The organism is Rhodococcus sp. P4_E4, from assembly GCF_056401575.1.
This window is the reverse complement of record NZ_JBFUJB010000010.1, coordinates 57672-115342: the sequence shown is the minus strand read 5'-3', so window position 1 is coordinate 115342 and position 57671 is coordinate 57672. Positions and strand designations below refer to the sequence as shown.

Sequence of the window (57671 nt, the reverse complement as noted above, 5' to 3'; positions counted from 1 at the left end):
TGATCCACAACGCGCCACCCTTCCGGCGGCTGATGATCAAATCCTCGTAAACCTACTGTGCCGCCTGGACCTACGAGTGTGCGTAGGTTCTCCCAGTCTTCGGCGTCCAACTCGGGCGGATGACCGACAAACGGAGCGACTGTCGGGTCGTATCGCGCAACTCTCCCTGCCCAGCGAGCGAATTGCGCATGATGTCCGCGAAGACCTTGTCGCACAGGATCGTCCAGTGGATGGATGTCGACATCCGTGTCAACAGTCTCGACAAACGACGCCAGGGTCGCCTCCGTGGTCATCGAACCTCTTCCTACCCAAGTCTTCCAGTGATGGAGGCGACCGAAACTCCCCGCCCACCTCGATCACAACGCTAGGAACACTTGCCGTCGTAGTCGCCGGATAGAATCAAGATGATTCTGACTTCCGCCCCACGCCCGGTGACGACCACGGTTCGAGGGCAGATTCTCACAAAGACTTTCGTCGCGACACCTACACCAAACGAAAGGCTGTTCGCCATGAGCCACTCCGACCCGATCAGATCTGCATTCGACCAGCTACCTCTGAAGGAAATGGACGCAGCGACGCTGGTCTTCGCGATCGAGAGCGCCGTCGACGAGATGGCTCTCCCGGGTGAAACCTTGCGGCTCGCCATGGAGGTCGCGACCCTCGCCCACCTCGATCAGTTCAGAAAGAACGGGATCAAGTCAAACGAGGATCCCTACATCGTTCATCCCCTACGAAATGTGTTGCGACTGCTTCGGTACGGATGCTCCGATGTCGAGATCCTGAGCGCAACCGCGCTTCACGACACGGTCGAGGACCGACCACACGCCGTCATCGCACTCCTCGGTGGCCGGACTGCGGACGACATGTCTGCATCCGAAGCGCAAGAACGTGCGTCAACACTCATCGCCTCGCACTTCGGCCACAGAATCTCCGAACTTGTTGAGGCAGTGACCAATCCAATCGACTACCCGCACGACAACACCACCGGCTACCAGGATCACGTCATCCGCGCGATCGCGGATCCCGCAGTGTTCCTCGTGAAGTTCAGCGACTTCGTCGACAACGCGGGAAGCGTGAAGTACCTGAGCGAGACCGACAGGCTGAGGCTGGTCACGAAGTACGAACCACTCGTGGAGCACTTCAAGCGGGCTTCGCTTGCTCTCGCCAACGCATTGCAGCTCCCTCCCGCAGGACTCGACGCGATCGCACAGCACATTGCAACCATCGAAGGCGATTTCTCGAATACAGTCCGAGGGGACATAGAAAATACTCGCCAGTAGTACCGATCAGTAATAATCGAGCAATCGGGAGAATTCTCCGAATACGCGATTTTGTTACCAGCGAGTATTCACTTTCTTGCCAATTTCATTACCATCGTGATCCGTGTCACAGGGTCGAATTCCATTGCACCGCAATGATTTAACGCTATAAGTGTAACCGTGGTTCACGTTGACTAATATTCTTCAATTCGCCCAGGTGACATGAGCGTCGACATACTGCATTCTTAGATAAACCAGGGATTCCCTGGAAGCAGACACAATATGTTGCTGATTCGTGATTGGAGCGGTTCTGAGTCCACGCCTGCAGGGTGGCGTACAAGGCACGCCGTGCCTGAGCGCAGGGGACTCTACGAACCGGAAGGGCAATCACTTGCCGACGCGCAACCGGGGGAAACACAGCGCATCGCGGCGTAGTTCACGAACCAGGTAATCCGGGTATGTGGGACACGGTCGGCTCATATCGCAACGTACGTGACGAAGAATCTCATCAAGGACGGTGGCAGTGACAATGTTCAAACGAATCGCAGTGGTCAATCGAGGTGAGGCCGCGGTCCGGCTGATCAGGGCTGTACGCGAACTGAACGCCGAACACGACTACGGCATTCGCGTCATTGCACTGCACACCGAGGCCGAGCGCCGCGCCATGTTCGTCCGCCAGGCCGACGAGGGTGTGACCCTGCGCAGCACCGGCACCGGCAGCCCGTATCTCGACTACGCCGAACTCGAGCGAGCACTCCTCGCAGCCAAGGCCGACGCAGTCTGGGTCGGCTGGGGCTTCGTGGCCGAGGATCCCGCCTTCGCCGAGATCGTCGCGAAACTGGGCATCACGTTCATCGGCCCGAGCGCCGACGCGATGCGCCTGCTCGGAGACAAGGTTGCCGCCAAGATCCTGGCCGAGAAGGTCGGCGTACCTGTCGCCCCGTGGAGCGGCGGACCGGTCGAAACGCGCGCCGACGCTCGTCGTCATGCTCAGTCCATCGGATACCCCCTGATCATCAAGGCCCGAAGCGGCGGCGGTGGACGCGGTATCCGCAAAGTCTGGGCCGAAGACGAACTCGAAGTTGCACTCGAGCGCACGCAGGGCGAAGCAGAGCGGTCCTTCGGCGACCCCGTCGTCTTCCTCGAACGCCTTGTCACCGATGCACGCCACGTCGAGGTACAGGTCATCGCCGACAACCACGGCAATGTCTGGGCTCCGGGCGTTCGCGACTGCTCGATTCAGCGTCGCAACCAGAAGGTCATCGAAGAATCCTCCTCCCCCGTCCTGACCGAAGAACAGTCTGACCACCTCAAGAAGGTGTCCGCCGAACTGGTCAAGGCAGCCGGATACCAGGGCGCAGGCACGGTCGAATACCTCTACCAGCCCGAGAACAAGCTCTTCACGTTCCTCGAGGTCAACACCCGTCTGCAGGTCGAGCACCCGATCACCGAGGTCACCACCGGAATCGACCTCGTCAAACTGCAGATTCTGGTCGCCAGTGGTGACGAATTGGTCGGTGACTGCCCGCCCGCATTCGGCCACGCCGTCGAAGCCCGTCTCAACGCCGAGGACGCGGACAACGATTTCGCGCCGGCACCCGGCACGGTTCAGCTCCTCAAGTTCCCGCTAGGCTCCGGCATCCGGGTCGACACCGGCATCGCTGCCGGGGACGTCATTCCGCCCGACTACGACTCGATGGTCGCGAAGGTCATCGCCTGGGGTCGCAACCGCTCCGAGGCACTTGCGCGCCTGCGTACCGCCCTTCGTGAAACCACAGTCGTACTCGACGGCGGCACCACCACCAAGTCGTTCCTCCTCGATCTACTCGATCGCGACGAGGTCATCTCTGCATCCGCGGATACCGGCTGGCTCGACCGCACGGGCGCCCTGACCGGCACCACTCGCCGCGCGGACGTCGCACTGATCGCCACCGCTATCGATGCTTACGACGCCGAGGAGTCCCTCGAGCGTGCGGCCTTCCTCGCCTCGGCACGCGGCGGCCGTCCCCGCGCCAACCACGCGATCGGCCGTACCGTCGAGCTCAACTACCAAGGTCAGGCTTACAAACTGACCGTCGGGCGTATCGGCCCGCACCGCTACCGCGTCGACGGAGACGCCGGCGACATCGAGGTCGACGTCGATCGTCTCGGCGACTTCGAGTCACGGCTGGTGATCGGTGATCGGCGCTTCCACGTCGTTTCCGTCGTGAGCCCGGCTCGCTATCTCGTCGAGGTCGACGGCATCAGCCACCAGATCAGCCAGGACGACGCCGGAGTGGTCCGCGCGCCGGCTCCCGCCGTCGTGGTGGCTGTACCGGTCGCGGTCGGCGACGACGTCGAAGCCGGCTCCACCCTGGTCGTACTCGAATCCATGAAGATGGAGACCGCAGTTCGCGCACCGTACGCGGGCAAGGTGCGTGAAGTTCTCGCTACCGTCAACTCTCAGGTCGATGCCGGCGCGCCGCTCCTGCGCGTCGACCAGGTCAGCGAGGAAGCTGTCACGGAGAAGGCTCCGCGAGTCCAATTCGATCTTCCGGCGGCAACTTCCGGTTCCGACGCCCGCGACGACGCATTGGCACAGCTCGAAGCACTGACCGCGATGATCAGTGGCTACGACGTCAGCGGTAAGCACGCAAATGCTGTTCTGGCCGAGTACGACGCACTTCGCAGCGCACTCGAATCCGAGGACCGCGAACTGGTACAGGCCGAACTGGCTGTGCTGACCACCTTCGCCGACATCTGCGAACTCTCGCGCAACAAGCCCACCTCGGGTGAGTCCGCGAAGGACGAATCCGTCCACAGCCCCCGCGAGCACTTCCACACCTTCCTGCACTCACTCGACTCCGAGCGCGAAGGTTTGCCGGCGTCGTTCCGCACGAGACTCGAACGGGCACTTCGCCACTACGATGTCACCGATCTGGAAGATCGCCAGGCCGTCGAGGAAGCGGTGTATCGACTCTTCCTGGCTCTGCAGCGCATGGAAGCCCAGATCCCGGTCATTGCAGCACTTCTCGAAGGCTGGCTCGTCGGCGACAAGGCTCCCGGTTGCTCGGCTCAGGAGCTCAACGAGGTTCTCGATCGACTCATCGTCGCGACGCAGGTCCGCTACCCCGTCATCGGCGACGTCGCCCGCAACCTTCGCTTCCGGTTCTTCGACGAGCCGCGCATCCGCAAGGTTCGCGAAGACGTCTACGACGGAGTACGCGGCAACCTCGCTTACCTCGAAGAGCAGCCGGACGCTGCCGATTTCGACGAGCGAATCGCCAACCTCGTCGCCACTCCCGAACCGCTCCTGGACCTGTTGGGTCGAAAGATCGGCCTTGGCAACCGCGATGGCGGCCCTCTGCTCGAGGTCATCACGCGTCGCTACTACAAGATTCACTCCTTCGAAGACGTCCGCGTTTTCGAGCACGTCGACCGCCGTTTCGTGACCGGTAACTTCGACCTCAAGGGCGACGGGCTACATCTAGTCTCGACGGTGGCCGAATTCGACGCTCTCGGAACGGCTCTCGACGATGTCGCCACAATCGCGCAGGATGCTCCATCCGGTCGCGGCCTGGTAGTCGACATCTACCTCGACTGGCCGAATCAGCCCGCCGACGGCGACACGCTCGTCGAGACGCTGCGCACCGAACTCTCGCGCAACGAGACGATCACCCGGTCCCGCCGCGCGACTGTGATCATCTGCAATCCGAATGGGGAGCCGGTCCGCTGGGTCACCTTCCGCCCGATCGACGGTGAACTTGTCGAGGACAACATCATCCGCGACATGCATCCGCTCACGGGTCAGCGTCTGGACATGTGGCGCCTGAAGAACTTCAACGGCAAGCGCCTGCCGGCTCCGGAGAACACATACCTGTTCCACCTCTCCGCCAAGGAGAACCCGAAGGACGAGCGCCTGATCGCTCTCGCGGAAATCCGTGACGTGACACCGCAGCTCGACGACGAAGGCCAGATGGTTGCGCTTCCGGCCATCGAGCGCACACTTGCCGCGTGCCTCGACGGCATCCGCCGTGCGCAGTCCCAGCGCGGAGACAAGCGTCGACTGGCAGCCAACCGCGTCGTGCTCTACGTGTGGCCGGTCGCCGACGTTCCCAGCGAACGCTTCTCCGTGATCGCTCAGAACGCAGCCCGACTGACCGTCGGCGCCGGGCTCGAAGAGATCACACTCATCACCCGCCTGAAGGACCGAAAGGGTGGCGCGCCCAAGGAAGTTGCGCTGCGATTCTCCTACCGCGCAGGTGCCGGTGTGGTCATCAACAAGACCACCCCTCCCACCGAACCGCTGCTCCCCCTCGACGCGTACGCCCAGAAGGTCCAGAGTTCGCGGGCACGCGGCACGGTGTACCCGTACGAGCTGATTCCGCTCCTGACCGGCACCAAGGGCACCTTCGTCGAGCACGACTTCGACGAAGCGGGCGTCCTCTCGCCCGTCGAGCGTCCGTACGGACTCAACAAGGCCGGCATCGTCGTCGGCCTCGTGAACACTCCGACGCCGCGCTATCCCGAGGGAATGACCCGTGTCGCGCTCTTCGGTGACCCCACCAAGGCGCTCGGTACCGTGGCCGAGGCCGAATGCTCACGCGTGGTCGCTGCCATCGACCTGGCCGAGAAGTTGAACGCTCCGGTCGAGTGGTTTGCGCTGTCCTCGGGTGCCACCATCTCGATGGAGAGCGGCACCGAGAACATGGACTGGGTCTCCCGTGGCCTGCGCCGGATCATCACCTTCACCCAGAACGGCGGCGAGATCAATATCGTCGTCACGGGAATCAACGTCGGCGCTCAGCCCTACTGGAACGCCGAAGCCACCATGTTGATGCACACCAAGGGCATTCTGGTGATGACCCCGGACAGCGCGATGGTGCTGACCGGCAAGCAGTCTCTCGACTACTCCGGTGGCGTGTCGGCCGAGGACAACTTCGGTATCGGTGGCTACGACCGCGTCATGGGCCCCAACGGCCAGGCGCAGTACTGGGCCCCCGACCTCACTGCGGCGTGCGAGATCCTGTTCCGTCACTACGCACACTCGTACCTCGCTCCCGGCGAACGGTTCCCGCGTCGCGCAGCGACGACGGACCCCGTCGATCGCGACGTGCGTAGCTTCCCGCACACCCACCCGTCGAGCGACTTCGAGACGGTCGGCGACATCTTCTCCTCGGCGAAGAACCCGGATCGCAAGAAGCCCTTCGATATTCGCACCGTGATGCGTTCGGTGGTCGACCAGGACCACTCGGTTCTCGAGCGTTGGGCCGACATGGCCGGCGCCGACACCTCTGTCGTTCTGGACGCGCACCTCGCCGGACATCCGGTCACAGTGGTGGGCATCGAATCCCGCGCGATCCCGCGTAAGGGTCACTTCCCCGCCGACGGTCCCGACACCTGGACGTCGGGAACGCTGTTCCCGAACTCGTCGAAAAAGACTGCCCGCGCGATCAATGCTGCGAGCGGCAACCGTCCGATCGTGGTGCTGGCCAACCTGTCCGGCTTCGACGGTTCACCGGAGTCACTGCGCAACATCCAGCTCGAGTACGGCGCCGAGATCGGCCGCGCCATCGTCAACTTCGACGGACCGATCGTGTTCTGCGTCGTTTCCCGCTACCACGGCGGCGCGTTCGTCGTATTCTCCGGTGCGCTCAACGACAACATGGAAGTTCTTGCTGTCGAAGGTTCGTTCGCCTCGGTACTCGGCGGCGCCCCCGCCGCCGCAGTGGTCTTTACCCGTGAGGTGAACACCCGCACCAACAACGACCCGAAGGTGCAGCAACTGGAAGCAGACTTGGCAGCAGCCAAGGACGACACGGAGAAAGCACACCTGCGCGTCGAACTGAACGCTCAGCGCATCGCCGTCCGCTCCGACAAGCTCGGCGAAGTGGCATCCGAATTCGAAGCGATCCACAACATCCAGCGGGCCCGAGAGGTCGGCTCGGTGGATGAGATCGTCCCTGCCGCAGAACTGCGTCCGCAGATCATCGCAGCAGTCGAACGCGGCATGAAGCGCGCACTCGCGCAGTAAGTTTCTCCGCACGTCGAGCGGTCCCGCGAAATGCGGGGCCGCTCGATTTGTGTCCGCACCGCGCCGGCATCAGACGCCCTCGAGCGCCTCTCCGATCTCTTCGAGGACGTGATTGTGCTGCTCTGTTGCGAGCAGATGCCCCGCCGCGATGGTGACTGCCACGGGCCACTCGATGATCTCGAACGCAACCATCAGTCCCATCACCGCAAAATAGGCGATCTGCTCGGGTCTCGGAACCGGAATGGCACCGACGATCGGTAGCTCCAATTCGAAGGTCCGGGCCGAACGGACGGATTCGACTACCGCGCGGTGGTCGACGGGGTTCGTGTGGTCGACGGTGTTCTGGGACATGTCACGATTCCTCAGGATTCATTTCGGGTCGCCCGGGAGTTCGGCGACGTGTCACTTCCAGCAGCGACGCTCACAAGCGTGTCCGATTCACCGGTTTCCGCTTCTTTGATTTCCGCTTCGCTGATTTCCACGCTGTCGCGAGCGCTGACTCCCCCGGTTCGGGAGGTGTACGCGGTGCTCGTCCGCGTCGGGATCTTGCGAATCGTCGACTGACCTTCCGCGCTCTCCTCAGTTCCAGTCTGTTGCGGCGATCCGCTCCAACACCCGCGGAGCCAGCGCCGCCAGCAGCGTCGCTGCCGACGCACAGCCCACTGCTTGGCCCCACCCAATCGGACCGAGCGGCGTGCAGCCGAGAAATTGGCTCACCACCGGTGTGCTGACGAGCGTCGCCAGCGCCGCAGCGGACCCGGCAACTGTTGCGACCACCAGCGGACTGCGCGATTCGAGCAACGTCTGCCCCAGTTGGGTGCCCACCAGGGCAACCAACGCCACCGTCGACGCTCGTCGCCGCCTGCCGCTCGTCCGGGCCATAAGCCACGCTGCCAGCGCACCGATTGCCGTGGCAGTGCCGCGGACAGCGATCGTCTGCCACAACGCATGAGTGTCCATCTGTTCGGACTTCTCGGATCCGTTCTCGGACGGGGTGCTCACCGCAAGCGCAGCAGCGGGCAAGGCGTCCGTCATCAGATTGACCAGTAGCAACTGCCTTGCGTTGAGCGGTGATTCGCCGGACAGCGCAGAACCGATCAGAGCGAATGCGACTTCACCCGCGTTGCCTCCGAGCAAAACCCCCACCGCTGATCTGACCCGCCGCCACAATTGACTGCCCTCGTCCAATGCGTCGGTCAATCCGCCGACACGGCCGTCGAGGAGCACGATGTCTGCGGCGCCGCGCGCCGGATCGCTGTCAGTCGACGCCACCCCGATTCCCACGCTGGAAACTCGGATCGCCGCAGCATCGTTCGCGCCGTCACCGACCATGGCGCACACGCGCCCGTCAGTCTCCAACGCTTGCACGATCTCGACCTTCTGCTCGGGTGTCACGCGCGCAAAGACGCTGCTGCCGCGGACGGCGTTCCGTCGTTCTGCGCGAGAGAAGTTCTCCCAGTCCGGATCGGTGACCACGTCCTCACGCGCCACATCCATCCCCAGTTCGGTGGCGACCGCCGCCGCTGTTGTCGGATGATCCCCGGTCAGCACGCGCACTTGCTGTCCGTTGCCTTGAAGTTCTCGAACAAGTTGCGTTGCTTCGGGTCTCAGCGTGTCCGAGAGTCCGAGAAGGCCGACCGCTTCCAACCCCTCGGAGCAACACTGTTCGAGAAATTCCGAGTCCTCCGCAGCGCGTCGCGCATCGTGTTCCGACAACTCGCGCTGTGCGACGGCAACCACCCGCAGTCCGCGTCCGGCCATGCTCTGAACGTGGCTCGCCGACACAGCATTCGGATCCCGCCCTGCCTCCGCCACGAATTCCGGTGAACCCTTCAGTGCGATCCGTCTGCCCAGTAGGGCTGCCGAGTACGGCCGCCCAGACCTGAACGGAACGAGGTTGAGCGCGTCGGCATCACCGAAAACCCGAGCCTCGTCCAGAGCTTGTTCGGCTGCATCGACGACGGCGGCGTCCGTCGAATGAAACACGCGATCGTCGCGACTTCCCAGAGCACTGCGCGCCGCAACTTCCAAAATCTCACTTTCGCCCCAACCGTCGACGCGTTCGACCGCGGCCACCCGTAGCTTGTTCTCACTGAGGGTTCCGGTCTTGTCGAAGCAGACCACGTCGACACGCCCGAGCGCTTCGATCGAACGTGGAGCACGCACCAACACTCCTGCTGCAGTGAGCCTTCGAGCTGCCGCCTGCTGAGCAAGGGTCGCAACCAGAGGCAATCCCTCCGGCACGGCGGCCACGGCAACGGCCACGCCTCCGGTGACGGCGCGGCGCAGACCGGTACCACGAATCAGACCCGCGACTGTCACCAACGCTCCGCCGCCGATACTGGCCGGCAGAGTCGCCCTGGTGAGTTCGCGCAGTCTGTTGGTCAGGCCCACAGCAGGTCCGGATCGGGATACACCGACATCGGCGCGCCTGGTCACCGTTCGAGCTCCGGTGGCCGTGACCACGCCACGACCGGAGCCGGCAAGCACTGTTGTCCCGGCATAGGCCATGCACCTTCGCTCGGCCAGGGGCATCCCAGGGGTCGGGTCGGTCTGCTTGTCGACGGGCATGGACTCCCCCGTCAACGACGACTCGTCGACTTCCAGCGATTCGGCGCTCAACAGTCGACAATCGGCGGGCACGATGTCCCCGGACTCGAGGGCCACGACGTCACCGAGTTCGAGCGCGTCTGCCGCAGTCTCGACCTCGCCAACGTTGGTTACTCGCCGAGCTACCGGTTCCTGAGTCCGCAAAAGCCGCTGCACTGCCCGTTCCGAATGAAGTCGTTGAACAGCGGACATCGCGGCATTGCCGACCAAAACCGAACCGACCAGGACGGCGTCTACCGGTGACCCGAGGACGGCGCTGGCCGCGGAGCCGGTTGCCAACACCGGCGTGAGTGGATCCGCCAATTCTGTTCGCAACGCCGACAATCCGTCACGGATCAATCTGAAGCGTGSGGGCGCCCSCACACCGCTATCAGCGCGCTGCGGTGTATGCCGGACGGATTCGGCGAGTTCGCGAACGACAGAATCACCGTCCATCTCATGCCAGCTATCGCTCGGAGCACCGACAGGGGCGGGAGCCTGAATCACAGATCGGGACAGGGTGTATCCGGTCCACAGTCCCGCGGCCGAACCAGCCGTGACCGGCCCCGGCCCAGCCCCTCGAACTCCCGGAAGCATAATCAAGGCACCCAATGCCGAAGAACCCGAGGAGAGTTCGACGCCGCGCCTCGTCGCTGTTCGGGCAGCCGAGAGCGCATGGACGACCCGCCACGCCCCGGCCAAGTCGGAGTGGATGTCGGCACTCACGTGCTCGCCACTCGGTGGTGAAATCCCGATGCGCAGCACTGCCTGCCCCGCTATCGCCCTACTCGACACGATCGCAACTGTCCGACCCTCGGCCACCAACGCCGAGAGAGCTTCGCGCAGGCCGGCTTCGGGAGTCGATGGCGCCGGATAGAGCTCGTCGAATCCGCTTCGCAGTGATCCGAGCCCGTCGTCGTCGATCGTGGCCGCTGCGACCCCGCTCGCGCGTATCTCACCAATCAGTGATTCCGCCAACCCTTTTCGCACCGGTCTTACGACAACTTCGGCGCCGTCGATGCGGTGTCTTCCGACCCCGAGCGAGCCGGCGTCAAGCGCTTCCCTGGCATGTGCCCACACCGCGACGCGGTCCGACTCGGACACCTCTCGTATGTCGGAAACCCGGAGCGCGTCGTCGAAAAGGACACTCGGATCGACGAGGACGGTATCGACACGATCGAGCATGCGTAGAGCCGCGGGGTCCGAAACGGCGACGTGGTGCGTCCGCCACAGACCGTATGACAAACCAGCAGCGAACGATTCGCGTGACATCCGAAGCGGCCGCGGCGCCGAAACCTTGATGCTCGTCGCAACGGTGTCACCGCCGGCAGACACGGTAGCCAGTGCAGCCCCAGCCGCCAGCTGAACCCCAGCGATCCTGTCGGCATAACGCTCCCCCGGACCACTCGGGTCACGCCTCGTGGAAGCACCGCGACCGCCAGATTCGAATGGCCGCACCCGCCGAGAGTTTCGCGCCGCCAGAGTTTCGCGTAGCAGCATCGTCCGCAGCCCGAAATCCACGCCCAATGACGCAGGCGCGTAGGTCAGAACATCCGCGAACGACGTCGCCGACTCCAATGCGAAGTCGGTGAGCGAACGGCCAAGGCGCTGTTCGATTCGCCGACGCACCCGGGGTTGATAATTGATCGCTGACACCGCCGCCGAGACATAGGCGGAACCCGGCATTCGCGGGGCACGAAGAATCGATCCCGCTGCTGCAGGAATCATCCCGACGCCCGCCAGCGCAAGAGTGCCAGTCCGCAGCGCCACGTCACTGACAGCGGTTCGCGGAATCGTCGAACCACCGACCAACGCCAGACCCGACAACGCCAGGCGCGGCGGCAAAGTTGCCACCGACACCGCACGCCGGGCCATCGCTGAGAACATCAGTGAGTGGATCGAGTGTGCGAAGAACTGTGAGTTCGATCCTGCGACCGACTGGCCGCCTTGTGGGAGTTTCCGCTCGATTCCTTCTTTGCCGGTTCCGTCTTGGTCGCGCGCCCAACCGCCTTGACCGCACGATCGGGCCGCGCGCTCTTGCGATCCCATTCGTGAAGTACCAGGGCCGTGCCGCCGACCGCCAAGAGCACCGGCCACTCCACCAATCCCGCCGCGCCGACGGCGGCCATCGTGAGAACCGCGGTCGGCGTCGAGGAACTACCCGCACGAATTCCGTCTCGGACGCCCTCCGCCGTTCCGCGTATCCCGCCCGTCACTCCACCGATCACTCCACCACCGACGGCTCCAGCCACCGTCGTCGTTGCGTCTGCCACACCACGAACGACGCGGGTGGCTTCGTCGACAATCATCATCGGACGCTCCTATCAGCAGTCCATCGAAGAATTCAGTATTTGAGGCCATACCCAACACCGACGGCGGCAATCACGATCCGATACATTTTTCGGCGAACCTGGCGAGGGCGCGCCATCGTCAGCGCCGTGAGAGGGTACGGTGCGGGATGCAGCGACCACCTTCATCGACGGGAGTTCCACACAGTGGCGATCATCGGAAATTCGGACCTCGACATCTTCCGACTTAGCTTGGGCGGCAACCCTTTCGGATGGACAGCAGACGAGAAGACGTCCTTCGAGATCCTCGACTCGTTCGCCGAAGCCGGTGCAAACTTCATCGACACCTCCGACTCGTACACGGCGTCGGCTCCCGGCAATTCCGGCGGGGAATCCGAAACGATCATCGGGAAATGGATCACCGATCGGGGACTGCAGAACGACATCGTCGTCGCCACCAAGGTGGGTAGCCATCCCGATTTCAAGGGACTGAAGGCCGACAACATCGCGGCCGCAGCTGAGGCGTCGCTGCAGCGCCTGCAGACGGACTGCATCGATCTGTACTACGCACATTTCGACGACCCGCAGACTCCGCTCGAGGAAACTCTCGAAGCCTTCAATGCGTTGGTCGTCGCGGGCAAGGTTCGCTATCTCGGAATCTCCAACTACAGCCCCGACCGCGTCCGGGAGTGGCTGCGGATCACCGAGGAGAACGGTTACGCCGCGCCCATCGCGCTGCAACCGCACTACAACCTGGTGCACCGCAAGTCGTACGAACCCGAACTCGCGCAGATCGCCACCGACAACAACATCAGCGTCTTCCCGTACTTCGCTCTCGCTTCCGGCTTCCTGACCGGAAAGTACAAGACCCGCGCGGACATCGAAGGCAGCTCCCGCGAACGGCTGACCGCCGGATACTTCAGCGACGCCGGACTCGACGTCGTCGCGGAACTGGCAACAATCGCGCAGGCACACGACAGCGAGATCTCGACCGTCGCGCTGGCCTGGCTGCTGACTCGACCTGGCATCACCGCACCGATCGCGAGCGTCAGCCGGCCGGAGCAGCTCCCGGCGCTACTGGACGCCCCGAATCTGGTGCTGTCGTCGAATGAACTGGACACTCTCGAACGGGTGTCGGCGGCAGTCGGCGCCTGAAATCAGGCAGTTTTGAGATGAGCGCCGAGGGCCGTGTTGTTGATCGTCCAGAACGACCAGCCGTCATGGCTCTCGGTGTCGCCTGAAATGTGACCGGTCACGGCATTGGCGGCCGCGGTCGGATCAGGGAATCGGCGGCCTTCCATCGGTCCGCGCATGATCTCGACGACCTCGGTGCTTTCGTCGAAGCGTCCGACCCAGCGGTATCCATGGCAATCAGCCGTCATCTCGAGGCGATTGTCGACAACTTCGATCTCCTCGACACCGCTGGCGCGACGCTTCTTCGCGGCGACCGGCGACGTCTTGCGCTTGGTCGCAACCGGGGCCTCCACGTAAATGCTCGGATCCTTGACCGCGGCCAGGCCCAGCGCATCCCAACGATCGTGACCGTGTACGACGCGTCCGCGCGGAATCGCGTGATGTCCGGTGCGATTGCGTCCGGGGCTGTCCATGATCCACAGGTCGACCTCGGCACGGATGTCGTCCGCGACCTCGTTGGAGGGCAGCATGAAGAACTCGTGCGGGTCTGCAGCCAGGTCGACGAACACCCAGAACTCGGAGCGCGTGTCGTCGCTCTCGAGCGACTCGTCCTGACGCCTGGCCTGCCAGTCACCGTCGAGCTTGGAACGCACTCGGACGATTCGGCTGATGCCGTCTGCGCCCGTCACCTCGACGGGATTACGACGTGAGTGCGTGAGCCGGACAGCCTTGCCCCCACGCTGCGTAGCTTCGGAAATGAACGCATTGATGCCGCGGCTTGCGGTGTCTTCCATGATCGACCTGTCTCGAGCGGGTACGCCCGCATCACCGGATCGGCATCGGGGTCGAGCAAAGAGCGAATTCTCGGCCTGTTCTTCGATCGTGCGGCCGGTCAGTACCTTCGACCTTACAGCTCCGGCGACAGCCTGACTACGGCGCCCGACGCTCGTTCCCGGAGGTCAGCAGTGCAATGTCCCCGTAAAGAGCCGCCCGGTGAGCGAACATCAGCTCTTCCACACCGTCGAATTGATCCCCGACGTAGTGCGTGTTGGCAGCCGAAAGTTCACGTGAACCAGAGCGCGCGAGTAGGTCGTCGATCCGGCTGTCGAGGCTCGCTGCATGCGCAACCGCGCGCTGCGAACTCAACTGATCCTCGGCCCGTGCGACCAGGTCACCGATCCGCGCGAGCGCCGCGACGCGCTCGACCAGCTGGTCCCAGACCGTGCCGAGTGCTTCCCTTCGCGAAGCGATTCCGGCTCGGGTTCCCTCGTCGCGTGCCAGCGCAGCCGCGTCGTCCAGCTCTGCGAGTATCGAACGCAGCGCTACGGTATCGACCGCGATCTGCGTGATCTCGTCTGCCAAGTCCAGTTGATTACGTTGAATGACGAAGTGATCGGAATGCCACGCGCTGGAACTCTCGATCCGGTCGAAAAGATTCCCGGCGAGGTAAAGCAGTGCGTCGTACTCACCGGCGCGTCCTTCGGGTTCGGAATCGACCAGTCCGTCGAGGACTTCCGCGATGCGTCTTCCGGCATCGGCGATGACACCGGTTCCCTGGACCTTCCCGAACTGGGCGGCGAGTTTGTCGAGTGCTGCGTTTCCACTGCTGGCCACGACACCGAGACCCACCGGCAGCTTGGCTGGAACCGGCGTACAGGTGAGCCCGGCAAAGAGAGCCTCGCGCTGCTCGACGTCGAGATGGAGACCGTCGCGGCGGTCCTTGCGGATGGCACGGACACTGCTCGCGAAGTGACGATTGGAATGCACGATCGCCGATCGCATCGACTGAACGCGCTTGTCCAGCGTCTGCACCCGCCGTTCGAGGACAACCTGAACGGGACCGATGCGTGTCGCGAGCAGTCGACGCCTGGTGCGGGCCAGCTCGTCGGTGAGATACCTCAACTCCGAAAAGCCGCCGATCTCCGGGAACGAACGTCCGACACCGCGCCGGTTCGCCAGGATCGACCGCGTCGACTCGTCCGCATAGCCGCCGGCGATCAGCAATGCGACATCATCGGACAACTCCGGCCGGTTCGACTCGACGGTCCCCGCCGCACACCACTCCCTGACTCGGGTGGAGATGAGCGTTCGCCGTTCGGTCAGCGACGCCACGACAAAGACGTCGCCATTTCCGTCTGCCATCTCACGGCCATCCGTCATCTCACGCCTCCTGCTGGGTGCCGGTTACCACTGTTCCAGAATCTGCCGACACGCGCCCGACCCCTGCTCCCGAAGCCGACGCACCTCTGCCATACCGTAGGCGGGTGACCTCCCTGCGATCAGACGCACAAGCAGGTCACTCGCGCGCACCGCGGACTCCTCCAGCGGTTCAACCACTACTTCCCGATCTCGCGATCGAACAACTCCAGTCGTTGTTGCAGGTACGTTCCTGGACTCTCGCGGAATGGTTCGCGATGGCCGACCAACGCGGATTCCTCGCGCCCGCGGCCAGTGTTCCGCTCTTCATAGAAGCCGCGCTGAAGTATCCCGAGCACCGCGAGGCGCTCCTTCGCCTCGCCGGTCGACGCGGGCAGTACCTGGCGGAGCAGAATCCCGATTGGGCCCAATTGCGGCGGATCGGGTCACGCCGGGACGAACTGTGGCTATCGCCCGATCCGAACGACCGTACGGCCTGGTTCGATTACATACGTACGGTCGACCCGGAACTGGCGAGCGAGGAGCTCGAGATCGCCTGGGACGACGAGCCCACCGCAAACCGCCTGCACTTCCTCGATCACCTCGAGGTCGGACTGGGTGAACACGATCACACCCTCCTCGAGCGTGCACTCGACGATCCAGCCGTGCGGGTTCGTGAGCGTGCAATTCAACTACTACGGCAACTCCCCCGATCTCCTTTTGCCTCTCGCATGGTCACTCGGGCTAAGTCGTGGGTCCGGCTCGAAACGAAGCCGTTGCGGCCGCGCCTTGCCGTCCGATTGCCGGGCTCGCTCGACGACCTCGCATTTCGTGACGGCATCGAAGACGTCCACTACAAGAACAAAGGCATCCGGCGCTGGTGGTTACGGCAAGTCGTGACCGCCACTCCACTGACACTGTGGGAATCGATGGCCGGTTCGCCACGCGAGGCCCTCACCATCCCCATCGAGAAGCAATGGCGCACCGTGATGATCCAATCATGGACTGCTGCAACAGTTCTTCAGAAGAACACAGCGTGGGCGTCGGCATTTCTGGAGCGGGACGGGCGCACGACCGACCGGAGAATCGTCGCCATCGCGGACCCACGCGAGCGCGTCGAATACATCGTTGCCGGCCACGCGGACGAATACCTTTTGGGCGTCGACGGCAGCGCACTACTCGACGGCATCGACCGTCCATGGCCCCTGGCCGTCGCCGAAAAGTTGTTGAACGCCTTGGAGAACGAAGCGATGGAGCATGCTGCGACGGGTGAGGACTTGGGCATTCACTCGCGACACAGTCACTTTTCCACTCTGCGAAGCGTGCAGGCGCGCTTCCCTTTCGAGGCGATACCACTGCTCCGCAGCGCCGCGTCCAGAACGAGCGACCCCGGCTGGCAACAAGCGTTCACCGACAGTGCGGTCAACATCGAGCAGCGTCGACTCCGCTTGGACGTTCTACGTAATCACCACTGAACGACGAAGGGGCCGCATCCCTCGAACGGAATGCGGCCCCTCTGTCGATCGTGAAAGATCAGACCACGCTGACCATCTCGTGATCAGCCACACCGGCGGCCAACACCCGGAGGTGATCTTCGGTGCTGCCGAGGGTGTGCTCGATGGCGACGAGTCGGCTCACGTAGTGACCCACCGGGTACTCCGCGGTCATACCGATGCCACCGTGCATCTGGATCGCTTCCTGGCCGATGAGCCGAGCCGAACGCCCGATCTGCAACTTCACCCGCGAAGCGATCACCGGATCGACGACGCCGTCGGCAAGGGACATCGTTGCGTACAGACTCATGCTGCGTGCCAACTCGAGCGAGACGTACAGGTCGGCGGCGCGGTGCGTCAGCGTCTGGAACTTCGCGAGCGGAACTCCGAATTGCTTACGCGTCTTGAGGTATTCGGTGGTCAGGCGTAGCGCCTCTTCCATCGCTCCGACAGCCTCGGCACACAGCGCGGCCTGCTCACGGATCTGCGCGGCCTGGATCAGAGCAGAAGCGTCACCGCCGTCACCGAGTGCTTCGGCCGGAGTATCGGTGAACTCGATCTGCGCACCGCGCAACCCGTCGTGAGTGGCGTAGGACTTGCGTACCAGGCCGGAGGCATCGCTCTTGACGAGGAACAGTCCGACGCCACCGCCGGGGAGCGCAGCGCTCACGACGAGGATGTCCGCAGTCGCGCCGTGGCCAACGGGATTCTTGATACCGGTGATGGTCCAGCCGCCGTCGACCTGCGCCGCCGCGGTGGCCCGTTCGGTTGCCGGCCAACGGATTCCTGGTTCCTGATCGGCGAACGCGAGGAACGTGGTGCCCTCGGCCACTCCGGGAAGAATCGACGAGCGCTGCTCTGCGCTGCCTCCTTCGGAGATGAGCCCGCCCGGCGTCACGACCGCGTCGAGTAACGGTTCGGGGGCCAAGCGTCGACCGATCTCGGTCATGACCGCACCGATTTCCACCGGGCCCGCGTCCATGCCGCCGTCGTCCTCGGAGAACGTCAGGCCGAGCAAGCCGACCTCGGCCAACTGCTTCCAGACCTGCGGGCTCCACCCTGGATCGGAGTCGATGATCGCGTTGCGCTTCTCGGCGTCGTAGCTACGCGCGAGGAGGTCTTTGGTGGTGTCGCGGAGAAGCTTCTGCTCGTCGTTCAGTTCGAAGTCCATGCCACGCCTCACAATCCGAGGATCGAGGAGGCGATGATGCTGCGCTGCACTTCGCTCGATCCGCTGTAGATGGATACCTTGCGGTAGTTCAGGTACGTCGGGGCAGTGTGCTGCGCCCAGCTCGCGGAGGCGATGTCGCTGCCCGCGTCGTACGGCAGTGAATCAGGGCCGGCCACGTCCATCAACAATTCGACGCTCGCCTGCTGCAATTCGGAGCCACGAAGCTTGAGCAGCGACGACGCCGGGTTCGGCTGGCCGTCAGCGGAACTGGCGACCACCCGGAGCTGAGTGAGCTCGAGGGCAAGCAATTCGTTTTCGAGTTCGGCGAGGCGAGCAGCGAAGAGCGGATCTTCGAGCAGGGTCCCGTTGCCGACCTTGACCTCGGCAGCGCGGGCCTTGGCCTGGGCCAGACGAACCTTCGAGAAACCGACGCGGGTGACACCGGTGCGCTCGTTGCCGAGCAGGAACTTGGCGTAGCCCCAGCCCTGATTCTCTTCACCGACCAGGTTCTCTCCCGGAACGCGGACGTCCTCGAAGAACACTTCGTTGACCTCGTAGCCGCCGTCGATCAGCTTGATCGGGCGGACCGTGACGCCAGGCGTCTTCAGGTCGACCAGAATGAACGAGATACCTGCCTGGCGCTTCGGCGCATCGGGATTGGTACGCACGAGGCAGAAGATCCAGTCGGCGTACTGTCCCAGCGTCGTCCAGGTCTTCTGACCGTTGATGACCCAGTCGTCGCCGTCGCGGACCGCGCGGGTCTTGAGCGAAGCGAGGTCGGAGCCGGCCTCGGGTTCGGAGAATCCCTGGCACCACCAGATGTCGAGGTTCGCGGTCGCGGGAAGGAACTTCTCCTTCTGCTCCTGCGAGCCGAAGGCTGCGATGACCGGACCGACCATGTTGGCGTTGAACGCCAACGGTTCGGGGACCGACGCAAGCTGAAGTTCGTCGAGCCAGATGTTGTGCTGGACCGGGGTCCAGTCCTTGCCGCCCCACTCGACCGGCCAGTGCGGTACCGCCAGACCGTGAGCATTGAGGATCTGCTGCGCCTCGACCATACGGTCGCGCCCCAACTCCTCGCCGTGGGCGTACGCCTCCCTGATGTCCGCGGGGATTTGCGTACGGAAGAACGTCCGCATCTCGTCGCGGAACGCTAGTTCCTCGTCGGTCAATGCCAGGTTCATCGGGATTCCTTCGCACTCGAAACCGGATTCATGTTCGGTTCGACCGTACCCCGACGACCATGGAGGCGGAACAGGTACCGCGAAAGACGGCACTCAGGGCCGACCTTCTACACGGTCTTGAGGACCAACAGGTAACCCCCGCCCGCGGCGTCGATGCTCGTTTCCACGTTCAGCGACGGAGCCAAACGTGACAACCGATCGATCAACCAATCAGACGCTTCCTGGGCGTCGTCTTTGCCGGGGCAGCGAGCGACCGCGACGCGGCCACCCTTGCGCTCGAGTTGCTCCACGACCCCGATGATCGGAGCGGGATCCACGACGAACAGCCGATCCGGCCATTCCACAACAGGTTTGACCGCACCCTTCTTGGTGTTGCATGCGCGGTGCGCCAAGCGTTCGACGCCACCTTTTGTCTTGCCACCCTTTTTTGCGGTGTTGATGCTGTCGATGCTCGGGCCGCGCGGATCATTGACGGACATGTCGGGATCGACCGGTTCGTCACACAGCCAGCAGCGCCAGGATTCACGTTCGCCGACTTCTTGAAGGGTGCTCATGTGGCAACGGTACCGTGCGCACTTTCGGCTGCTTCCGCTACCAAAAGTGCGCACGGGGCCGAACGCCCTACATGTCTGCAATCGCCTCCAGCGGCTTCGTCTTGGCCGCTCGGTTGGCCGGCCACAGCGCCGCCAAGACACCGACCACACCCGAGCCGATCAGCATTCCGACCACCTGACCCCACGGGATCGTGATCTTGTCGAGGCCCTGATCCGCGAGAGTGCTCACGAAGGCCCAACCGAACGCGATGCCGAGAACAACTCCGACCGCCGCGCCGTACACCGCGATGAGCACCGACTCGAGGTAGATCGTGCGTCGCATCTGTCCGCGCTGCATGCCGACAGCTCGCAGCATTCCGATTTCTCGTCGCCGCTCGACCACCGACAGCGCCAAGGTGTTGATGATGCCCAGGATCGCGATCACGACCGCGAGTGCAAGCAGTCCGTAGAGGATCGCCAACAAGGTGTTGATCTGCTGGCCCTGAGTTCCCTTGAACTCCTCACGATCCTGCACCTGGACGACGACGTACTTCTCCGTGGCCGTTTCCAGCTCGGATCGCAGCGTAGTCAGATCCGCACCAGGCTTCGCCTTCACCAGCACCACGAAGTCCGGGAGACTCTCGGCCGGCATCAGTTTCCGGTACGCCTCGTCCGAGACGATCCACGAGCCGATCAGCTGGTTGTCCTCGAACACTCCCGCGACAACGGTCTGGTACTCGACGCCGCCAGGACCGGTCAACGTCTGGGTCGAGCCGACAGTCCAGCCCTTGTCATCCGCAGTCGACTTCGAGACGAGCATGTTGTTGCCGGTCAGATCGACCGTGCCCTCGAGGATCTTGTACTCGAGCACGCCTTCGATCGGTCCGTCGAACGAAGCACCCTGCTCGTCCTCACCGTCGACCTTCGCGCGCACCCCGTGCAAGGACGTCGCGCTCTGTACGTCGGGTACCTGCCGGACCGCGTCGGCCGCACCTCGCGGCACACCGATCGCGTTGGGACCGGTCAGGATGTAGTCGGCCGAGACACCCACGTCCACAAGAGCATTGATGCTCGCCTTGGCCGAGGAACCGAACACTCCGATGACCGTCACCAGCATCAGACCGAGAGTCAGCGCGAATGCCGTTGCGGCCGTACGGCGAGGATTACGCACCGCATTGGTACGGGCCAATCGCCCGATGGCGCCGAACGGCTTGGCGAACACGGCACCGAGCGCACCGACGATCGGCCGCGACAGCGCCGGAGCCCCGAGAAGAACCGCGATGATCAACGAGAACGCACCGAGCCCTACGATCAGCGCCGCGCCGCCGCCGGTTCCGCGAGAGCCGAACACGAGCAGTGCCACACCGATCACGCCGAGAATCGCACCGATCAACGTCCGCACTCGCAGTGAGTCACCGGTAGAGGCGAACTCCTCACGCATGGCCGCCACCGGCGGGATTTTCGACGCACGACGAGCCGGGGCGTAAGCGCTGAGCGTCGTGACGACGACGCCGACTACCAACGCGACGATGATCGTGCGGGCACCCACCTGGAGCGGGCCTTCCGGCAGACCGACGTCGAATGTGTTGAGCAGACTGCGCAATCCGTAGGCGAGACCGATACCGCCGAGCAGACCGATGATGCTGCCGATGAGTCCGACCACGAGCGCCTCGGTGACCACCGAACGGCCGACCTGCGCTCGGCTCGCACCGATCGCACGCAGCAGCGCCAGCTCACGAAGACGCTGCGCCACGATCATCGAGAAGGTGTTGTAGATGATGAACGTTCCGACGAGCAGAGCAATCGCGCCGAACGCCAACAGGAAGTAGTTGATGAAGCTCAGCGCCGAGTCGACCGCGGCCTTGGTCTCCTCACGAACCTGGTCGCCGGTCTGCACCTTGAGATCGGGGAAAACCTGCTCGACGCGTTGCTGTAGTTCCGTCTGCGACACCCCGTCGCCCGCGACGTCGATGTACTCGACGTGTTGGCCGTCGGTGAATAGTCCACGGGCCTGCTCGTCGGTGAAGAGCGCGCCGATGAACCCGCCGGTGTCACTGCCCGCCCCCTCGTAGATGCCGGACAACGTCACGTCCACGATTCCGCGGGCCGGTGCCAGAACCTTGGCGGAGTCCCCCACCTTCAGTCCGGCTCGCTCGGCGGCGCTGGTGTTCAGCGCGACCTGACCGGTCTGCGTCGGAGGCGCGCCCTCGACGAAGGTGTCGGGTTCGGCAATCGCCTGGCCCGGCGGTAGGTAGGACTGCCCGATACTCGGCGCGCCGCCGGTCTGAACAGCGCCGCCGTCTGCGTTGATCAGGACGATCTGTCCACTGACGGCCGGGGCTACCGCTCGGACGCCGTCGACCGCCGCAAGTTTGTCGACATCCTCCACCGGAACACCACTGGTGTTGCGTTCTTCCATCGATACCCGGACGTCGACGCCCTGGGCGGTGTTCTCGAAGATCGAATCGAAAGTCTTCTGGAGGGTGTCGGTGAAAACGAACGACCCCGCGACAAAAGCCGTGCCAAGCACCACGGAGAGAACCGTCAGCGCAAGTCGCACCTTGTGTGCCGCCAAGTTGCGCAGGGAAACCTTGCGCATCGGCGAGTTGCTTACCGAAGCCATGTGCTCAAGCCCCGGCTTCCACGTTCACGACCGCCTGCGGAGCGTCCAGACGCTTCATCCGGTCGAGGACCGAATCCGCCGTAGGCTCGCGCAATTCGTCGACGATCTTGCCGTCCGCGAGGAACACCACCCGGTCGGCATACGCCGCTGCCCGCGGATCGTGCGTCACGATCACCACGGTCTGGTTGAACTCGTCGACGGCCGCCCGCAGGATCGAGAGCACCTCCCCGGAGGACTTCGAATCGAGGTTTCCGGTCGGCTCGTCGCCGAAGATGATCTCCGGCTGACCCGCCAGGGCACGCGCACACGCCACACGCTGCTGCTGACCACCCGAGAGCTCTCCCGGCCGGTGATCGAGGCGATCCCCGAGACCCAGCTTGGTCAGGACGCTGTTCAGCCAGGTCGGGTCCGCTTTGCGTCCCGCGATGTCAAGCGGCAACGTGATGTTCTCGAGCGCCGTCAGCGTCGGCACCAGGTTGAACGCCTGGAAAACGAAACCGATGCGATCGCGTCGCAATTGGGTCATCTGTTTGTCGGAAAGCGTCGTGAGTTCCGTGTCGCCGATGAGAACGGAACCCGAACTTGCGGAATCCAGACCGGCGAGGCAATGCATCAGCGTCGACTTACCGGAACCGGACGGCCCCATGATCGCCGTGAACTCACCGCGGGCGAAATCTGCGGACACCGAACTGAGTGCGTGCACCTGGGTATCTCCGGTGCCGTAGGTCTTGGACAGGCCGACTGCGCGGGCCGCGACATCCTGGGCGTGCGAACTCATGATCGCCTTTCCTGTTCACTTCGGTACTACTTGTGGGCGTGACGGGCGCCCGTGAAAACACGGACGCCCGCAATGGTTGGTTCCATCCTGTCGGGTGTCGGGCGCGCTCGCCATCGGGGACCACCCTGATATCTGCAGCCGAGTCGGTCAGGGTCGCGGGAATGTGCTCTCTCTGCTTGTGCGCATTGACGAGAAACAGCGATACGAAGACCGGGCGCACATTAACCTTGTGACACCAATCACACGAGAGGGGCGGCCGAATGTCCGACGCCACCGCTGGAATCATTTTCGATCGGCTAGAGCACTGGGCGACGGTCAAGCCTGATCAAGCAGCGATGACCTTCCAAGGGACCGAATACACGTGGGCCCAGTGGCGAGACCGCATCTTGCGTATCGCCGCCGCCCTCGCTGAATCCGGCATCGGCGCCGGCGACACTGTCGCGTTCGTCGACAAGAATCATCTGTCCTGCCTCGAAGTCACCTACGCCGCCTCACTGCTCGGCGCCGCGAATGTCATTCCCAACTGGCGACTTTCGGGCGAAGAGCTGGATTACGTCCTCGCGGACTGTGGCGCTCGCATTCTGTTTGTCGGCAGCGAACTACTCCCCCAGATCGTCGCCATGCGCGACCGCTTGACGGCCGTCGAATCGATCTTCGCCGTCGGCGGGGAACACGACGAGTTCGAACCGTGGATCGACGAGGTCACACCGCTGCACTCCCGCCCCGAGGTGAGCCCCGATGCCACCGCTCTGGTTCTCTACAGTTCCGGGACGACCGGTCGGCCCAAAGGCGTACAGCTCACGCATCGAAACCTGTTCGCGCACAGCAACAATGTGCTCGAAATCCTGCCGGCCCACGAGGATCACCGATTCTTGATCGCGATGCCGATGTTTCACGTCGGCGGAACGTGCTACGCCATCATGGCAATTCACACCGGTGGGCGCTGTTACTTCACGAGAGAAGCCGACGGACCGTCGATCTTCGCCGGTCTCGCCGCCGGAGCCAACATCGCGTTTCTCGTCCCACCGGTCATTGCCGGAGTCCTGGCCGCAGGCGAGCAGGCCGTCGCCGCCTTCAAGGCATTCAAACGCATTACCTACGGCGCCGCCCCCATGCCCCTTCCGTTGTTGCGAGCAGCACTCGCGGCTTGGCCGGACACCGAATTCGTCCAGGTCTACGGCATGACCGAAATGGCAGGTGTCATTACCGCGTTGATGCCGGACGTTCACCGCGACGAGTCGCAGGTCGAGCGCATGGCATCAGCAGGCACGGCGATCCCCGGCGTCGAGATGCGTGTGGTGGACCCCGTCACGCTCGAGGACGTGCCCACCGGAACGACCGGCGAACTGTGGTGGCGATCCGAACAGTGCACCCCCGGATACCTGGGCAAGCCCGAGGCGACGGCCGAAACGATTACCGCAGATGGGTGGCTGCGTAGCGGCGACATGGGCCGCGCCGACTCCGACGGCTTCGTCTTCATCGAGGACCGCCTCAAGGACATGATCATCACCGGCGGCGAGAACGTCTACTCCCCCGAGATCGAACGAGTACTGGTGGAGCATCCGGCAATCGCCGAGGTCGCGGTCATCGGCGTTCCCGACGACCGTTGGGGTGAAACCGTCAAGGCAGTCGTGGTTCTCACTGCCGAAGCGCAGATCGACGAAGCCGAACTGATCACCTACACACAGGAACGCCTCGCAAAGTTCAAGTGCCCGACCAGTATCGACGTCGTCGAGATCCTTCCCCGCAATCCCACCGGAAAGATCCTCAAGCGCGACCTCCGCAAACCGTACTGGGACAACCGCGAACACAAACTGGTCTGAGTTCGCGTGCTGTAATGGGGCGGTGACTTCGCGCCGCCCCACCACACCCAATCCGACCGATCCGTGCCCGTGCGGCAGCGGCAACGCGTTGGCCGAATGCTGCGGAAAGTACATCAGCGGCGAAGCGCACGCACCGACTGCCGGAACCCTGATGCGTTCGCGTTACACGGCCTTCGCTGTGATGGACGACGAATATCTCACGCAGACTTGGCATCCCGACCATCGCCCCACCGAACTCGATCTCGACCCCGACCAGACATGGCTCCGGTTGGAGATCCTGGACACCGAACGGGGCGGGCTGTTCGATTCCGACGGCGTCGTGGAATTTCGCGCTCACTACACATTCGGGCGCGAGCGGGGAATGCTCCACGAACGCAGTCGATTTGCGCGAACAGAGGGTAAGTGGCTCTACGTCGACGGCGATATCGGTTAGGTAACTCCGGGCACCGCCGCCGCGGATCCCGATAACGCGAGCCCTACGATCGAGTCATGACAACGAACCGGACGAGATCATTTGCCGCTGTCGCTGCCATCGCAGTGGGCGTGAGCCTGACTGCCTGTTCGCAGGACGCGGAGACCACTCCCACGGCGGCCACCTCGGCCGTCACCTCGACCTCGAGTGCAGCAGCGTCGACCACAGAACCAGTCCCGACGGACAGCTCCGACAAGACGTCGGCTGCGGGCACCGAATCCAAGCTCACCGTCGTCGACATCCGAGTGGGCGAGCACGACGGATTCGATCGTGTCGTCTACGAAATGGGCGGAACCGGCACACCCGGATGGCGCGTCAAGTACGTCGACGCGGCGACACAGGAAGGCAGCGGTAAGCCCGTGGACATCAAGGGTGCCGCAGTGATCCAGGTCCTGATCGACGGTTCCGCCTATCCCTTCGACAGCGGAGTCGAGCAGTACTCCGGCCCCAACCCGGTCCCCGGCGTCGGCGGAGTCGTGACCGAGGTCAACGGGTCCAACGTCTTCGAGGGAGTCACGCAGTCGTTCATCGGCGTGACCGAGAAGCAGCCGTTCACGGTCACGACGCTCAGCGACCCTCCGCGAGTGGTGGTCGACGTGGCCCGCTGAGGCCGCACTTGACCTGAAGTTTGGTTGAGGTTCTACCTTCGTGTCGTACCGGCCACGTAATCTTCGTGGCCGGCGACCGGAGGGGCGAAGTCATGAGTATGGAAGTCACCGCGTGGAACGCGATGTACAACGCGATGCACGCGCAAGAAGATCGGCGCCCGTTCTCGAAGGCGACACTGAAGCGGATCGCGACGTTCGCAGTTCCACAGAAACGCAACCTCAGCTGGTACCTCGTACTCAGTGTCGTCACTGCTGCGCTTGCCGTGGCAACACCCGTCCTGGCCGGGCGTGTGGTCAACGCGATAGTCGGCGGCGACGCCGTCGACGTGGTCGTCAAACTTGCCGCCCTGATCGCACTGGTAGCACTTCTCGAAGCCGCTCTGGGACTGTTGACCCGGTGGCTCTCGGCCAGCATCGGCGAAGACCTGATCCTGCATCTGCGCACCACCGTCTTCGATCACGTCCAGAAGATGCCCATCGCGTTCTTCACCAGAACTCGAACCGGAGCACTGGTCAGCCGTCTCAACAACGACGTCATCGGCGCTCAGCGCGCCTTCAGCGACACCTTGTCCGGAGTGGTCAGCAACCTGGTCACCCTGGTGATCACGCTGATCGTCATGCTCGGGATCTCCTGGCAGATCACCGTCCTCGCGCTGCTACTTCTCCCGATCTTCGTCATCCCCGCACGGCGCATGGGCGCTAAACTTGCAGCACTCAATCGTGAAGCAGCCAACCATAATTCGCTCATGAGCACCCAGATGACGGAGCGGTTCTCCGCTCCCGGCGCGACTCTGGTCAAGCTGTTCGGCCGCCCGTCGCAAGAGTCGGCGGAGTTCGCGGTTCGCGCCAGGCGTGTGCGCAACATCGGAGTCCGGACCGCAATGCTGCAGTCCGTCTTCGTCACAGCACTGACGCTGGTCTCGGCCCTTGCTCTTGCCCTCGTCTACGGACTCGGCGGCTTCTACGCGCTGCGCGGACAGTTGGACGCAGGCGCCGTCGTGGCGATGGCACTGTTGTTGACGCGGCTGTACTCACCGTTGACCGCACTTGCCAGCGCCCGGGTCGATGTCATGAGCGCCCTGGTCAGCTTCGAGCGGGTATTCGAGATTCTCGATCTGGCGCCGCTCATCACCGAGAAGCCCGATGCACGCACGGTGCCGCAGGGCCCGGTGTCCGTCGAGTTCAAGAACGTCACTTTTGCTTACCCATCCGCGGACAAGGTGTCTCTCGCCTCTCTGGAGGAAGTCGCGATCCTCGACACCCGCGGCGGCGAGGACGTGTTGCACAACCTGTCGTTCCGCACCGAAGCAGGACAGATGGTCGCCCTGGTCGGCACGTCCGGCGCCGGAAAGTCGACCGTGGCCCAGATGATTCCGCGCCTCTACGACATCGACTCCGGTTCGGTCGAGTTGGGCGGCGTCGACGTCCGCGACCTCAGTGCCGATTCCATCCGCGAGACTGTCGGCATGGTCACGCAGGACGGGCACCTGTTCCACGAGAGCCTTCGATCCAACCTGCTCCTTGCGCGACCGGATGCCACCGAAGAAGATCTGCGCGAGGTTCTGGAGCGAGCACGGCTCACCGACCTGGTTGCGTCGCTGCCCGACGGACTGGAGACCGTGGTGGGTGAACGCGGCTACCGCCTCTCGGGCGGCGAGCGTCAACGCCTGACCATCGCACGACTGCTCCTGGCCCAGCCTCGCGTCGTCATCCTGGACGAGGCCACCGCGCATCTCGACTCGACGTCGGAAGCCGCGGTTCAGGAAGCACTCGGCGAAGCACTCGCCGGGCGGACTGCGGTGGTGATCGCTCACCGGTTGTCGACGATCCGTTCCGCCGACCTGATCCTTGTCGTCGAAGCAGGCCAGATCGTCGAGCGCGGCAACCATGAGGAACTGCTCGCGCACGGTGGCCGCTACGCCGAGTTGTACCGCACACAGTTCGACACCAACGCCCGGAAGAACGGCGCTCTCGCACCGACGCCGATCTGATACCGCGCAGCGCCTTGCCCTCCCCACAGAAAACTGGCGCTGTCCTCCTCGCGGAGGGCAGCGCCTGTTTCAGTCTTTATGTCAGTCGTTGAAGCTGTAGGTCAGTCGTTGTAGCGATCGCGTCCGCCACCGCGGCGGTCGTCACGTCCACCGCGATCGTCCCGGCCACCACGGTCGCCACGGCCACTCGGACGTCCCTGCGGCGGGCCGAAATCAGGCTGCAACTGGATCAGGACGCCGGAGATGCGTGTGCGACGCAAAGCTTCGAGAGTCTCGTTGGAGAGGTCGGCCGGCAGCTCGACGATGCTGTGATCCGGGCGAATGCTGATGTGCCCGAAGTCGCTTCGACGAAGTCCACCCTCGTTGGCGATGGCACCGACGATGGCACCCGGAACGACGCGGTGACGCTTGCCGACTGCAATGCGGTATGCGGCCAACTCCTGGCCCTCGGGTCCACGCGAGCGAGGAGCCGGGCCGTCGTCGAAACGACGAGGGGGACGCGGTTCACGCGGCTCGCGCTCACGACGCGGCGGTGCCGGCGGCTCGGGAGAAAGCAAGAATGCTTCGCCGTCGCGCGACTGCAATGCCAGAGCGGCAGCGATGTCGATGAGCGGAACATCGTGTTCCTGGTCGTAGTCCTCGATCATCTTGCGGAACATCGCGAGATTCTCCGAGGCCAGGCTCTCGGTGATGGAGTCACCGAACTTGGCCACGCGCTGGGCGTTGACGTCGTCGACACTGGGAAGCTGCATCTCCGCAAGCGGCTGACGCGTCGCCTTCTCGATGGACTTGAGCAGATGACGCTCACGCGGAGCGACGAACAGCAACGCGTCACCCTGACGACCGGCGCGGCCGGTACGACCGATGCGGTGAACGTACGACTCCGTGTCATGCGGGATGTCGTAGTTGACGACGTGGGAGATTCGATCGACGTCGAGGCCTCGAGCGGCAACGTCGGTCGCGACAAGGATGTCGAGGGCGCCGTTCTTGAGCTGACCGATGGTCCGCTCACGCTGTGCCTGGACGATGTCGCCGTTGATCGCGGCAGCCGAGTGCCCGCGGGCCCGCAGCTTCTCCGCCAGGTCTTCGGTGGCCTGCTTGGTACGGACGAAGATGATCATCGCCTCGAATGCCTCGACCTCGAGGACTCGGGTCAGTGCATCGAGCTTGCGCTGATGAGCAACCTGAATGTAGCGCTGCGTGATGTTCGAGGCGGTCGACGTCTTGGACTTGACGGTGATCTCGACCGGATTGTTCAGGTACTGCTTCGAGATCCGGCGAATCGAGCCGGGCATCGTTGCGGAGAACAGGGCGACCTGCTTGTCGCCGGGGGTGTCGCGGAGGATGCGCTCGACGTCCTCCTGGAACCCCATCTTGAGCATCTCGTCGGCCTCGTCGAGAACGAGGTACTTGAGATTGGTCAGATCCAGGGTGCCCTTTTCGAGATGGTCGATGACACGACCCGGGGTACCGACGACGACGTGTGCGCCGCGGCGCAGGCCCGACAGCTGGACGCCGTAGCTCTGGCCACCGTAGATCGGCAGCACGTTGAGTCCGGGGATGTGCGCGGAGTACTTGCCGAATGCCTCGGCAACCTGAAGCGCCAGCTCACGCGTGGGAGCAAGCACCAGCGCCTGGGTCTGCTTGATCGACGTGTCGATCCGCGACAGGACTGGAACTGCGAAAGCTGCGGTCTTGCCGGTACCGGTCTGTGCGAGACCGACGACGTCCTTACCTTCGAGCAGCGGCGGAATGGTGGCAGCCTGAATGGGCGAGGGCGACTCGTAGCCCACGTCTGACAGTGCCTTCAGTACCCGATCATCGATGTCGAGGTCGGCAAATGTTGGGGGTTCGGGGTCACGCTCAATATCACTCATTTGACCAGCAGTTTAGCGGATAGAGTATAGACACGACGACATACCGGGGGTGCATTTACGACAGATCCACCCTCCCAGCGGGTTTCGCCTAGCGTATGGAGCATGACCGAAGCCACCGTTGCCACCCCCGCCCAGACCGTTGTCGCGATTGCCCAATTCGCCCCGGGGACGGACAAGAAAGCCAACCTCGAATCACTGCGATCACTGGCTTCCGATGCAGCAGCACGGGGCGCGAAAGTTGTCGTGGCGCCGGAATACTCGATGTTCACCGCACCGAAGACGGATGAACGACTGATCGAGTCCGCGGAGGACCTGGACGGCGAATTCGGTACGGCATTGGCGGCGGTCGCCGCGGAGTTCGGAATCTTCCTCGTAGCGGGAATGAACGAGCGGATCGACGACGTGAGCAGAATCTCCAACACCCTCGTCGCGATGGACCCGAACGGCGAACTGGTGGCGACCTACCGGAAGCTGCATCTCTACGACGCATTCGGTTACCAGGAGTCGGCCGTGATCCGTGCCGGCGACATCACGGAACCGCAGACTTTCGGGTGCGACGGCCTGACCTTCGGCCTCCAGACCTGCTACGACCTGCGCTTCCCGGAAGTCACCCGGCGCATCGTCGACGTCGGCGCGGACATCCTGCTCCTGCCCGCCCAGTGGGTGCCCGGGCCACTCAAGGAAGACCACTGGACCACTCTCGTACGCGCCCGGGCCATCGAGAACACGATGTACATCGCAGCGGCTGACCAGAGCGCGCGCGGCGGCGCGGGTGCCAGCATGATCGTCGACCCGATGGGCGTCGTGATGTGTTCACTGGGCGAGCAGGTCGGGGTTGCCGCCGCGACTGTTTCGGCCGCTCGCATCGCCGAAGTACGCGAGAAGAATCCCGCTCTCGCGCTGCGGAGGTTCACTGTCTCGTCGCGGTGACCTGCAGCGGGTAGCGTCGAACAGGTCGGGGTTCGAGCTTCTCGAGGACAACGCAGTGACCCAGTATCGGGATCGATCTTCCGCCGGCAAATTTCTGGCCGGGCGGCTCGAGTCTTTGCGTCTCGACAAGCCTGTCGTTCTCGGACTCCCACGCGGCGGAGTACCGGTCGCAGCCGAGGTGGCTGCGGCACTGAACGCTCCGCTGGACATCGTGGTGGTGCGCAAGCTCGGCAGTCCGTACAACCCGGAACTGGCGATGGGCGCCATCGGTGAGGGTGGCGTGCGGGTCCTCAATCACGACGTCATCGCAGCGGTTCGCGTCTCGAAAAGTGAACTCGCCGCCGTCGAACGCGACGAACGAACCGAATTGGAACGGCGAGCGCGGCTCCTGCGCGAGGGACGGACCCCGGTTTCCCTCCACGGACGCACAGCAGTGATCGTCGACGACGGAATGGCCACGGGTGCGAGTGCAGCCGTTGCCTGCCGCTGCGCGCGCACCGCGGGTGCTACCTCCGTCATCGTCGCTGTCCCAGTTGCCTCCCCTGAAGCAATGAGAGTGATCGCGTGCTCAGCCGATCGGGTCGTCTGCCCCTTCGTTCCTGCCCTGCTGGGCGGCGTCGGTGCTGCATTCGAGGACTTTCATCAACTCAGCGACGACGAAGTGCTGACCTTCCTCGCCTGAGAGGACACCCCTCCAGCCTGAGCGCAGTCCAAGAGATCTCTGAGAATTTGTGATGTGTGCAACATTTCGCTCCTCGGTGCCGATAGCCCAAATGGAACAAAAAGAATTCGGCTTTCTGGAGGAACCGTGACCATCTCGACCGATACCGTCGACGCCGTCGCAGCTGCGTGCCGTGACCGCCTGGGCGACCCTTCCGCCTGGGTTGCGTCAGACGCTTATCGACAGAGCCTCGCCCTGTGCATCATCGAATCCGTTCAGTCCACGTCGGGTCACAGCGAAGTGACCGTCGTAGATCGCTACCTGGCCTACCGGAAAGCCCGCGAAGACAAACCCGTCACGGACGGCGCACGCGAACTACTCCGCACCTTCGAGGAAGCCGGGAGTTCGGACCAGTGGGCAGGCAAGATCGGCTCGTACAAGCGTCGCTACACGGCGACGGGTGTCCCGATCGAGGCGCGTCACATCCAACAGGTCGCCGAGAAACTCCATCACTTGCGGATCAACAGCGTCGAGGACCTGCTCTCTGCTGCCGATTCCGACAACGCTCTCGATGCGGTTCACCTTGCCTGGGTGGACGCCTGCGGAGACGGTTCCGAAGTGACCTGGGCACACCTGTTGATGTTGGCCGGAATTCCACACACCGATCTGGGTACCGCTGCCGACACGTTCATCAGCGCAACACTCGGCACCACCGAGTTGCCAGGAGACACCTCGGAGATCCTTGCAGCTACTGCAGAGCAACTCGGAGTGGATCCGGACCGATTGGACTACGCAATTCGCCGGTGGCTGTCCGTGCACGGCCGCATGCTCCAACACGTCGCCTGAGTACCTGTAAACAGGCGGTCACACTAAACTGCAGGTCAGCGCCCGACCAGTTCTACCGAATAGTAACGACAGTGCAAAATGACGACTAATGTGATGCAATGCACATCAGAAATGTCAGTAGTCACTGGAGGGGTCAATAGTGCGCGAGTTCTCAGTTCCACAGTCGTTCTCAATTCCGGAGAACGTATCCATGGCCGACTCCGTGTTCCGTCACGCCGAAGAAGACCCCACATTCGTGCCGTTCAAGAGGCCGTCGAACGGTGGATGGGTCGACGTCACTGCAGCTGAATTCGCGAAGCAGGTCTCCGCAGTTGCCAAGGGCCTGATCGCTTCGGGCGTCGAGCTCGGCGACCGCGTCGCTATCCTGTCAGCAACTCGCTACGAGTGGGTCGTTCTCGACTACGCCATCTGGACTGCCGGCGGATGCACCGTCGCGATCTACGAGACCTCCTCCCCTGATCAGGCGCAGTGGATCCTCGAGGATTCCGCGACAACACTTCTGGTCGTCGAAACGGCCAAGCACGCGGAGACTCACAAGGAAGTCACCGACGGTGCAGAAGCCCTCCGCGAGGTTCTGGTCATCGAGTCAGGTGCTATCGACGAGCTGTCCAGTCGCGGTTCGGCAATCACCGACGAAGAACTGCACACTCGTCGTCACCAGGTCACCGCTGCCTCGCCCGCGACCCTGATCTACACCTCCGGAACCACCGGACGCCCCAAGGGTGTCCAGCTGACGCACTCCAACTTCTACGCCGAGTCCAACGCCTGCCGCCTGGCGATGCCGGAGTCGATGGTCCCCGGCAAGAAGACGCTGATGTTCCTGCCGCTCGCCCACGTATTCGCGCGAGCTATCTCCTTCGGCGCTTTCGACGCCAAGGTCACCGTCGCCCACACGTCGGATCTGACGACGCTCCTCGAGCAGTTCGCCGGTTTCAAGCCCAACTTCATCCTCTCGGTACCGCGCGTGTTCGAGAAGGTGTACAACTCGGCTCGCCAGAAGGCAGTCGACGGCGGTAAGGGCAGCATCTTCGACAAGGCTGCCGCCACTGCCATCGAATACAGCGAGTCCCTCGAAAAGGGTGGCCCCGGGCTGGCACTCAAGCTCAAGCATGCGGTATTCGACAAGCTCGTCTACTCGAAGTTGCGCGCAGCTCTGGGCGGCGAGTGCGAGCGTGCAGTCTCCGGTGGCGCAGCCCTCGGCGCGCGTCTCGGCCACTACTTCCGCGGCGTCGGCATCCCGATCTACGAGGGCTACGGACTCACCGAGACCAGCGCCGCAATCACCGTCAACACCTCGAGCGCGCAGCGCGTCGGCACCGTCGGCAAGCCGATCAACGGCCATGCAGCACGGATCGCCGAGGACGGCGAACTCCTCCTGCAGGGCCCGGTCGTCTTCGCCGGCTACTGGCACAACGACAAGGCGACGGCCGAATCGATCGTCGACGGCTGGTTCCACACCGGCGACCTCGGATCGATCGACAACGAGGGCTACGTCTCCATCACCGGGCGCAAGAAGGAAATCATCGTCACGGCCGGAGGCAAGAACGTCGCACCGGCAGGCCTCGAGGATTCCCTGCGTGCGCACGCTCTGATCAGCCAGTGCCTCGTCGTCGGCGACGGTCAGCCGTTCATCGGTGCACTGATCACCCTTGATCCGGAGACTCTGCCCGGTTGGGTCGAGCGCAACGGCCTGCCCGCCAGCACCGCGATCGCGGATCTGGTGAAGAACGCCGACCTGATCGCCGAGATCGACTCGGCCGTTGCCGACGCGAACAAGAAGGTCTCCAACCCCGAGCAGATCAAGAAATACACGATCCTCGAGGTCGACTTCACCCAGGAGACCGGTGAATTGACGCCGACGCTCAAGCTCAAGCGCAACATCATTCACGAAGCTCACAAGACCAAGATCAGCGACCTGTACGCCTGATCGATCGTCTTTCACGAGTCTGGCCCGGTTCGAATGCGAACCGGGCCAGACTCGTTTCACTCACCGGCGGAGAGTAGTTCCTTTTCGATCTCGGATGGAAGGCCGTGCACCGCACGATCCTCCCGCTGGGTCGGCAGAGTTTCCCGTTGCATCCATTCCCAGGTATCGCGCACGGTGTCTTCGACGGGACGGCACCGCAACCCTGCCCGCGCCGCCTTGGCAGTGTCGGCTTCGAGGAAACCCGCGAACTCGCCCTCTTGCGGGACCCAACACGGCAGTTGTGTCCACGGTTGCACTCCCGCTGCTGCAAGTCGGTCCTCGTCGATCCACACCAACTCCGCACCCGAACCGGTGGCGTCCACGCACGCCTCGAGGAGCCCGGAGGTAGTGGTGTGCCCGGACGCACTGATGACGTCGTACGTCCCGCTGATTTCGGCCGCCAGTCCGGACAGGACAAACGATGCGATGTCGCGGGCATCGACGTACTGCAACGGTCTGGTCGGCGCTCCGGGAGCAACGACGCGTCCGCCCTCAGCGATGCGCTGCAACCACCACGGCAACCGCCCGATGTCCTCGTGCGGACCGAGGATCAACCCTGCCCTCGCGAGCAGCGCGTCCGGGAAGGATTCCAGGACAGCGAGTTCGGCCCCGCGTTTGGCGGACGCGTAATCGCTGTTGTCATCGGACGTCGCAGATGCGGCAACCACCGGCGAGCCCTCGTCCACGTGCAAGCCCCATTGGTAGACGGATCCACTGGAGATGTATGCGTACCGGTCGACGTGACCGTGCAAGACGCGTGCATTCTCACCGACCACTCGGGGGCTACCCGACCAGGTGTCGACGACAAAATCCCATCGACGATCACCGAGCGCCTCAACCATCGCTCGCTGATCGGTGCGATCCGCGAACAGAACCTCCGCGGTAGGTGGTGGCGCTCCGGTGAGCCCCCGATGGAGCACTGTCACTTCCCAGCCCCGTGCCAGGGCGTCGTCGACGAGGGCACGGCCGAGGAACCGTGTTCCTCCGAGCATCAGCAACTTCATGACGGCCATCGTCACTCGAAAAAGCGTCGTGCAGCAACAAGTTCGTCTGGTAGCGCAATTTCCGACGAGTGAGGGTCGGACGAAGCGCTCAGATACCCCGTCCGGGATTGAGAATGCTCTTCGGATCGAATGCGGCCTTCACCGCAAGCATCAACTGGCGTTCGGTCTGGCCGACCATATCTGCCATGTACGGCGCTTTGAGAACCCCGATACCGTGTTCACCGCTGATCGTTCCGCCCAACGCCAGTGCGCCGGCAACGATATCGTCGAAAGCTCCGCGCGCACGATCCTGCGCTCCCGATTCGGCAGCGTCGAACACGATGGTCGGGTGGAGATTGCCGTCGGCGGCGTGGCCGAAGGTTCCGATCGTGACACCGTGGCGATCGGCCGCTTCACGAATGCATCCCAACATGGACGGCAACGCCGGCACTGGCACCGCGACGTCGTCGAGAAGTACCGTGCCCAACGCCTCGAGAGCGGGCAACGCCATCCGGCGGGCGGCAGTGAACTCTTCACCTTCCACCGGATCGTCGGTGTGGAAAACCTCTCGAGCCCCGGCACTTTCGCACGCCGCGGCGCAGTCCGCTGCCTCGGCGGCCGCCGACCTACCGTCGCACTGGATGAGCAGCATCGCCCCGGCCGATTCGTCCAGCCCCATCTTCGTCAGCCGATTGACCGCGCCGATGGTGACGTCGTCCATCAACTCCATCTGACACGGTTCGGCCACTGCCGACACGGCGAGGACGGCATCGATCGCGGACTCCGCGGAATCGAAGAAGGCGACGACGGTGGTCGCGGCAGTGGGCGCCGTACGCAACCGCATCGTGGCTTCGACGATGACCGCGAGCGTTCCCTCCGAGCCCACGAGCAGATGTGTCAGGTCCAGCCCCGCAACATTTTTGCGCGTCCGTGCACCGGTACGGATCACACGCCCGTCGGCGAGTACCGCCGTCAGGGCCGCGACGTGATCACCGGTGACGCCGTACTTGGCACAACAGATGCCGCCGGCATTTGTCGCCAGATTGCCGCCGATACTCGAGATGGACCGGCTTCCCGGATCCGGTACGTACCAAAGACCCTGCTGTGCAGCAGCTTCCGCCAGGTCACCATTGATCACTCCGGGCTCCACCGTGGCGGTGCGCGCGGCAGGATCGATCTCGAGAATGCGATCCATGCCCGCGACGCTCAAGACGATGCACCCGTCGAGCGCATTGGCAGCGCCGGCCAACCCGGTACCTGCCCCTCGTGTCACCACCGGAACGGAGAGTTCGTGCGCCACCGTCATAACCGCGACGACGTCGTCGACCGTCTTCGCCTTGACCAGCGCGGCGGGCCTTCCGGCTGCGGTGAGCAGTGATTGATCCCGGACGTACGCGCCCATTCGGTCGGGATCGGTTGTCGCCCTGTCCCCCACCGCTTTCTGCAAGCGTTCGCCCAACAGATCGATACTCGTGGTCATTCCGTTCGTCCTTCGTAGAATCCGCGCACATGGCGCTCGACCAAATCGGCGGCCTCGTCAGCTGCGCCGCGCTCGATCGCGTCGGCGATACCCTCGTGCTCTGCCAGCAGTGCGCCGAGCGTGGCCGCCGAGTTCTCGCGCGAGTCGAGTTCGCTCAGCAGGTAGCCGGCGATGCTGTCGCGGAGAACCGTCATGACCAACCCGAACGCCTTGTTCCCGCCCGCTCCGGCGAGCGCAACATGAAAGTCGACGTCGGCGTCGTGGAATGCGACCGAGTCGTCGGCAAGTGTTGCGATGCGCATTCGCTCGATCGCAGCCCGGGCGTCCTCTGGCACGACGGCGACGGTTCGCAGCGCAGCAGCTTCGAGCAGCACTCGCAATTCGACAAGATCGCCGAGCGGAACCGCGCCCACTTGCAGTGCCGTACTGAGAGCGGTGGCCGCAGAATCGGCCGTGTGCTCGTGCGTCACCCGAGGCCTGGCAGTAGAAGTGGTGTCCGCGCCGGTCAACAATCCCTGTGCTTGCAGGACACGAAGTGCCTCGCGGACCGTCGATCGTCCCACCGAGAACGTCTGCGCGAGTTCCTGTTCGGTCGGCAACGCCTCGCCGACGGGAAGCGAGCCGTCGAGTATGGCAGCACGGATTCTTCCCGACACGGCAAGGCTGAGCGGCATGCGCGACAACGGAGTCGTATCCATGCCGCGACGCTACCACCCCTTGCCTGCTTGTCTGACAAACTGTTTAATTGAGGAGATTCGTGACCCGGACCACAACAGACAAGGTGTCGACCATGACCGACAAGCTCGAATTGGATCCAGCAACCACAGCCGTCGTGCTCATCGAGTACCAGAACGACTTCACCACCGAGGGCGGTGTTCTTCACGAGGCCGTCGCTCCGGTCATGGAATCGAACGGACTCCTCGCGAACACCACTGCGCTGGTCGATGCGGCTCGGGCGGCAGGTGTCACCGTGATGCACGCACCGATCACCTTCGCCGAGGGGTACAACGAAATCACCTCGCATCCGTACGGCATCCTCAAGGGCGTCGTCGACGGCAAGGCTTTCGTGAAGGGTTCCTGGGGAGCTGCGATCGTCGACGAACTCGCCCCGAAAGACGGCGACATCGTCATCGAGGGCAAGCGCGGACTCGACACTTTTGCCAGCACCAACCTCGATTTCATTCTGCGCAGCAAAGGAATTCGCACGATCCTTCTCGGCGGCTTCCTGACCAACTGCTGCGTCGAATCGACCATGCGCACCGGATACGAGAACGGTTACCGGGTCATCACACTCACCGATTGCGTGGCAGGCACTTCGGTCGCCGAACACGAGAACGCGATCACCTACGACTACCCGATGTTCTCGCACCCCGTCACGTCGAAAGAGGTGCTCGGCGCGCTCTCCTGAGAGGACTACCTGGAATGCGCGAGAAGGAATTCACGACTGACGTTGGTGACACTGGCGTGAACCTTCTCGTGCAGCAGGTCGTGACCGGCATCCTCGAACTCGCGCATCTCGACGTTGCGCAGCGTCCGCGCCCAGTCCCGGACGGGATCAACCGGGGCGATCCGGTCATCGGTACCGTGAACGACCAGGACTGGGATGCCCGCGTCGGAGAGTTCCGCCCACCCGTGTTGCTCCACCGCGCTGCGCGGGATGCCGCACAACACGGCGGACGCGAATTCGTGATCGCGATGAGCCAGCACCGTCAGCGCAGTCACGGCACCTAACGAATGACCCATCACCGCCTGCGGAACTTCGGGCAGTTCCGCCAAGGCGATGTCAGCCAGCGCGGCTGCATCGGCAGCAAGATCGGAGAGCGGAGCCCCGACTCCCGGATCACCCTCCGACAAACCGTGCCCGGTGTGATCGATCGCCCACACGTCGATCCCCGACGCCGTCATTGCACCCGCGAAACGGTGATACTGCCCGCTGTGCTGACCGAGGCCGTGCAGAAAGACCAAAGACACAGTGGGCACTGCGCCCCCTGCCGCCGGCCAATGCCGAAAGTGAACCTGACCGGTTCGTCCGTCGAAGAAGGGCATGGTCGTCATTCTGCACTCTCCTACGGGTATCCGCGGGCGGTGGGCGATTACTGGCGGGTTGCCTTGTCGGTGAGCGATGGCACAATCTCCGTGTGTTCCTACTCGATGATCAGATCGTCTACAGCGCCAGTGACCTCTCGGCCGCGGCCTCGTGCGAGTTCGCACTGTTGCGGCAACTCGACGCCCGCACCGGTCTGATCTCAGCCGAGGCGGCCGAGGCGGATCCGATGCTCGAGCGGACGTCGAGCCTCGGCGACTCGCACGAGCGCGAACAGCTTCAGAAGTTCATCGATCAACACGGAGACGGCGTCGTCGTCATGCCGCGACCGGAACACTCACGCGCAGGCCTGACCGCTGCCACGTTGGCCACCGTCGAGGCAGCCCGATCGGGCGCGCCCGTCATCTATCAGGGAACCTTTTTCGACGGCCGATTCCTCGGGTTCTGCGATTTCCTCGTCCGCGAAGGCGACACCTACGCGGTCTACGACAGCAAGCTCTCCCGGCACGCCAAGGTGTCGGCACTTCTACAACTCGCCGCATACGCGGATGCGTTGGAGCGCAATGCAATTGCCGCCTCCGATCAGGTTCATCTACTGCTCGGCGACGGCACCACGTCGTCGCACGACATCGGAGACATCGCGCCGGTATTCGCGGCACGCAGAGCTGAACTCGAACGAGTCCTCGACGAGCACCGTGCTGAGGGGAAACCGACACAGTGGCTCGACGATCGGTACCTGCGTTGTGGTCGATGCGACACCTGCAGCGTCGAAGTCGAAAGTCATCGGGACCTGCTGCTGGTTGCGGGCGTCCGCGGCAATCAGCGTGAACAGCTGATCGTCTCGGGGATCACGACAATTGACGAACTCGCCGCGAGCACCGGCCCTGTCGAGGGAATTCGACGGGAAACACTCGACAAACTCCGTGCACAGGCAGCGGTTCAACTTCGTCAGGAACAATCCGGCGACGCCGAATTCGAGGTCTACGAACCCTCGGCGCTCGGCGGACTACCCGTCCCCGACGACGGTGACATCTTCTTCGACTTCGAGGGCGATCCGCTCTGGGCCGAGGACGGATCCACCGACTGGGGGTTGGAATACCTTTTCGGTGTGGTCGAAGGACCGGCGGACGACTACGTGTTCAAGCCGTTCTGGGCACACGATCGCGACGGTGAACGCCAGGCACTCCTCGACTTCCTCGACTACGTCACCGCGCGCCGAGAAGCTCACCCCGGCATGCACATCTATCACTACGCCGCGTACGAGAAATCGGCGCTGTTGCGCTTGGCCGCACGTCACGGTGTCGGCGAGCAAACGGTGGACACGCTGCTCAGCGAGAACGTGCTCGTGGACCTGTACCCGATCGTCCGTGCCTGCCTGCGGATCGGACAACGCTCGTACAGCATCAAGAAACTCGAGCCGCTCTACATGGGTGAGCACGGCCGCGACGGCGACGTGACCAATGCCGCCGCTTCGGTTGTCGCTTATGCCGACTACTGCAAATTGCGCGACGGCGGACAAGCCGACCAGGCCAGGGAACTTCTTCAGGGCATCTCCGACTACAACGAGTACGACTGCGAATCCACTCTGCGCCTGCGCGATTGGCTTGCCGAGCGCGCCGCAGAACACGGCGTCGAACTTCGTGAGCCAACCGGGCAGATCAAGATTCCACTCGAGGAGCTCACCGAATCGGAGATCGCGCTCCGCGAATTCGCAGGACACAAGGCAGGTTCGGCGCGTACCCCCGATCAGCAGGCAGCTGCTCTACTGGCTGCTGCGGTGGGGTACCACAATCGTGAGCGGAAGCCGTACTGGTGGGCCCACTTCGACCGATTGGTCACACCGATCGAAGACCTGGTGGACATCCGCGACGTCATGGTGGTCGAACAGTCCGAAATCGAGGCGGACTGGCACAAGAGCACCCCACGTCAGAAGAAGTTCCGTCGACACATTCAGCTGACCGGAAGTTTCGGCACCGGAACGTCTTTGAGCCCGGGCAGTGATCTGTTCGCTCTCTACGCAACACCCTCCCCCGATGCCGTTGCAAGCGAGAACCCCACCCAACGCGGCACCAGCAGCGTCAAGGTCACGGCCGTGGTCAAGTCCGAAGGACTCGACGTGGTCACCGTCGAAGAACTGCTCGGCGGTGACGAATACCTGGATGCCCCAGTCGCATTGGCACCTGGACGTCCGATTCCCACCGGACGCATGGAGAAGTCCATCGCCGCTGCCGCATCCGGCGCCAGCGAGATCCTGCCCGAACTGCCACCCGTAGCAGCGGTCGACATTCTCCGGCGCAGCACCCCGAGGACACGCTCGGGTTCACCGCTCCCGCCCGTCGGCACCGACAACAACTACGCGGACGCCATCACCGCCGCACTTCTCGACCTCGATGATTCCTACGTGGCAGTACAGGGTCCCCCTGGTACGGGCAAGACCTACACGGGTGCTCGTGTCGTCAAGACACTGATCGAACAACATCAGTGGCGAATCGGAGTGGTGGCTCAATCACATTCGGTGGTCGAGAACATGCTCGGCGGCATTCTGAAGGCCGGAGTGGACCCTGCGCTGGTCGCGAAGAAGGGCAGCCGCAGCAAGACCGCAGAATGGCAGGACATCGCATCCGAAGAATATGCGGGATTCATCGCCGAGGCCGAAGGCGTCGGCTGCGTCATCGGCGGCACTGCGTGGGACTTCGCGAACACCGATCGTGTTCCAGCGGGCAGCTTGGACCTGCTCGTGGTGGACGAGGCGGGCCAGTTCGCGCTCGCCAACACCATTGCCGTCGCGATTTCCGCGCGAAACCTGTTGCTGCTGGGCGATCCGCAGCAGTTGCCGCAGGTGAGCCAAGGTACTCACCCCGAACCTGTCGACGAATCGGCGCTCGGTTGGCTCGCCGAGGGACACGGCGCACTGCCACCCGAACTCGGCTACTTCCTCGAGAAGACTTGGCGGATGCACCCGGATCTGTGTGCGCCCGTGTCCGCATTGTCGTACGAGGGCAAGCTGCATTCCCAGGAAACCGTGAGTGCGGCAAGAAAACTCGACGGACTCGCTGCCGGAGTGCACACGGTGTTCGTCGATCACCGCGGCAATTCCACGTACTCCCCGGAAGAGTCCCACGAAATCGTTCGCCAGATCCAGGGCCTTCTCGGTACGCCATGGACCGACCCGAGCGAGTTCGAGGGAACCCGGCCCCTGGAGCAGGCGGACATCCTCGTGGTCGCGGCATACAACGCCCAGGTCGGTACCGTTGAGCGCGATCTCACCGAAGCCGGTCTCACGGAGGTCGAGGTCGGGACCGTCGACAAGTTCCAGGGCCGCGAGGCCGCGGTGGCAATCGTGTCGATGGCCGCATCTGCCGTCGAGGACGTCCCGCGAGGAATGTCGTTCCTCCTGTCGCGGAACCGCCTCAATGTTGCTGTCTCCCGCGGCAAGTGGTGCGCGATCATCGTCCGATCACACGCGTTGACGCAGTACATGCCGAGCACGCCCGCAGGATTGGTGGAGCTGGGCGCGTTCATGAGGTTGACGAGCTAGCCGAATGTTTTCACACCCAAAGCCTGTCCTACCCGAAACACTGTCCTACCCGAAACACTGCCCTTCGCCGCGGTAGGTGGGAACCGAGGTTCGGGTGCCGTCGGCTTCGACCACATACACGCGGTCGAAGCGCTCGCACAGCTCGCCGGCTTTGGCGTGACGGAACCATACGCGGTCGCCGATCGCGATGTTTCCGGCTTCCTTCCCGGTGACCGGTGTCTGGACTTCGCCGGCTCCTTCGTTGCGGAGCAGTTTGAGACCAGCGGGCCAGACCGGTGACGGAACGCGGGTGGCTCCGGCAGGTCCCGACGCGATGTATCCGCCGCCGAACAGGGTCGTGACCGACGGCGTCGGTCTGCGCACGGCCGACAGCGCGAAGAACAGCGCCGGATCGGGACGGAAGGCTCGGTAGCGGTCGAACAGGGTCGGTACGTACAGTCCGGAGCCTGCTGTTACCTCGGTCACCACAGGATCGGCCGAGCTGACCTCCAGCGACCCCGTACCGCCGCTGTTGACGATCTCGAGTGCACCCACGGCATCGGTGACGGCCGCGACCACAGCGCCCCTTCTGGACGCCAGTTCGCGTGCAGAGGCCTTCTTGACCCAACCGATCGGAGCGCTGGTGTCCGGGAGGCCGGCGATCTGGGCCTCGTAGAACATCACTCCGACAACTGAGAATCCGCGCTGGCGAGCACGGGCCGCGAGTGCGGCGACCGCGGCAGGTTCGCGCAGCGGCGAGCGTCGTACACCCAGATGGATCGGACCGATCCGAAGTGACGCATCGACGTCGAGACACACCCGGACAGGCGCATCTCCCGTCGACGCCGAACGAATGAGATCCAACTGCGCATCGTCGTCGACCATCAAGGTGATCGATTGGAGGGCGGTGTCATCGGCAGCGAGATCCGCGATGGCGCCACGATCGGCGGTCGGGTATCCCATCAGGATGTCCCGTGCGCCGAGCCCGACCAGCCACAGAGCCTCGCGCAGTGAGTACGCCATGATTCCGCGGAACCCGCCGGATGCAGTCAGTGTGTCACCGAGAGTTTCAGTCAGAACCGTACGACAACGAACCGATTTGCTCGCCACTCGCACCGGGGTTCCACCGGCGCGGCGCACCAGGTCGGCTGCATTACTGCGCAGTGTGGTCAGATCCAGAGCAGCCAGAGGCGGGTCGAGTTCTCGCGTGGCAGCAGTGAGTCGATCGAGGGTCCTGGTCACAGATGATCCAATCGTCGCGGCGTGCGACCAGTCAATCACCAATCCTGGACGTATGTCCAGGATGGCGGTTCTACTGAAGCGCAACCACTGCTTTATTGGCGATTACCTGAACCATTTCTCCGAACTCGGCAATGGTCGCGTCGGAGTCGCGATCGACCAGCCATCGCAGAACAAGGCCGTCGATCATTGCAAGACTCAGTCGCGCAATCGAACTCAACGGCTCCGTCCACACCGTGCCCGATATCTTGGCGCACTCTTCGAGAAACGACACCGCGAGCTCATCCATGATTCGGTACTGCTCAAATGCAACTGCCCCAGCACGTTCGGCTCCGAGATTGCGACTACGCAGTGCCTGCGCGGTAATTTCGTAGGTCAACAACTGGCGATCCGGGGTTGCTTCGATGGTCGGCCACATTCCGGTCAGGCCGATATGCAGCAATTCCCTGAGCCCCTGCACGCCACTGAGATCCGGCGCATGGCGGACCTGCGCGAACGCATACTGCATCGACGCACTGAGCTGCAGAATGAGCGTTTCACCCATTGCCGCGATCAGCGCTTCCTTGCTCTCGAAGCAGTAATGAACGACGCCGAGCGATACGCCGGCCTCCTCTGCCACCGCCCTTACCGTCACAGAACTGACACCGCGCTGTTCCGCAATAGACAAAGCGGACTCGACCAATTGTGTGCGGCGTTCGTCCGCCGGAAGCCTGTTCAGCATCCAATGATCGTAGAACGCAAATGACAAAATCTTCGCGCAATACTTGCCTGGACGACCGTCCAAGTACATTATTGCGTAATGGCTTCGGACACTTGGCAGAACTGGGCGGGCACTCAAAGTGCCGCGCCGCGTCGCTTTGCGACGCCGACAAATACCCGTGAACTTTCGTCGTTGGTCGCCGAGGCCGCGGCGCGCGGCCAACGCGTGAAGGCCGTCGGCGCCGGCCATTCGTTCACCGGTGTCGCGGTCACCGACGGTGTCCTCGTCAGCCTGGACAACTTGAGCGGAATCGACTCGATCACGCCGACCGACGACGGTGCGCTGGTCACTGTTTTTGCAGGCACTCGCCTTCATGCTCTCAACGACGCCTTGTGGCAACGCGGATATGCGATGGCCAATCTCGGTGACATCGACGTCCAGTCACTGGCCGGCGCGACGTCCACCGGCACGCACGGCACCGGCGCACGATTCGGCGGTATCGCCACACAGATTCGCGGAATCGAGATCGTTCTCGCCGACGGATCCGTCGTTACCGCAAGCGCAGACGAAAACGTCGAATTGTTCGAAGCGGGCCGCCTCGGATTGGGCGCAATCGGCATCATTTCGAAGATCACTCTCGCCTGCGTCCCGCGATTCACACTTCGCGCAATCGAGGAACCCGACACGCTGTCTCACATACTGGACACCCTCGAGAGCGATCATCTGGGCTTGGACCACTTCGAGTTCTACTGGTTTCCGCACACCGACCGTGTCCTGACGAAGAGCAATACGCGACTGCCCGGAGATACCGAACCCGATCCAGTGGGCAAGGTTCGCGCGTTCGTCGACGACGAACTCCTCTCGAACACACTCTTCGAAGGTGTCAACCGCGTTGCCACCCTGGCACCGGCCGCGATCCCGAGAATCAACAACGTGTCGTCTCGATTGCTCGGCGCCCGGGAGTTCACCGATCGCAGCTACCGAGTATTCGCGTCTTCGCGCCGGGTGAAGTTCAAGGAGATGGAATACGCGATTCCCCGCGAACACGTCACCGAGACACTCCACGAAATCGACCGCTGGATGAAGAAGTCCGGAACTAACGTCGCGTTCCCCGTCGAAGTACGTTTTGCTGCCGCCGACGACCTCTGGCTCTCGACTGCTCACGAACGCGACACCGCATACATCGCCGTACACCAGTACCACCGACGACCCGAAACCGAATACTTCGCCGCAGTGGAAGCAATCGCGCGCGCCGTCGACGGCCGGCCGCATTGGGGAAAAATGCACAACCGGACCGTCGACGACCTGCGTCCTACGTACGACCGACTCGACGACTTTGTCGCCGTGAGAGACAAGTACGACGCGAATCGTGTGTTCGACAACGAATACTTGCGTCAGGTACTCGGCGACTGACGGTCAGCGCCGCAGCAGTTCCGCTTTTCGTGCATCGCTCGCAAACGAGGCTTTGATCGAGTTCCGGGCGAGGGTGTCTCGCTCGGCCTCGGTCAGACCCAAGGCTCGGCCCAGTTCGGTGAAATTGTCGTCGACGTATCCCCCGAAGTAGGCCGGGTCGTCGGAGTTGACCGTGACGATCAAACCCATCTCGAGCATCGATCGAAGCGGGTGATCCGACAGCGAATCGAACACCCGCAGACGAACGTTCGACAATGGGCAGACCGTCAGTGGAATCTCCTCGTCGACCAGACGCTCGATCAGGGCAGGATCCTCGAGTGCCCGGACTCCGTGGTCGATCCGCTCGGCGCCGAGAATGTCGAGCGCCTGCCAGATGTACTCGGGCGGTCCCTCCTCGCCGGCGTGAGCGACGACGTGCAAACCCTCGGCACGCGCGCGGGCGAACACGTCCTCGAACAGTGACGGCGGGTTGCCGACCTCCGCGGAGTCGAGTCCGAGCCCGACGATCGGAGCCTGCAGGCGAATTATCTCGGAGAAGATCTCCTCGGCGTCCTTGACGGGCTGATCTCGGAGGATGGCGGCGATTGCCGCGCTGCTGAGCCCGAACTCGCGCTCGCTCGATGCCACCGCATCCATGATCCCGTCCAGGACCTCGGTCAGCGGAACACCACGGACTACGTGCGCCTGTGGATTGAAGAAGAACTCGGCATGCGCGACGCCGGCCGCAGCCGCCCGGCGGAAGTACGCTCGCGTCAGGTCGGCAAAATCCTCCGCGGTGCGCAGGACGGCCATGTTGGCGAAGTAGAGATCGAGGAACGACTGCAAGTCGGTGAACTCGTACCTCGACTTCAGATCGTCGATGTCCTTGTACGGCAGATCCATTCGATTGCGCTCGGCAAGTCGGTAAATCTGTTCGGGCTCCAGAGAACCCTCGATGTGCATGTGCAGTTCTGCGACAGGTGTAGCCATGTCGGTGTTACCGCCCCTTCCAGACCGGGGCGCGCTTCTCGGCGAACGCCGTCGCGCCCTCGCGTGCATCTTCGGATGCGAACACCGGCGCCATGACCTGCAACTGCTTCGCGAAAGCTTCGTCGTCGGACCAACCGCCGGCCTTGACGATGATCTCCTTGGTGACCGCTACCGCGAGCGGTCCGTTGCGGGTGATTCGATCAGCCAGCTCCAGTGCGCCGTCGAGCGCCTTGCCCGGTTCGGTCAACGTGTTCACGAAGCCGTAGCGGTATGCCTCCTCGGCGGTGAAACTGTCGCCGGTCAGCGCCAGTTCCAGAGCCTTCTGGTACGGAATCCGCTTGGGCAGGCGCAACAATCCGCCGCCACCTGCAACCAGTCCTCGCTTGACCTCCGGGATACCGAACTTCGCTTCGGACGACGCCACCACCAGGTCGGTGGCAAGCACGAGTTCCGTGCCGCCTGCCAACGCGAAGCCCTCGACCGCCGAAATGATCGGCTTACGCGGTGGCCCTTCCGTGAATCCGAGACCGCGTCCCGGCACGAGGACGTTCTCGCCGGCCACGAATGCCTTCAGATCCATACCGGCACAGAAGTTTCCGCCGGCTCCTGTCAGCACGGCCAAGGACAGATCGTCGTCCGCATCGAGCTCTTCGACCGCGGCGGCCAACGCGTGACTGACCGCCGAGTTGATGGCGTTACGCGCCTCGGGCCGGTTGATGGTGATGATCAGTGTCCGCCCGCGCCGCTCGGTGAGAACCTCGTCCGCCATGATGTCCCTCTCGTTTGTCGACCACGCTCGCGTGACTACGCGACGTTGCGTTCGACAATACGGACGAAGCCATCGGGGTCGATCTGCGCGGTGTCGTGAGTGCAGAACCACCCCTGGGTGAACCTCGTCGAGGTCGCTTGCGGCGAGTTCCAATACCGACGCGTGACACTCGGTCCACGGCACAACAACTCGCCGAAACCACCTGGCGCATCCGGGCCGTACAACGCCACTTCCATTCCACCGAAAGCGATTCCGACGCTTCCGAGGTGGGTGGGCGCCGACTCGGTTGGCAGAATGAGACCAGCCCCACAGGTTTCGGTTTTACCCCACCCGATCACATGCCGAGCGGCCGGGAACAGAGTCAGCAGCTTGGATTCCTGTTCGGCCGTGATCGGCGACCCGCTACAATCGATCCACTGCACCGACCTCGAACCGGCACGTGCCGCCGGTCCGAGCGTGAGCAACCGTGGCTCGAGCAAGTCCTCGGGCCGCCCGGTCACGATGTCGACGGTATGCACACTCTCACGCCAGAAGTCCCCGGCGAGGACCACCGTTCCACCGACCACCAACGTCGCGAGCACGTGCACGAACTGCCGCACCGACTTGAAGTCGTTGTCCACCAGCAGATTCCGCACACCTTCGACGCCGTAGTCACGCGAGTGCAGAATTCCGACGATGGCAGAAAGCACGTTCTCGTTGCTCAACTCGACGCCAAGCATCTCGCCCGAAGAATCCGCGGTGTACGCGAGGACCGCCATCTCGTCCGGGGCGGCGCCGTCGTCGATGAACGGAACACCGTGCGGGAGTTCCCCGTCGAGCACCAACACCGAGCCACTGTCCGCGATGACGAAGTCCGCCGCGTCATCACTCAAGTGCACACCGACGGAGACCGGAACACCGCCGGCGAGGATGACGCCGAGGCACGCCTCCATCCACCTCACCCCAGCGGCGACACGAATGGCCACACGGTCACCGATCTCGACGCCCCGCGACTTCAGCCCTCCCGCGACCCGCGACGCATCGGCCCACAGCTCCGCGAAGGTGACCTGCTCGCCGTCGACCTCCTCGACCGCGACGCGTGAGGAGAACCGATGGACGGCGATGTCCAGTAGTTCGGACAACGACGGGTCCAGTTGGCTGTACCGAAGCACCCCGTCACCGGCGCGGGTGACGCGGGCGTCGGCGAGGAGCTGATTCGAACACGGGTATTCCACAAGCGTCGACCGCATCGATACCTCCACGTCACTGACAACCCCCCGGCCATTCGACTATATGACGTGGATCACAGTTCGTGGAGGTCTCTGGCGATAATCGTCGCAAACTTACTTTCCGGAGTAGACCGCTTTGCCCGGTCCGACGTCGAGGAAACTGCGGACAGCGCCGCGTAGGTCATCGGTGGCGAACAGCGCACCGGACACCCCGGGCGTCACCGAATCCGCGTGAGCGATCCCGCCGGAACGCCAGGCCGCGACGATCTGCTTGGTGGCGTCGTGGGCTCGCGTGGGTCCGTCCGCCAGCCTGGTCGCCAGGGCACGCGCCGCAGCATCGACATCGTCGTGAACTGCATTGACGACGCCCCACGAGTGCAGGGTTACGGCGTCGTAGAGATCGCCGGTCATGACCAACTCCCGAGCTCGTCCGGAACCGGCACGCTCGGCCAAACGCTGCGGTCCACCCATGGACGGCGTCAGACCGACCACTGTCTCGACCAGTCCGAACTTCGCCTTGGGCGCCGCGAGGATGATGTCGCAAGCCAAGGAGATCTCGAATGCAGCAGTCAGCGTCAACCCGTGCGCCGCATAGATCACCGGGCACGGCAAAGCCTCGAGCGGATGGCAGATCTGGGCGAACAGTTGGCGCCACAACTCCGCGCCCTGCTCCGGGTCGAGGCCGTCGAACACATGGACGTCGACGCCGGCCGAGTTGACCTTGCCCTCGGCGCGCAGAAGCACAGCGCGCGGTGGGTTTTCGGTCAGCGCCGCAACATCGGCGATGACCGCGTCGAACATGGCCTGATCGAACAGATTGAGTGGTCCGTGCGCGAACGTCAGGACAGCCACCTCGGCACCACCATCGGTGGTGAAGCGCTCGAGACGGGTGGGATGCGATTCGGGAGCAGTCATCCCGCCACACTGCCACATCGAACCGGCCTACGATCGTCGGGTGGACGGTCTGAGAAATGCGCTCGCGGACGTTGTGGGACACCGGTTCGTAGTCACCGACGCCGACGTGTTGGCGACCCGTTCCACCGATCAGACAGGGCGGTACGCGGGCTGTGCCTGCGCCCTGGTCCGACCGGCCGATACAGCCGAAATCGCTGCACTGCTGAACGTGTGCCGCTCCCGCGGTGTAACGGTCACCGTTCAGGGCGGGCGAACCGGCCTGGTCGCCGGCACGGTGCCAGAACACGACGACGTCCTGCTCTCCACCGAACGCCTAGCGGCGATCGGCGACGTCGATCTTGCCGCCGGGCGGATCACCGTCGGGGCGGGAGTGACACTCGCGCAGGTACATTCCGCGGCGGCCGCCGCCGGTTTGAAGTTCGGTGTCGACATAGCCTCGCGGGACACTGCGACGATCGGCGGCATGGTGTCCACCAATGCCGGTGGCCTGCACACGGTTCGATACGGGAACATGGCCGAACAGGTGCTCGGACTCGAGGTGGTACTCCCCGACGGAACAACGGTGCGCCGGTCCCCGAAAGTGCTGTCGGACAACTCCGGATACAACCTGCCCGCGCTGTGGGTCGGTAGCGAAGGAACTCTAGGGGTGGTCACTTCCGTCGACCTGAAATTGCGGAAGATACCGACCTACCGCGTCACGTCGCTGACCGGTTTCGACACACTCCAGGACGTCGTCGAGGCGGGGCGAGTCTTGCGCGCTCTCGACGGCGTCGACGCACTCGAATTGTTGGACGGGCGCGGTCTCGAACTGGCCGCACGCCATTTGAAAGCCGCGGTTCCGACAGGGCGACCGTGGTACCTCCTCGCCGAGGTGTCCGCGGCCCACGATCCGCTGGAAGACCTGGCCGAGCTGCTCGAACGCATCGGCCCACCGCAGACCCCGGCCGTGGCGGTCGACGCCCCCGGCTCGACGCGCTTGTGGGCGGCCCGCGAATGCTTCGCCGAGGTGGTCGGATTGTTCGGTCCCCCACTGAAATTCGACGCGGCGCTACCGCTGGACTCGCTTGCCACCTTCACCGAGGACGCAACGGCGGTGATCGCGAGCCGAGCGCCCGAGGCAATTCCGATCCTGTTCGGACACGTCGCCGAGGGAAACATCCACCTCAACGTCCTGAACTGTCCGAACGCCGACACCGTGTATCGCAGTGTACTCGAACTGGTTCGCGATCACGGCGGAAACGTCAGTTCCGAGCACGGGGTGGGCTCGCTCAAACGCAACTATCTGGACCTGGCCCTCTCGGCGCAGGACATAGCCACGATGTGGGCGATCAAGCGAGCCCTTGACCCGAGCGACTATCTCAATCGCGCAGTGATGTTTCCCGACGCGCTTCGGCACTGACGGCCATCGCGTCGTCGTGCGCGTCCCCGCGTAAAGGCCGGGCGAAGCACACCGACGCGACGAAACCGATGAGCAGCACACCCGCAGGTAGCCAGATCGACTCCGACATCGCCGTGCTGAACGGTTCACGGACGAACTCTGGGAGGTGACCCACGCCGGCTTCCGAACTGCCGCCGGTCAGTCCCTGAGCCGCCAATCGTGCAGTGATCAGAGCGCCGATCGCAGCGCTGCCGAGAACCGCACCCACCTGCCGGGTGGTGTTGTAGACGCCGGCGCCCGCGCCCGCCTGCATCGGAGGCAGGTTGTGTGTGGCGGTGGCCGCGAGCGGAGACCAGATGCACGCGTTGGCGAAGCCGATCAGGCCGATCGGCAGGAGCAGTTCCCAGATCGCGACGTCGGGAGACATCACCAGTGCCAGCCAACCCAAGGCGACGGCGAACAGCAAGAAGCCGGTGCCGGCGATGTAGCGCGGATGTGTCTTGTCGACGAGCTTGCCGATGATCGGGGCGAAGATACCGGTCAGCACTGCCATCGGAACGAGCAGCAACGCCGACTGCGTCGGGGAGAGGCCACGAACTGCCTGTGTGTAGAACATCAGCGGAAGGACCATCGACGTGATCGCAAAGCCCATCGCGGTGATGGCGACATTGGCGAGTGAGAAGTTGCGATCCTTGAAGAGCTCCAAGGGAAGCAAGGGTTCGTTCTTGTTGCGCGACTGGTAGAACACGAACACCGCGAGCAACACCACACCGGCGCCGATCAGGCTCCAGACGAATCCGTTCCAGTCGTACGAACTGCCTTCCTGGATTCCGAACACCAGAAGGAACATGCCTGCGGCGCTGAGGATCACGCCGGGGATGTCGAACTTGTGCTCGCTGGTCGGCAACGACGGAACGAGCTTCCACGCGAGCAGGAAGGCGATGACACCAACCGGGACGTTGACGATGAAGATCCATTCCCAGCCGAGATTGTCCACCAGGACGCCACCGGCAAGCGGACCCACCAGGGTGGCAACACCGGCAACGGCGCCCCACAGACCCATTGCGGCGCCACGCTTGTTCGGCGCGAACGTGCGTGTGATGACGGCCATCGTCTGAGGCGTCATCATTGCAGCACCAAGACCCTGGAAAGCCCTTGCGACGATGAGCATCTCGACGCTGCCGGACAGACCGCACCACAGTGATGCGCCGGTAAACAGTACGAGGCCGATCATGTACAGGTTCTTCGGACCGAACCTGTCACCGAGTCGGCCCGTGACGAGCAGCGGCACCGCGTACGCCAGCAGGTACGCGCTGGTGACCCAGACGACCTTGTTGATGTCGGTGCCGAGGTCCTCCATGATCGCGGGGTTGGCGACAGCGACGATGGTGCTGTCCACCAGAATCATGAAGAACCCGATACACAGCGCCCACAGCGCGTGCCAGGGATTGACCTGCTTTTCCATCTTCAGTCCTTAGGTAGTGCGGACGAGCCTGCGGAGCCGGCCAGCCGGTCGAGAAGTTCTTGTGAGAGCCAGGGCATTTCGCCGCTCTCGATGTCTGTCACCAACGCGCCGATCCACTCTCTTTCGGCGACGGTCAGTGCGTGTGCGTAGTCCGCGCCCACCGTGAAGATTCGTGGTTTCTCCGCGGCCTTCACCGCTTCGTAGTCCACCTCGAATTTCGCAATCGTCTTGTCGAGGTGCGCGAGACGGATCCGAAGCATCTGACACGCAGTCGATGCGGAGAGGTTGTGCATCTCGGCAAGCGCGAGTGGCAACCGCGGATACTCCCGCACCGGAACCGCCAACATCTCGCGTAGTTGATGTTCGAGGGCATCACGGCCGCGGGCAGTGATCTCGTACGTCGTCCGCTCCGGGCGGTTGCCCTCACGATCGGTCCCGATCGAAGCCAGAAGTTCCTGCTTCTCCAACCGGGAAACCGTGTGATAGAGCGATCCCGGCTTGATTTTCACCAGCTGATCGCCCCGCCGCACCGAGGCGAGTTGGTACATCTCGTACGGGTGCATCGAACGCTCGGACAGCAGGCCCAGCACGGTGATTCCCAAAGGCGTCAGTGACACGTCACCCATAAGTCCCCCTCCCTGACAAGCCGTAGTTGACTGACGAGCCGCAATTGACCATTTCTTGACTATTCCACCCGAAATAGTCCACATGGAATATACGACCTCTGTCCGTCTCGATCAACCCGTTCGAATCGGACTAGCCTGTAGCGAGTGGACGATCATCACCTCGACATCATCCGACTTGCCTGGGCGCGTGAGCTGGGACTCGGCGACTCGGCACTGCGTTCGGCGCACACGGCCCGGGTCGTCGGCGACGACATCCACGTTCTCGATCTGGCAGGCTCCGGTGCGATCGTCGGGCCACAGTGGTTCATCGAGCGCACAGAGGGCATCTCCGTCGACGCACTACTGCAACCGACACGTCTCCTCGAGATCGCCGGCGATCACGGCGGGCGAATCACCGGTCCCGTCGATCTCGCTTTCCTCGGCGACTACACGGACGCGCCACCCGACGAGCAACTGCTGATTTCCCACGAGGTCGACGACGCCCTCGCCGTCGCTGCGCTGTGCCCACCCGACGACAGCACCACGGCCGACCTCGAGAACCGGACGCGGTGGTTCACCGCCGTCACCGATTCCACCGAGGTGCTCGGATGCGCGGCATACTCCGAATTTCAGGGATTCGTGGCAGATCTCACGACCCTGACTGCTCCTGCGCATCGCCGTCACGGAATCGGCTGTGCAGTAACGCTTCTCGCCGCGGAGGACGCTCTCGATTCCGGGTTGATCCCGCAGCTACGCACGAGTCGCGGCAGCGCGATCGCCGCGACGCTTCCACGTAAAGCCAAATTCGACGTTCTGGGGGCATACGCTCGGGTACACGTGCACCTGCCCAGTTGACACTCGAAATGACACTCGAACGAGAGGGACCGCAGATGAGTACGGAAGACGGCGCGAGCGAACCGACATTCGTCGAAGAGGGTCGTGAATTCAAACGCGACACCAACTACATCCCGACCCGGATCACCGAGGACGGTCGCGACGGTTACCCCGTCGAACCGGGGCGATACCGGTTGATCGTGGCACGTGCCTGCCCGTGGGCAAACCGCGCCATCATCGTCCGCCGTCTGCTCGGCCTCGAAGACGTACTGTCGATGGGCATCTGCGGTCCGGTTCACGACAAGCGAAGCTGGACTTTCGATCTCGACCCGGGCGGCGTCGATCCCGTACTGAAGATCCCGCGACTACAGGACGCGTACTTCGCCCGAGATCCCGAATACCCCAGGGGAATCACGGTGCCCGCCATGGTGGAGATCGCGACGGGCAAGGTGGTCACGAACGACTACCCACAGATCACCTTCGACTTCTCGACGCAATGGAAGAAGTACCACCGCGAAGGCGCACCGGATCTGTACCCGGAGCCTCTGCGAAACGAAATCGACGAAGTGGCCGAGTACGTGTTCCGCGACGTCAACAACGGCGTCTACCGCTGCGGTTTCGCCGGTTCACAGCAGGCGTACGACGAGGCATACGACACGCTGTTCGCCCGCCTCGACTGGCTCACCGAACGTCTTGCCCGGCAACGCTTCCTGGTGGGAGACACCATCACCGAGGCCGATGTGCGCCTGTTCACCACGCTTGTGCGATTCGATCCCGTCTATCACGGCCACTTCAAGTGCAACAGAAGCAAACTCAGCGAGATGCCGGTGCTGTGGGACTACGCACGCGATCTGTTCCAGACTCCCGGATTCGGTGACACCATCGACTTCACACAGATCAAAGCGCACTACTACATCGTGCATTCCGAGATCAATCCCTCCGGAATCGTGCCCAAGGGACCGGAATTGACGCACTGGCTCGAACCGCACGGCCGCGAACAGTTGGGTGGCCGACCGTTCGGGGACGGCACACCGCCTCACCCGCCCATCCCGTCGGAAGTGGTTCCAGCAGAGCACTGGGCCACCAGATAGGTCGCGGCGGCTACTCCCCTGCGTACGTGCCGAAACTCCAGTACACACCTTCGGGATCACGGCAGGTGAACCCCCGCGAACCGTAGTCCTCGTCGCGCAATCCCTGCGTGATCGTGGCGCCCGCCGCGACAGCGCGTTCGTGGAGTGCATCAGCTGCGTCCGCGTCGTCCACGACGATGTACACCGAACCGATTCCAGGCGGCAGGCCGGCGATCGCCGAATCGGTGCGCGGCGAACCCAGCATGATGCCGCCACCGCCCGGCCAGTCGAGTTGGGCGTGGTCCACCACGTCTCCCTCGCCGTAGACGACCTTCTCCACGAAACCGAAGGTGCTCACCAGAAAGTGGATTGCAGCCCGGGCGTCGAGGTAGCGCAGTGTCGGCCAGATGGTCGTCGAACGAGATTCCGAAGTGGCGGTCATAACACTCGAACTCCTGCCTGGGAAAACTCACGAAGAAAACCGAGTCTCGTACGAGCCTATGGCCCCTGCGATCACCGCCGCTACCGAAAACTTCACCTATTCTCGAGATACGGTCCACCTCGCTTCAGAGGAGGACAACTGTGGAGGGGCAGCAATGAGCAAGTCGACGAACAACGACAGCGGGCGTATCGAGAAGGTCCTCGTTTCCGTTCTCGACAACGGAAGCCGCCTGCAAGCGCCCGCAGTGGCCAAATACGTCAACCACGTCCGTAAGGCGCACCCCGACGAGTCACCTGCTCAGATCGTCGAGCGGATGGAAAAGATGTTCATTCTCGCCGTGACCGGAAGCGGCAGCGCCGTCGGTGCCACGGCCGCGGTGCCGGGCGTCGGAACAGTCGCGTCCATCGCTGCAGTCGGTGCGGAATCGGCTTTCTTCCTCGAAGCGTCGGCGCTGCTCACATTGGCAATAGCGTCTGTCCACGGAATCTCCGTGCGGGATCATCAGCAACGACGTGCCCTGGTACTGGCAGTCGCACTCGGCGAATCCGGCATGGAGATCGTCCAGAAGGCCACCGGGATCACGGCCAAGAACTGGGGAACGGCAATCACGAGCAAGATCCCCGGACCCACGATGAGGGGAATGAACAGCACCCTCGTGCGGAAATTCGTGACCAAGTACGCCGCCAAGCGCAGCGCACTGATCCTCGGCAAGCTCGTTCCCGCCGGAATCGGTGCGGTCATCGGCGGTGCGGGTAACCGTGCCATCGGCAAGGGAGTCGTCAAGAATGCGCGCGAAGCCTTCGGACCGGCACCGGCCAGGTGGACCGATCACCTGATCGTGATGCCTGCCGACGATGCCGCAGTGCTTCCCCAGACGGAGACACGCCGGGCCATCCGCAGATAGCCGTCCGGGCCGTAGGCTCGCATCACGTATTCGCCGCCGACCCGGGAGCAGCATTGACGAACACCGCAATGGGATCCTTCTCTGCCCCCATCGAGATTCGTGGGTTGACGAAGACGTTCAAGGCGGCGCGCGCGGTCAACGACCTGAGCTTCGACGTTCAGGCGGGCTCGATCACCGGGTTTCTCGGCCCGAACGGTTCGGGCAAGACGACCACGTTGCGGATGCTCCTCGGACTGGTGTCACCGACGTCGGGATCGGCCACGATCAACGGCACTCCGATGCGTTTGCTGTCCAACCCGGCCCGGACCGTCGGCGCAGTACTCGACGTCGGCAGTCTCCATCCGAAACGAACGGCGCTCGGACACCTCGAGATCTACGCGGCCGCTATCGGCACGCCGACTCAGCGCGCGGCGCAGGTGCTGGACATGGTCGGTCTGAGTTCGGTCGGAGCCCACAAGACCGGCACCTTCTCGCTCGGGATGCGCCAACGCCTGATCCTTGCCACCGCGATGCTCGGTGATCCCGAGATCCTCGTGCTCGACGAACCCGCGAACGGACTCGACCCCGAGGGCATGGCGTGGCTACGTCAGTTCCTGCAGACCTTCGCCGGTTCCGGCCGAACGGTTCTGATCTCGAGTCACGCGCTTCGTGAAGTGGAAGCGACCGTCGACAGCGTGGTCATCGTCAGCGCCGGCTCACTCGTCTACCAAGGGACCATGGACGAACTTCGTCGCTCCCAGCGCAGTCGACTGCTCGTCTCGTGTTCCAACCCAGCGCTCCTCGCCACGGCACTGGCCGCTCGGGGAATCATCGACGCCCAGATCACGCAGGACGGACGACTCGCCGTGGGCGGCACCGACACGTCGGTGCTCCCACCGGTGGCGTCGGCGGCCGGTGTCACGATCTTCGGTGTCGCGACCGAAGGCGCAGATCTCGAGCAACTGTTCCTCGCGATGACAACACCGCAGTACGCGGTTCCCCAGGTCGGATACCACCGCCCACCCGGTCCCGGTTCCGGACCGGGCTATTACGGCCCTGCCGCATACGGACCTTCCGGAGGACACAGATGACCACGCTCGTGCGCGCGGAGACACTCAAAGTTCTCACCTTGCGCTACTGGTGGGCACTGGCCATCGCACCGGTCGTCGTGGCCGTGCTGATTGCTGCCTCGACTCGGACGTTCGTCGAAGTTGTGGCCGATTCGGCCGACACCACTTTCGACGTCGATGTCGTGTCCACCGGCGTCAGCCTCGGTGTCTCCAACACGCTTGTCCTGGTGTTCGCGGCCGTCTTCGGAGCGCTCACCGCCGGATCCGAATTCGGCTACCAGACTCTCACCACAACGTTCCTCACAGCTCGCG

At 63.5% G+C, this 57671-nt stretch carries 47 protein-coding genes (2 of these 47 cut by a window edge); 22 read left to right on the top strand and 25 right to left on the bottom strand.

Going from position 1 to position 57671, the window contains the following annotated elements:
• Nucleotides 1–293 carry the beginning of a GNAT family N-acetyltransferase gene (locus AC1DVN_RS13320; RefSeq protein ID WP_029255775.1) on the bottom strand. Its footprint begins 439 nt before the window's first position, so only the first 293 of its 732 coding nucleotides appear in the window; it begins with the start codon at nt 291–293; its stop codon lies beyond the left edge, outside the window.
• Nucleotides 294–509: 216 nt separating this feature from the next.
• Here AC1DVN_RS13320 and AC1DVN_RS13315 point away from each other — a divergent pair, with 216 nt between their 5' ends.
• Nucleotides 510–1280, top strand: a complete 771-nt coding sequence (locus tag AC1DVN_RS13315) for an HD domain-containing protein (RefSeq protein WP_019749288.1) — start codon at nt 510–512, stop codon at nt 1278–1280.
• A 508-nt stretch (nt 1281–1788) separates the two neighbouring features.
• Nucleotides 1789–7272 (top strand): ATP-binding protein, encoded by a 5484-nt coding sequence (locus AC1DVN_RS13310; protein ID WP_046379971.1) that lies wholly within the window; start codon nt 1789–1791, stop codon nt 7270–7272.
• A 69-nt stretch (nt 7273–7341) separates the two neighbouring features.
• On the opposite strand, the gene AC1DVN_RS13305 is transcribed toward AC1DVN_RS13310, so the two are convergent.
• Complete coding sequence (locus AC1DVN_RS13305) at nt 7342–7623, bottom strand: hypothetical protein (RefSeq protein ID WP_020970168.1); 282 nt, start codon at nt 7621–7623, stop codon at nt 7342–7344.
• A gap of 78 nt (nt 7624–7701) precedes the next feature.
• Here AC1DVN_RS13305 and AC1DVN_RS13300 point away from each other — a divergent pair, with 78 nt between their 5' ends.
• Entirely contained in the window at nt 7702–7836 is a 135-nt protein-coding gene (locus AC1DVN_RS13300; RefSeq protein ID WP_477993900.1) for a hypothetical protein, read from the top strand.
• A gap of 15 nt (nt 7837–7851) precedes the next feature.
• Here AC1DVN_RS13300 and AC1DVN_RS13295 read toward each other — a convergent pair whose 3' ends face one another.
• Together AC1DVN_RS13295 and AC1DVN_RS13290 are read right to left on the bottom strand one after the other, a co-directional pair.
• Entirely contained in the window at nt 7852–11748 is a 3897-nt protein-coding gene (locus tag AC1DVN_RS13295; RefSeq protein ID WP_477993899.1) for a cation-translocating P-type ATPase, read from the bottom strand.
• Entirely contained in the window at nt 11748–12173 is a 426-nt protein-coding gene (locus tag AC1DVN_RS13290) for a hypothetical protein (protein ID WP_029255779.1), read from the bottom strand. Before AC1DVN_RS13290 ends, AC1DVN_RS13295 begins: the two co-directional genes overlap by 1 nt.
• A gap of 183 nt (nt 12174–12356) precedes the next feature.
• Between AC1DVN_RS13290 and AC1DVN_RS13285 the strand changes: the two genes are divergently transcribed.
• Nucleotides 12357–13304, top strand: a complete 948-nt coding sequence (locus tag AC1DVN_RS13285) for an aldo/keto reductase (protein ID WP_007732210.1) — start codon at nt 12357–12359, stop codon at nt 13302–13304.
• A 2-nt stretch (nt 13305–13306) separates the two neighbouring features.
• Here AC1DVN_RS13285 and AC1DVN_RS13280 read toward each other — a convergent pair whose 3' ends face one another.
• Both AC1DVN_RS13280 and AC1DVN_RS13275 read right to left on the bottom strand, forming a co-directional pair.
• Nucleotides 13307–14077 carry a hypothetical protein gene (locus AC1DVN_RS13280; RefSeq protein ID WP_019749294.1) on the bottom strand — a complete coding sequence of 257 codons (771 nt, stop codon included), beginning with the start codon at nt 14075–14077 and terminating at the stop codon, nt 13307–13309.
• Between the two features lie 136 nt (nt 14078–14213).
• Nucleotides 14214–15443: a hypothetical protein gene (locus AC1DVN_RS13275; protein ID WP_477993898.1), complete on the bottom strand. Its 1230-nt coding sequence runs from the start codon at nt 15441–15443 to the stop codon at nt 14214–14216.
• 104 nt (nt 15444–15547) lie between these two features.
• On the opposite strand from AC1DVN_RS13275, the gene AC1DVN_RS13270 reads away from it, so the two are divergent.
• Complete coding sequence (locus tag AC1DVN_RS13270) at nt 15548–16894, top strand: DUF5691 domain-containing protein (RefSeq protein ID WP_477993897.1); 1347 nt, start codon at nt 15548–15550, stop codon at nt 16892–16894.
• A 58-nt stretch (nt 16895–16952) separates the two neighbouring features.
• Here AC1DVN_RS13270 and AC1DVN_RS13265 read toward each other — a convergent pair whose 3' ends face one another.
• From AC1DVN_RS13265 to AC1DVN_RS13245, 5 genes are all read right to left on the bottom strand, one after another.
• A complete protein-coding gene (locus AC1DVN_RS13265) occupies nt 16953–18083 on the bottom strand; it encodes an acyl-CoA dehydrogenase family protein (RefSeq protein ID WP_477993896.1) in 1131 nt (376 codons plus the stop codon).
• A gap of 8 nt (nt 18084–18091) precedes the next feature.
• Nucleotides 18092–19267: an acyl-CoA dehydrogenase family protein gene (locus tag AC1DVN_RS13260; RefSeq protein ID WP_007736177.1), complete on the bottom strand. Its 1176-nt coding sequence runs from the start codon at nt 19265–19267 to the stop codon at nt 18092–18094.
• A gap of 107 nt (nt 19268–19374) precedes the next feature.
• Nucleotides 19375–19821 (bottom strand): hypothetical protein, encoded by a 447-nt coding sequence (locus AC1DVN_RS13255; RefSeq protein WP_020970172.1) that lies wholly within the window; start codon nt 19819–19821, stop codon nt 19375–19377.
• Nucleotides 19822–19888: 67 nt separating this feature from the next.
• Nucleotides 19889–22423 (bottom strand): ABC transporter permease, encoded by a 2535-nt coding sequence (locus AC1DVN_RS13250; RefSeq protein ID WP_477993895.1) that lies wholly within the window; start codon nt 22421–22423, stop codon nt 19889–19891.
• 4 nt (nt 22424–22427) lie between these two features.
• Nucleotides 22428–23201, bottom strand: coding sequence for an ABC transporter ATP-binding protein (locus tag AC1DVN_RS13245; protein WP_003945134.1), 774 nt, complete (start codon nt 23199–23201; stop codon nt 22428–22430).
• 260 nt (nt 23202–23461) lie between these two features.
• On the opposite strand from AC1DVN_RS13245, the gene AC1DVN_RS13240 reads away from it, so the two are divergent.
• From AC1DVN_RS13240 to AC1DVN_RS13225, 4 genes are all read left to right on the top strand, one after another.
• Nucleotides 23462–25024 (top strand): long-chain-fatty-acid--CoA ligase, encoded by a 1563-nt coding sequence (locus AC1DVN_RS13240; RefSeq protein ID WP_020908422.1) that lies wholly within the window; start codon nt 23462–23464, stop codon nt 25022–25024.
• A gap of 22 nt (nt 25025–25046) precedes the next feature.
• Nucleotides 25047–25457: a YchJ family metal-binding protein gene (locus tag AC1DVN_RS13235; RefSeq protein WP_133727801.1), complete on the top strand. Its 411-nt coding sequence runs from the start codon at nt 25047–25049 to the stop codon at nt 25455–25457.
• A gap of 56 nt (nt 25458–25513) precedes the next feature.
• A complete protein-coding gene (locus AC1DVN_RS13230; RefSeq protein ID WP_019749302.1) occupies nt 25514–26104 on the top strand; it encodes an AMIN-like domain-containing (lipo)protein in 591 nt (196 codons plus the stop codon).
• 92 nt (nt 26105–26196) lie between these two features.
• Nucleotides 26197–28095, top strand: a complete 1899-nt coding sequence (locus tag AC1DVN_RS13225) for an ABC transporter ATP-binding protein (protein ID WP_133727802.1) — start codon at nt 26197–26199, stop codon at nt 28093–28095.
• A 101-nt stretch (nt 28096–28196) separates the two neighbouring features.
• On the opposite strand, the gene AC1DVN_RS13220 is transcribed toward AC1DVN_RS13225, so the two are convergent.
• Complete coding sequence (locus AC1DVN_RS13220; protein ID WP_003945121.1) at nt 28197–29972, bottom strand: DEAD/DEAH box helicase; 1776 nt, start codon at nt 29970–29972, stop codon at nt 28197–28199.
• 102 nt (nt 29973–30074) lie between these two features.
• Between AC1DVN_RS13220 and AC1DVN_RS13215 the strand changes: the two genes are divergently transcribed.
• From AC1DVN_RS13215 to AC1DVN_RS13200, 4 genes are all read left to right on the top strand, one after another.
• The gene (locus tag AC1DVN_RS13215; protein WP_133727803.1) at nt 30075–30902 is read left to right on the top strand and encodes a carbon-nitrogen hydrolase family protein; all 828 of its coding nucleotides are present in this window, start codon (nt 30075–30077) and stop codon (nt 30900–30902) included.
• A 55-nt stretch (nt 30903–30957) separates the two neighbouring features.
• Nucleotides 30958–31584, top strand: coding sequence for a phosphoribosyltransferase (locus AC1DVN_RS13210; RefSeq protein ID WP_477993894.1), 627 nt, complete (start codon nt 30958–30960; stop codon nt 31582–31584).
• Between the two features lie 126 nt (nt 31585–31710).
• Nucleotides 31711–32409 carry a hypothetical protein gene (locus tag AC1DVN_RS13205; RefSeq protein WP_019749306.1) on the top strand — a complete coding sequence of 233 codons (699 nt, stop codon included), beginning with the start codon at nt 31711–31713 and terminating at the stop codon, nt 32407–32409.
• Nucleotides 32410–32548: 139 nt separating this feature from the next.
• Complete coding sequence (locus tag AC1DVN_RS13200) at nt 32549–34336, top strand: AMP-dependent synthetase/ligase (protein ID WP_477993893.1); 1788 nt, start codon at nt 32549–32551, stop codon at nt 34334–34336.
• Nucleotides 34337–34392: 56 nt separating this feature from the next.
• On the opposite strand, the gene AC1DVN_RS13195 is transcribed toward AC1DVN_RS13200, so the two are convergent.
• The 3 genes from AC1DVN_RS13195 to AC1DVN_RS13185 form a co-directional block, all read right to left on the bottom strand.
• Nucleotides 34393–35379: an NAD-dependent epimerase/dehydratase family protein gene (locus AC1DVN_RS13195; RefSeq protein WP_336503402.1), complete on the bottom strand. Its 987-nt coding sequence runs from the start codon at nt 35377–35379 to the stop codon at nt 34393–34395.
• An 88-nt stretch (nt 35380–35467) separates the two neighbouring features.
• Nucleotides 35468–36838, bottom strand: a complete 1371-nt coding sequence (locus tag AC1DVN_RS13190) for an FAD-binding oxidoreductase (protein ID WP_256065723.1) — start codon at nt 36836–36838, stop codon at nt 35468–35470.
• Nucleotides 36835–37536, bottom strand: a complete 702-nt coding sequence (locus tag AC1DVN_RS13185; protein ID WP_477993892.1) for a FadR/GntR family transcriptional regulator — start codon at nt 37534–37536, stop codon at nt 36835–36837. The genes AC1DVN_RS13190 and AC1DVN_RS13185 overlap by 4 nt, the downstream gene beginning before the upstream one ends.
• A 92-nt stretch (nt 37537–37628) precedes the next feature.
• Here AC1DVN_RS13185 and AC1DVN_RS13180 point away from each other — a divergent pair, with 92 nt between their 5' ends.
• A complete protein-coding gene (locus tag AC1DVN_RS13180; protein WP_020908430.1) occupies nt 37629–38246 on the top strand; it encodes a cysteine hydrolase family protein in 618 nt (205 codons plus the stop codon).
• Nucleotides 38247–38251: 5 nt separating this feature from the next.
• Here AC1DVN_RS13180 and AC1DVN_RS13175 read toward each other — a convergent pair whose 3' ends face one another.
• The gene (locus AC1DVN_RS13175; RefSeq protein ID WP_021344970.1) at nt 38252–38893 is read right to left on the bottom strand and encodes an alpha/beta hydrolase; all 642 of its coding nucleotides are present in this window, start codon (nt 38891–38893) and stop codon (nt 38252–38254) included.
• A gap of 83 nt (nt 38894–38976) precedes the next feature.
• On the opposite strand from AC1DVN_RS13175, the gene AC1DVN_RS13170 reads away from it, so the two are divergent.
• Entirely contained in the window at nt 38977–42420 is a 3444-nt protein-coding gene (locus tag AC1DVN_RS13170) for a TM0106 family RecB-like putative nuclease (RefSeq protein WP_477993891.1), read from the top strand.
• Nucleotides 42421–42465: 45 nt separating this feature from the next.
• Here AC1DVN_RS13170 and AC1DVN_RS13165 read toward each other — a convergent pair whose 3' ends face one another.
• Together AC1DVN_RS13165 and AC1DVN_RS13160 are read right to left on the bottom strand one after the other, a co-directional pair.
• A complete protein-coding gene (locus AC1DVN_RS13165; protein ID WP_477993890.1) occupies nt 42466–43641 on the bottom strand; it encodes an amino acid deaminase/aldolase in 1176 nt (391 codons plus the stop codon).
• 70 nt (nt 43642–43711) lie between these two features.
• On the bottom strand, nt 43712–44359 hold the full coding sequence (locus AC1DVN_RS13160; protein ID WP_172933096.1) for a TetR/AcrR family transcriptional regulator: 648 nt from the start codon (nt 44357–44359) through the stop codon (nt 43712–43714).
• A gap of 78 nt (nt 44360–44437) precedes the next feature.
• Here AC1DVN_RS13160 and AC1DVN_RS13155 point away from each other — a divergent pair, with 78 nt between their 5' ends.
• Nucleotides 44438–45751, top strand: a complete 1314-nt coding sequence (locus AC1DVN_RS13155; protein ID WP_477993889.1) for a D-arabinono-1,4-lactone oxidase — start codon at nt 44438–44440, stop codon at nt 45749–45751.
• 3 nt (nt 45752–45754) lie between these two features.
• On the opposite strand, the gene AC1DVN_RS13150 is transcribed toward AC1DVN_RS13155, so the two are convergent.
• The 4 genes from AC1DVN_RS13150 to AC1DVN_RS13135 all read right to left on the bottom strand — a co-directional run bounded on the left by AC1DVN_RS13150 (nt 45755) and on the right by AC1DVN_RS13135 (nt 49612).
• Nucleotides 45755–46720, bottom strand: a complete 966-nt coding sequence (locus AC1DVN_RS13150; protein WP_019749316.1) for an adenosine deaminase — start codon at nt 46718–46720, stop codon at nt 45755–45757.
• Nucleotides 46721–46727: 7 nt separating this feature from the next.
• Nucleotides 46728–47489, bottom strand: coding sequence for a crotonase/enoyl-CoA hydratase family protein (locus tag AC1DVN_RS13145; protein ID WP_019749317.1), 762 nt, complete (start codon nt 47487–47489; stop codon nt 46728–46730).
• A gap of 35 nt (nt 47490–47524) precedes the next feature.
• Complete coding sequence (locus AC1DVN_RS13140; RefSeq protein ID WP_477993888.1) at nt 47525–48718, bottom strand: class I adenylate-forming enzyme family protein; 1194 nt, start codon at nt 48716–48718, stop codon at nt 47525–47527.
• A 93-nt stretch (nt 48719–48811) separates the two neighbouring features.
• Entirely contained in the window at nt 48812–49612 is an 801-nt protein-coding gene (locus tag AC1DVN_RS13135) for an enoyl-CoA hydratase/isomerase family protein (protein WP_021344976.1), read from the bottom strand.
• Nucleotides 49613–49652: 40 nt separating this feature from the next.
• Between AC1DVN_RS13135 and AC1DVN_RS13130 the strand changes: the two genes are divergently transcribed.
• The gene (locus AC1DVN_RS13130) at nt 49653–51011 is read left to right on the top strand and encodes an FAD-binding oxidoreductase (protein WP_477993887.1); all 1359 of its coding nucleotides are present in this window, start codon (nt 49653–49655) and stop codon (nt 51009–51011) included.
• Here AC1DVN_RS13130 and AC1DVN_RS13125 read toward each other — a convergent pair.
• Nucleotides 50971–52455: a DHA2 family efflux MFS transporter permease subunit gene (locus tag AC1DVN_RS13125; RefSeq protein WP_019749321.1), complete on the bottom strand. Its 1485-nt coding sequence runs from the start codon at nt 52453–52455 to the stop codon at nt 50971–50973. The genes AC1DVN_RS13130 and AC1DVN_RS13125 overlap by 41 nt on opposite strands.
• A 2-nt stretch (nt 52456–52457) precedes the next feature.
• On the bottom strand, nt 52458–53081 hold the full coding sequence (locus tag AC1DVN_RS13120) for a PadR family transcriptional regulator (protein ID WP_019749322.1): 624 nt from the start codon (nt 53079–53081) through the stop codon (nt 52458–52460).
• A 144-nt stretch (nt 53082–53225) separates the two neighbouring features.
• On the opposite strand from AC1DVN_RS13120, the gene AC1DVN_RS13115 reads away from it, so the two are divergent.
• Nucleotides 53226–53915 carry a GNAT family N-acetyltransferase gene (locus AC1DVN_RS13115; RefSeq protein ID WP_477993886.1) on the top strand — a complete coding sequence of 230 codons (690 nt, stop codon included), beginning with the start codon at nt 53226–53228 and terminating at the stop codon, nt 53913–53915.
• Nucleotides 53916–53950: 35 nt separating this feature from the next.
• Entirely contained in the window at nt 53951–54985 is a 1035-nt protein-coding gene (locus AC1DVN_RS13110) for a glutathione S-transferase family protein (RefSeq protein ID WP_477993885.1), read from the top strand.
• A gap of 10 nt (nt 54986–54995) precedes the next feature.
• Here the strand turns inward: AC1DVN_RS13110 and AC1DVN_RS13105 are convergent, their stop codons facing one another.
• Nucleotides 54996–55406: a VOC family protein gene (locus AC1DVN_RS13105; RefSeq protein ID WP_019749325.1), complete on the bottom strand. Its 411-nt coding sequence runs from the start codon at nt 55404–55406 to the stop codon at nt 54996–54998.
• 154 nt (nt 55407–55560) lie between these two features.
• Between AC1DVN_RS13105 and AC1DVN_RS13100 the strand changes: the two genes are divergently transcribed.
• The 3 genes from AC1DVN_RS13100 to AC1DVN_RS13090 form a co-directional block, all read left to right on the top strand.
• Complete coding sequence (locus tag AC1DVN_RS13100) at nt 55561–56310, top strand: hypothetical protein (protein ID WP_477993884.1); 750 nt, start codon at nt 55561–55563, stop codon at nt 56308–56310.
• Nucleotides 56311–56378: 68 nt separating this feature from the next.
• The gene (locus tag AC1DVN_RS13095) at nt 56379–57380 is read left to right on the top strand and encodes an ABC transporter ATP-binding protein (RefSeq protein ID WP_041815089.1); all 1002 of its coding nucleotides are present in this window, start codon (nt 56379–56381) and stop codon (nt 57378–57380) included.
• Nucleotides 57377–57671: the 5' end (the start) of an ABC transporter permease gene (locus AC1DVN_RS13090; RefSeq protein ID WP_477993883.1), read on the top strand. Its footprint extends 479 nt past the window's final position; the window shows 295 of its 774 coding nt (coding positions 1–295); its start codon is at nt 57377–57379; its stop codon lies off the right edge, out of view. Before AC1DVN_RS13095 ends, AC1DVN_RS13090 begins: the two co-directional genes overlap by 4 nt.

Bases quoted from the DNA above. Each gene is read 5' to 3' on its own strand.
- AC1DVN_RS13315 (WP_019749288.1), top strand. From the start codon at position 510: ATGAGCCACTCCGACCCGATCAGATCTGCATTCGACCAGCTACCTCTG.
- AC1DVN_RS13310 (WP_046379971.1), top strand. From the start codon at position 1,789: ATGTTCAAACGAATCGCAGTGGTCAATCGAGGTGAGGCCGCGGTCCGG.
- AC1DVN_RS13305 (WP_020970168.1), bottom strand. From the start codon at position 7,623: ATGTCCCAGAACACCGTCGACCACACGAACCCCGTCGACCACCGCGCG.
- AC1DVN_RS13290 (WP_029255779.1), bottom strand. From the start codon at position 12,173: ATGATGATTGTCGACGAAGCCACCCGCGTCGTTCGTGGTGTGGCAGAC.
- AC1DVN_RS13280 (WP_019749294.1), bottom strand. From the start codon at position 14,077: ATGGAAGACACCGCAAGCCGCGGCATCAATGCGTTCATTTCCGAAGCT.
- AC1DVN_RS13275 (WP_477993898.1), bottom strand. From the start codon at position 15,443: ATGACGGATGGCCGTGAGATGGCAGACGGAAATGGCGACGTCTTTGTC.
- AC1DVN_RS13265 (WP_477993896.1), bottom strand. From the start codon at position 18,083: ATGGACTTCGAACTGAACGACGAGCAGAAGCTTCTCCGCGACACCACC.
- AC1DVN_RS13260 (WP_007736177.1), bottom strand. From the start codon at position 19,267: ATGAACCTGGCATTGACCGACGAGGAACTAGCGTTCCGCGACGAGATG.
- AC1DVN_RS13255 (WP_020970172.1), bottom strand. From the start codon at position 19,821: ATGAGCACCCTTCAAGAAGTCGGCGAACGTGAATCCTGGCGCTGCTGG.
- AC1DVN_RS13250 (WP_477993895.1), bottom strand. From the start codon at position 22,423: ATGGCTTCGGTAAGCAACTCGCCGATGCGCAAGGTTTCCCTGCGCAAC.
- AC1DVN_RS13245 (WP_003945134.1), bottom strand. From the start codon at position 23,201: ATGAGTTCGCACGCCCAGGATGTCGCGGCCCGCGCAGTCGGCCTGTCC.
- AC1DVN_RS13240 (WP_020908422.1), top strand. From the start codon at position 23,462: ATGTCCGACGCCACCGCTGGAATCATTTTCGATCGGCTAGAGCACTGG.
- AC1DVN_RS13230 (WP_019749302.1), top strand. From the start codon at position 25,514: ATGACAACGAACCGGACGAGATCATTTGCCGCTGTCGCTGCCATCGCA.
- AC1DVN_RS13225 (WP_133727802.1), top strand. From the start codon at position 26,197: ATGAGTATGGAAGTCACCGCGTGGAACGCGATGTACAACGCGATGCAC.
- AC1DVN_RS13220 (WP_003945121.1), bottom strand. From the start codon at position 29,972: ATGAGTGATATTGAGCGTGACCCCGAACCCCCAACATTTGCCGACCTC.
- AC1DVN_RS13215 (WP_133727803.1), top strand. From the start codon at position 30,075: ATGACCGAAGCCACCGTTGCCACCCCCGCCCAGACCGTTGTCGCGATT.
- AC1DVN_RS13195 (WP_336503402.1), bottom strand. From the start codon at position 35,379: ATGAAGTTGCTGATGCTCGGAGGAACACGGTTCCTCGGCCGTGCCCTC.
- AC1DVN_RS13190 (WP_256065723.1), bottom strand. From the start codon at position 36,838: ATGACCACGAGTATCGATCTGTTGGGCGAACGCTTGCAGAAAGCGGTG.
- AC1DVN_RS13185 (WP_477993892.1), bottom strand. From the start codon at position 37,536: ATGGATACGACTCCGTTGTCGCGCATGCCGCTCAGCCTTGCCGTGTCG.
- AC1DVN_RS13180 (WP_020908430.1), top strand. From the start codon at position 37,629: ATGACCGACAAGCTCGAATTGGATCCAGCAACCACAGCCGTCGTGCTC.
- AC1DVN_RS13175 (WP_021344970.1), bottom strand. From the start codon at position 38,893: ATGACGACCATGCCCTTCTTCGACGGACGAACCGGTCAGGTTCACTTT.
- AC1DVN_RS13160 (WP_172933096.1), bottom strand. From the start codon at position 44,359: ATGCTGAACAGGCTTCCGGCGGACGAACGCCGCACACAATTGGTCGAG.
- AC1DVN_RS13155 (WP_477993889.1), top strand. From the start codon at position 44,438: ATGGCTTCGGACACTTGGCAGAACTGGGCGGGCACTCAAAGTGCCGCG.
- AC1DVN_RS13150 (WP_019749316.1), bottom strand. From the start codon at position 46,720: ATGGCTACACCTGTCGCAGAACTGCACATGCACATCGAGGGTTCTCTG.
- AC1DVN_RS13145 (WP_019749317.1), bottom strand. From the start codon at position 47,489: ATGGCGGACGAGGTTCTCACCGAGCGGCGCGGGCGGACACTGATCATC.
- AC1DVN_RS13140 (WP_477993888.1), bottom strand. From the start codon at position 48,718: ATGCGGTCGACGCTTGTGGAATACCCGTGTTCGAATCAGCTCCTCGCC.
- AC1DVN_RS13135 (WP_021344976.1), bottom strand. From the start codon at position 49,612: ATGACTGCTCCCGAATCGCATCCCACCCGTCTCGAGCGCTTCACCACC.
- AC1DVN_RS13125 (WP_019749321.1), bottom strand. From the start codon at position 52,455: ATGGAAAAGCAGGTCAATCCCTGGCACGCGCTGTGGGCGCTGTGTATC.
- AC1DVN_RS13120 (WP_019749322.1), bottom strand. From the start codon at position 53,081: ATGGGTGACGTGTCACTGACGCCTTTGGGAATCACCGTGCTGGGCCTG.
- AC1DVN_RS13110 (WP_477993885.1), top strand. From the start codon at position 53,951: ATGAGTACGGAAGACGGCGCGAGCGAACCGACATTCGTCGAAGAGGGT.
- AC1DVN_RS13105 (WP_019749325.1), bottom strand. From the start codon at position 55,406: ATGACCGCCACTTCGGAATCTCGTTCGACGACCATCTGGCCGACACTG.
- AC1DVN_RS13100 (WP_477993884.1), top strand. From the start codon at position 55,561: ATGAGCAAGTCGACGAACAACGACAGCGGGCGTATCGAGAAGGTCCTC.
- AC1DVN_RS13095 (WP_041815089.1), top strand. From the start codon at position 56,379: ATGGGATCCTTCTCTGCCCCCATCGAGATTCGTGGGTTGACGAAGACG.